Source organism: Pseudoalteromonas sp. L1, assembly GCF_021728095.1.
Classification (GTDB): domain Bacteria; phylum Pseudomonadota; class Gammaproteobacteria; order Enterobacterales; family Alteromonadaceae; genus Pseudoalteromonas.
In genome coordinates this window covers 1-56,194 of record NZ_JAKKCT010000008.1, presented here as the reverse complement: position 1 = coordinate 56,194, position 56,194 = coordinate 1, and the positions used below count along the sequence as shown (strand labels likewise).

The following is a 56,194-nucleotide window of genomic DNA, read 5'->3' as shown; positions in this document are numbered from 1 at the left end:
TATTTAGCACCTTCATTTTCTTGGCCTGCGATTACTGTACTTTCAATTTGGCCGTGTTGTGCAATATGACTACGGAATTTAGCAAGCAGTTTGGCGTCTTCAGAAAAGCGTTCCATTAAAATAAATTTAGCACCGTCAAGCACCGCTTTTGTATCAGCAAAGCCTGCGTCAGCATTAATATAGTCAGCAGCTTGCTGCTCTGGTTCGAGGCTGTGGTCATTAAATAGCGCATCGGCAAGTGGTTCAATACCCGCTTCAATGGCAATTTGTCCTTTCGTGCGGCGTTTAGGTTTGAATGGTAGGTATAAATCTTCAAGCTCTGTTTTACTGTCAGCGTTATTAATATCACTACTTAGTTCGGCGGTTAGCTTACCTTGTTCTTCAATTGTGGCAAGAATAAAGCTGCGGCGCTCTTCAAGCTCGCGTAAGTACGAAAGGCGCTGTTCAAGTAGTCGTAATTGCGTGTCGTCTAGGCCGCCTGTAACTTCTTTCCGGTAACGTGCGATAAAAGGGACTGTGGCACCTTCATCAAGTAATTTGATTGCAGCAACAACTTGTGGTTGCTGGGCATTTAGCTCGGTCGCTAAGCGTGCAGAGATATTGCTCATGCATAAACCTTTTTAAAAATAGAAAATCAGTAAACTGAAGATTAATTGCCTGAATAATATCACAATAAGAAGGCCTTAAAAGCACTGCTTTTAAGGCCTTCGAAAATTGTTCTACACAACGCAATATTTATGGCTTAGTGAGGGTGATCGATATGCTGCATCACTTCACTGAAGCTGTTTGCAATAGGGTTAATATTGACAGGAATATGTAGCTTTTTAGCAATTTCACGTGCAGAAATTAACCCACAAATTTCATGTTCAGCACTTGTTACTAAAAGAAACATCATACCTTGGTGTTCCATGGTTTGTAGTGCATCCCCAATACATGCATAGCTGATGCTCTGTAAGCTTACACCTGCTAGGTTATTTAGCGGTGTCATTACATCATGCAAAGTCACTTCATCGCGATGTAAGTTCAAACGTTGTGCAAGAATCATTATTTTAGAGCTTTGTAGATCTGCACTCGATGTGATCCCAACTAACTTGTCTGTGTCATCAACGACTAAGATGAAGTCAGAGCAGCGGTTACTTGTTTGTTTTAGCGCATCAACAATGGTGGTGCTTGCGTGAGCACGTAGTGGATCTTTTTGTGTAAAGCTATTTAGTACTTTTAATGCTGGAGATGTTAGATCAAGTGTTGGTTCTACTTCATTAACAGCGTTATATAATGCACCATTAGATACGTCTTGAAGACGTAATTCTTTGAAATTATTCATATTTGTCACCATAAATTTTAATTAAGCATCGATTTTAAAAACGTAGTTAAATTAAAATACAGGTGGCCCTCGCTGGTGCGCACTGTATACAGAGGCCTTAGTCTGAGTAAAAACACGTACACCTAAGCGCACATCAGGCAGTGGTTGGGCTGCGCGAAAGTTGAGTGCTGGAGTATGTTTATCTAAATCAGTATCAAGGTTAGCAAGGTCTGCATTATCACACGCAATAAAATGTGAGGTGGGTGTAACACTATCAGAATGGTTTTCTATGTCGCTGGCGTAAGAAATCAAACTCACACTGATTAAAAGTGCGAATACAATGGCATTACTTAATATGCGATGTATTGCGTTTGACATAGTTACTACCTTCTAAACATCAAGCTTAAAAACGTCTTAAGCTTCTTTAGTTATAGATCACATTTTTAGACTAAACAATCACAAATTAACCTTTTCTGAATTTATTTTATTAATTATGGCGCGTCTGGGTAGCTTATCTCATTGACATACCATTCTTTTTGGCCTTCAGGGGTCGTAACTGAAAAATCGTCATCGACTTGCTTGCCAAGGAGCGCGCGAGCCATTGGCGCATCGATAGAAATATAATCTTTGCGCTCATAAATTTCGTCAGGGCCAACAATTCGAAAGCGTTTGGTTTCTCCTTGCTCGTTTTCTATCTCAACCCAAGCACCAAAAAACACCCTCCCGGCTTGCTGTGGGTTGTAATCAACGATTTTTAGATCAGGCATGCGTTTACGCAAGTAGCGCACTCGACGATCTATTTGTCGTAATACACGCTTATTGAATTGATAGTCGGCATTTTCAGAGCGGTCACCAAGGCTTGCAGCCCACGTCACAATCTTGGTGATTTCAGGGCGTTTCTCATGCCATAGGTAATCATGCTCTTGTTGCAATTGCTGATACCCTTCACGTGTGATTAGGTTGGTTTTTGCCATATCGATTAAACCTTTAAAGAAAACCTGTGCAAGGTATAAAAGTCTTTTGCCTTTGTCGAGATAGTTTTGAAATGTTCAGTAACAATCTAAGCGTTCAATTCGTTTTTTATTCTTAAGTTTTTCATTTATATTAACAAGTAACATATTACAAGAAGAATGAAAGTTATGGGACACGAAACGACAAAAGTATTAGTAGTTGATGACGATATGCGTTTGCGTAGTTTGCTTGAGCGTTACTTGGTAGAACAAGGGTTTATCGTTCGTACAGCGGCAAATTCTGAACAGATGGATCGCTTAATCGAGCGTGAAAATTTTCATCTAATGGTGCTTGATCTTATGCTGCCAGGTGAAGATGGTTTGTCGATTTGTCGTCGCTTACGTCAAAAAGAAAATGATATACCGATTGTTATGTTAACGGCAAAAGGTGATGAGGTAGACCGTATTATCGGTTTAGAACTTGGCGCTGATGATTATATTCCAAAACCATTTAACCCCCGTGAACTGTTAGCACGTATTAAAGCCATTTTACGTCGTCGAGCAAAGGAAGTACCTGGTGCGCCAGCAGCAGAAGAAAACGAAATATCATTTGGCGAATTTACGCTTAACCTTGCTACTCGAGAAATGTCGCATGGTGATAAAACGATGTCGCTGACCAGTGGTGAGTTTGCGGTATTAAAAGCATTAGTGACTCATCCACGTGAGCCGCTTAGTCGCGATAAACTAATGAATCTAGCCCGTGGCCGTGATTACAGTGCACTTGAGCGTAGTATCGATGTGCAGGTGTCGCGCTTGCGACGTATGATTGAAGTGGATGCCGCTAATCCTCGTTATATCCAAACAGTATGGGGCTTAGGCTACGTATTTGTGCCAGATGGTGAAAAGTAGCTGTTATGGGGATGTTTCCACGTAGTGCGTTTGGACAAACCGTATTTTTGGTTGCTGCACTACTTTTAATCAATCAAATAGTGTCCTATATAACGGTTAGTTTTTATGTTGTTAAACCCACCATAGAGCAAGTTAATCTGATCCTCTCGAAACAAGTTAAAACAGTGTTTATTGAGTGGGAAGAAGGCGTTGAAGTAAGTAAAGAAGCGTCTGAAAAGTTTTTTGAAATCACTGGCATTGAAGTCATGACGCAGCGCCAAGCTATGCGTGAAGGTCTGGCGGAGACACGAGAGTATTCAATGCTTTCACGCAGCATGTCGGAGCAACTCAACGGCTCTGCGCGCGTACGTATAAGCCAAACAGATCCACTTGTATACTGGGTTGAAGCACCACAAGCCCCTGGTTATTGGGTGCGCGTGCCATTAACTGGGTTACAAGAGAATAACCTTGAATTCCTCACTTTTTATTTATCTAGTATCGGCTTTTTAAGCGTATTAGGTGGTTGGTTGTTTGCGCGCCATCTAAACCGACCATTAAAAGCGCTACAGCAGGCGGCAGTTAAAGTGGGTGTTGGGGACTTCTCAACAAAGCTTGAAGAGCAAGGTTCAACTGAAGTGATAGAAGTAACCCGTGCGTTTAATCAGATGTCGCGTGGTATTGCGGCATTAGAAAACGATCGTCGTTTACTTATGGCAGGGGTTTCCCATGACTTACGTACACCACTTACACGTATTCGTTTAGCAACAGAAATGATGTCTGACGACGAAGATTATCTGCGTGAAGGAATTATTCATGATATTGAGGATATGAATGCGATTATCGATCAATTTATTGAATATTTGCGTCATCACAAGCGCGAAGAGCTTGCTCTTGAAGATCTTAATGCCATCGTCAATGAAGTGGTTGAGGCTGAGCAAAAGCATCATCGGCAAATTAGCTTTAAAGAAAACCCCAGCATTAGTAATGTACCTGTCAGTACGGTTGCTATAAAGCGTGTTGTTACCAATATGATTGAAAATGCTATTCGTTACTCTGATGGTGATATTGAAGTGGAAACGCGCATGAGCAGTAATAAAAAGTTTGCCATGGTGGTTGTGAATGACCAAGGGCCGGGTATTCCTGAAAGCGAACTTGAAACCGTATTTGAGCCGTTCAAACAAGGTGATGCGGCACGTGGTAGTGAAGGCAGTGGCTTAGGTCTTGCGATAATTAAGCGTATTGTTGATATGCACGGCGGGCGAGTACAACTGCTTAATCGCCCAGAAGGTGGCCTTAGCGCACAGATTTATTTGCCACTGTAGATACTAACTTAGAGAAAAACGCGGCATCCACATGCCGCATTTTTTAGGTTTGTTAAACTCGTCTTACAGTGCTTTAAAACGAATCGCTGTGCCGCCGCTGGTGGCAAGCTTTAACGTTAGCTTATCATCAGCAGTCACTATGCGTTTTTCTACTTTTAAGTCGTAAGGGTTATTTACCCACTGTGCTTTGTCACCATCGCGATAGATTTGCGCTTCAAACTTTTTACCTTTATCTAAGAAGTCTAACTTCACTTCTAAAGTGCGGGCTTTTTCGTCTGTAACAGCACCTAGATACCAGTCGTTACCTGAGTATTGATCACGCTTGCGCTCTTTACGTGCAAATACAACGTAATCGCCAACTTCGCCTTGTAGTGCAATACTTTGTTGCCAATCAGTTGGTACATCTTGAATAAATTGGAATGCATCTGGTTTCGCTAAGTAGTTACGTGGCAAATCTGCGGCCATTTGAATTGGGCTGTACATTACAACATATAGCGCTAATTGCTTCGCTAAGGTTGTTTGTGGGCGGTTGGTATCGGCACCTAAACCGTTAAAGCCCATATCAAAAATACCTGGTGTGAAGTCCATTGGACCTGCCAGCATGCGAGTAAAAGCAAGCATAGGAATGTGCTCTGGTGGGTTTGGAGGGGTTCCCCATGCATTAAACTCTTGTCCGCGCGCACCTTCTCGGGTTATCCAGTTTGGGTATGTACGGCGCAGGCCAGTATCTTTGATTGGCTCATGCGTATTAATGCTAATCTTATGTTGTGCAGCCAGTTTTACGTTATATAGGTATTCGTTTACCATAAACTGACTATCGTGCCATTCTTTACGCACAATACCGTTTTCATCAATACGCTTTATGTTGCCGCCGTCAGCAACGTAACCTGTTTTTACTTGGCTCACATTTGATTTTTCGTACAGCGCAAACGCATCTTCCATTTGATTGCGGTAGTTAGTAACGTTACCTGATGTTTCGTGGTGCCCGATTAATTGCACGCCTTTTTCTTTGCCATAGCGAGTTAATTCCTCAATGTCGAAGTCATCATAAGGCTGTGTGAAGCTAAATACATCACCGTTATAGAACCAGTCGCCATCCCAGCCAATATTCCAGCCTTCGACGAGTACGCCATCGAAGCCATACTTAGCTGCAAAGTCCATATAGTATTTAGTGTTTGCGGTTGTAGCACCATGAATCTTACCGCTACCCCACGTATTTTCATTGATATGCATACCCCACCAAATACCGACGTATTTGCCAGGTTTAACCCACGATACATCACCAAGTTTATTTGGTTCGTTTAGATTTAAGATTATATCTGAGTTAATTAAATCAACAGCTTCATCACCAATTTGAATTGTACGCCAAGGAGTATTGAATGCGCCGTGTTTCTTAACTGCTACGCCATCAGACCAAGGTGTTAAATCGGCTTGAAAAGTACCGTCACGGCGTTGATTTAGAACCATGCCAGCATAGTCAACAAGGGCTGCTTCGTGAATACTAATATGGATGCCATCTTTGTTTTTTAAGGTAAATGGTGTGTGTACCAGTGCCGCTTTATGTAATGGTGTGGTGTTATAAACATATTCATAGCGGTTCCAACCGCGTGCAGGTATCCACCAAGCCGTTGCATCTGATGAATCTGTAATAGCAAATTCAGTGAGTTCTTTTGTGATCTCTATATCTTCAAAGCCTGCTTGCTTTGGTAATTCGTATCGAAAGCCAACCCCGTCGTTAAAAGCACGAAAGCGCACTGTAAATGTGCCGCCTTGAGGTTGTGGCTTTTTAAATGTAACAGCCACTTCATTGTGGTTATCAACAACAATTTGGCGTTCACCCCAAGGTTGCTCCCAGCTGCTTTTTACAGAATCAGTTGTCTGGCTGCTAATTTTGTAGCCTTCGCTCATTGCTGGTTGTTGCTTGAACACCAAGCCCAGCGCAGAGTTTGCAATAATTTGTTTACCTGCAAAGCTAACTTCGTAGCTAGGTGCGTGTTGTTCATCGGAAATTGTGACTTTTATTTGCCCATCAGGAGAGCTGACAGTCGTGGTTTGTGCTAGGCAAGTACCTGAAAAGGCTGCTAACATTAAAGCTGTAAATCGCATTGTTGTTCCTTGGCGGCTTATGATTGTGAATTGTTGTCACAATAAGCATAAATTGACTTGCGTGTTAATACGAGGTATCTGCATACGTATTCAGCAAAGTACGCACTGATTTTAAAAAGCCAAGCATATGAAAAGGTTCATCAAAAATGATAAGAATAATCCTGTTATTACTTACCTTTAGTCCAACACTTATGGCACAGAAAATTCAAGTTGTTGACCAAAACAGTCAGCCTGTTGCTAATGCTGTTGTTTGGTTGAAAGACCATTCTCAAAGTCCATCAACGGAAGCTAGTTACACCATGAGCCAAGAAAATAGAGCTTTTTCTCCTCATGTATTAGTGGTGCCTAAAGGGGCGAATGTTGAGTTTCCGAACTTAGATTCTATCATGCACCATGTGTATTCATTTTCTAAAGCAAAACACTTCGAATTAAAACTTTACCGAGATAAACCTGAAAAGCCGGTTCGTTTTGAGCAGACAGGGGTTGTTGAACTCGGATGTAATATTCATGACTGGATGCTGGGTTATATTGTTGTGGTTGATAGTCCATCATTTGCGCAAACTGATGAACACGGTTTTGTTGATTTAGATCTCCCTGAAGGGACGTTTGAGTTAGCGATATGGCATGATCGGTTGTCTGACATTAGCGAACCAGAAATTACTTCGTTTAATAGCAAAAACAGTGTGTTACGTTATCAATTAAAGCAGGCGCTTTTACCAGCACTTGAATTAAGCAGTGACGAGTTCGATGACTATGAATAAGTGGCAAGTAGTACTGTGCTCTGTGCTTGTTGGTTTACCTAGCTCTGTACTTGCAGAGCATGAAGGATTAATCGCAATATCCGCACTAAAAGGCGATCAATTAGCCAGCTACCAGCGTACCGGTATTGGTTTATATCGCTACGATAATGACCATGATGGTATTCGTCTTTCTCAAGCGATGCTCAGCAGTCGCTTAGAGTTAGATAGAGATTGGTCTGTGCACTCCACTGTTAATGTTCATGCTGACCCTTCTATGACAATCGGTTTTAGCCAAGCTTATCTACAATACCAGCCGTTGACAGAAAGTCGTTATAAGTTAGCTGTTAAAGCGGGTGGTTTTTATCCGAAAATGTCGCTTGAGAACCCACAAAGTGGCTGGATGTCGCCTTATAACTACACCAACTCAGCCATTAATAGTTGGTTAGGTGAAGAAGTACGTACTTTTGGTGTGGAAACAAGTATAAAACGCCCTGGTCGACAGTTTCGTAGTGACCATAGTTTTGAGGCCGTTGCAGCGGTTTTTAAAGGTAACGATCCTGTAGGAACGCTGTTGTCTTGGCGTGGTTTTGCACTTCATGATAGGCAAACAACATTTAATGAGCGTATCGACTTTTCTGTGCCAGCATCTTTTTCTAATTCACAGCTCATCAAGCAGGCCGACTATGTGCAGCCTTTCGAAGAAGTCGATGGTCGGTTTGGTTACTATGTTGGCGCACATTGGGATTATCAAAAGCGCTCACAATTTCGTATCTACTACTATGATAACAATGGTGATCCAAGTGCAATAAATACGCGTACCGGTCAGTATGCTTGGGATACGCGCTTTTTGAGTGCTGCGTGGTTGTACAAGTTTACCAAGCAGACACGCATTATTATGCAGCTCTTAGATGGTAAGACTGCAATGGGTAAAAACCGAGGCGTAAACAATAGTTTTTACAGTCATTTTATTATGTTAAGCCACAAGTTAGACCAGCATCGTCTCACAATTAGGTATGATTACTTTAAGGTTAGTGATCATGATGATTGGGTGTTTGATCCTAACCAAAGCCGAGGAGAAGCTTTAACCGCTAGTTGGCGATATCAGTTGTCAACACAGTGGCAAGTGGGTGCTGAATATTCAGTACTGAGCAGTGACGCTCAAAATAGACCAAGTATGGGATTTAATGAGCGCAATTCACAACAACAATTTATGCTTTCTGCACATTGGCGCTTTTAACTTCATACACTTTTAATGTATTTCAGCTAAGCTCTTACAAATATGCTGATTAAGAATTTGATTAGGAAAATGTATGAAATTACATAGCATACGTGTCAAAAGTTCACTGCCTATCGTTTTACTCGCAATTGCTATTGTGATCTTGATAGCAGGTTACACCTACTTAATAAACTTACAAAGAGTAGCAATAGACGCACAGTCAGAGCGGTTTGTTAATGCTGTGTCAGTAGTGGTAAATGCAGACAGAGACTTATACCAAGCAAAAGTGGCTGAACTTCACTTAGTGACCACAGATAAAGGTGATAAAGCTTATTTAGATGATCATCAAGAAAATGCAAATCAAGTGGCTGATCGTTTCAAACAGTATCTATCTTATATGTCTGCCTATCCTGAGGTAACAAGACAATTTGGTGGTTTTAATAAAGCCTTTGATTCATGGTTTTCAGCATCCACTTCTTACATAAATGATTCATTGAGTAGCGAGAAAAAACAAAACGCTGAGCGCGCATTTTCAGCGCTTCGAGATATCCTTGATAAAGCGGGGGAAGCGGCCGATAAAACCTCACAAGCTGAAACCGAGAAGCTGATGAGCAAAGTGATTAGCTTTAAAGTAATGTTAATGATCATGATCGCCGTTGTATTAGCCATTGCAGGTTGGTTTAGTTATTTTGTACCGCGTCAATTAACTACACAAATTAATTATGTCACCGAGCGCATTAATGAAATCGCTTCTGGAGATGGTGATTTAACGGGGCGAATTAATGTAAAAACACAAGACGAATTTGCTGAGCTTGCGACTGCTTTCAACCGCTTTTTAGATAATTTGCAGCAGTTGATTAAAGACATTTTAGAACAAGCTAAAGAGTTAAATGACTTAGGTAACGACTTAGGCAGTTTTGCTAATCAAAACCATCAAGTTAATCAAAAGCTCAGCCAAGCATCTGAGTCGATTGTCAGCGCAGTACATGAAATGAGTGTCGCTAGCCGTGAAGTGGCAAATGTAGCGCAAAATTCATCCCATGAGGCTGATAACTCACAACAGCTTGCCAAGCAGGGGTTGTCAGCAGTTGATAACTCAAGCAGAAAAATTACCGCATTATCCGAAAATATGGAGCATGCAAGCCAACGCTCTACAGAGTTACAACAAAGCTCAGATAATATTGCCAAAGTACTTGAAGTAATACGTGCCATTGCTGAGCAAACAAATTTACTCGCTTTGAATGCGGCCATTGAGGCTGCTCGAGCAGGCGAACAAGGCCGTGGGTTTGCTGTTGTAGCAGATGAAGTACGTACCCTTGCAACGCGAACGCAAGACAGCACGAATGACATACAAACGATGGTTGAGCAGTTTGCGGCAAGTGTGGAGCAATCACTACAGGCTATCAATAGTGGTAAGCGTTATGCCGATGAAGCGGTTGAATCATTCACGCAAACAAATGATGTATTAAACTTGATGCAAGAATCATCAGTGAAAGTAAACGACATGGCAATGCAGACGGCGCAAGCAACTGAAGAGCAAACCGCAGTGGCTGATGAAATAAGTCAAAACTTGTCAGACTTAAACGATCAAACTCAGCAAGGTGGAGGCTTAGCAAGCTCGACTCAAGAGGTGGCTAATCGTATGAGCCAATTAACTAATGAGCTTAATCATTTAGTTAATCGATTTAAGGTTTAAAACCAATTGGTAACAAAAAAGGGCTCAATGAGCCCTTTTCAATTTAGGTAAAACTACTTTTTCTCAAAAGCACGTTTCATATAATTTGGTGTGGCTAATGCACCGTGGTGAATGCCTGCGTTATAGTATTCTGTGCTTTGTGAAAGAGTATTAGCATCGTTTTCACGAAAACCATTGAAAGCTGCTGATTTACGCGCAAGCGTCACTGACCATAAACCACTTGGGTAGATTGGTTGTGGGAAAGGCAGTGTTTGCAGGTCATTAAAACCAACTTCAGTCATCGCGTCGCGCATTTCTACTAACAGTGGCATGTGCATAAGCGGTGATTCACTTTGTTGAATTAAGATACCACCAGGACGCAAGGCCGTTAAACAGCTAGTATAAAAAGCATGGTTAAATAAACCTTCACCCGGACCAACAGGGTCTGTACCGTCTACAATCACAACATCGATTGACTCAGGTGCAGCTTCACGCATGTATTTGATACCGTCGTCAAACATCACAGTGGCGCGTGGATCTTGGTTTGATTCACATAATTCTGGGAAATATTTTAGTGACATTTGTGTCACGACTTCATCAATATCAATTTGCGTCACGCTTTCAACACCTGGGTGCTTTAATACTTCGCGCAATGTTCCGCAGTCGCCACCACCAATGATAACTACATTTTTAGGAGCGGGGTGTGCAAGCAAGGCTGGATGGCTGATCATTTCGTGATAGAAAAAGTTTTCACGACTACTTACCATAGTGCAGCCATCAATAATCATAAGATTACCAAAGTCAGTCGTTTCATACATTTCTACTTTTTGAAATGGTGACTGCTGTTCATCAAGCTTTTTGTTTATGCGAAGTGAAAAGGCACTACCATCACGGTCACTAATTTCAGTGAACCAGTTGTTTTGATCTAAATTAGCCATCTTGCTTATACACTTTTGGTTAATGGTAAAAAAGGGGTGCAATTCTGCCAGTGCTTGGCCAATTGCTCAATCAAATTTTAATCAGTATAGCGAAAATTTTTCTTCACCTTGTAGTTGGCACCTTTTTAATCGTGATAAAGGTTGTGTCGTTTTATCGAGATAAACAATTAATAATTATTTAAAACAATAAACTACAGGCATTACAAAAATAAACCATTATCCAAATAGTAAGACTAATTAAAATTTAATATTAATGCCAAGAGCCACATTAATATCATCAGCCTTATCAGCATCGAAATAACGTTTTCGAATTTCTACATAAGCGTGTTTTTGCGATGCAAATCGATAGTCGTTACCAATGACAAGGGCGCGTTGCTTCGCTCCTTTTATGTCATTAGCGCCATAAGCATACTCTAGACTGCCATAGATTCGGTGCTGGTCAAATAAACGATAACGAGCGCTAAGTGCGTAGTGTCGAGATTCTGCGGTTTTAGATTTTTGTAAGTCTTTGAGTGAGTGTGTTGCGCCATAAATAGAAACTTGCAAATTTGAGCTTGCTTGCCATTTAGCAGAAGCGATGTGGGTATGATACTTGGCTTGTTCGTAATAGCTGGCTTGATAACCAGCTTCAAGCTCGATATTTTTGAGACCTGTGTAATGAATACCTAGTCCAACCCCGTAATCTAGCTTAGTATCTTTGACCCTCAATCGCTGGCTACCAATTCTCAATTGCGGTCTATTTTCCAGTGTGCGGCTGAAGTTGTATTGACCTGAAAGGCGAAACTCATCAAAGCGAGTGTGATATTGCATGGTATGAGAAGGGCGTTTGGTGTTTAACTCGTCTTTTGTTAAATGAACCGATGCGCCCACACGGTGGCTACGGTCAAAGTTGTCGTAGTTTTTTACAATCGCATTTTGTTGCCCATACTGTAGTTTCCCCCATTGGGTGCGTACACCTAAATAGGCTTGCCGAGTTTTAAAAAAGGGCGTGTCATCAGTATTAGCATTGGTTCCCAATTCATAACGACCGTAGATCTTGCTTTGGGCAACAGGGTAATTAAATTTAACTCCTGCTTTACTGGCATTATCTTTTAATTGCCACTGTTGAGAAGAACGGTTTGACCGTTCATTTGTTTTTTCTTGCTTATTGCTATAAGTCGCGGCAATTTTTAAATTAGCGTAAGGTGAAATATCAAGCTCATTTATTAAGTCTTTTAATTGTATGTCACTGCTGCTGACTTGTGCACTTGTGAGTAGTAGGGTTACAGGGAAAATAGTGTATGAGTAGCGCATGTTTTGTCTCTTATTAAATAAATAAGAGACATAGTAAAAAACCTATCCTGACAAAATACTTAGAGGCGTTGTAAGGTGAGTGTCAGGTTATTAATTGGCTGTGGTTGCGCTATCGTGGTGAGGATCAATAAACCAAACATCAGGTGTTTTTTGGCATAAATTGATAGTGCGCTGCTGTTGTATCGCTTGGCGCTTAAATTGTAATTTAACAATGCGGCACTGCGCTAAGCCAAAAATGTGGTGAATAGGTAATACATAGCCATCGCGTGTCAGGTCGTTATCATATGTTACTTTTAGCTCATACGGACGGCTGTTTAGAAAATCTCGCTTTTTGATTGTATTTTCAAAATCGGCATATTTTGCATAGCCGATGAGCTGGTTATCTCGCTCAATTAATGCCCATTCTTCATTAAGCTCTAAGGCTAGCACTTTCACTAATTCATTCTTGGCAATTTGACCCATTGGTGCTGAATCAGGCGATGGCGCCTGAAAAAGAGATGTTTTATTTTTGCTAATCACCGGTATATCAAGAAACATGAGTTCAAAATTGGTTTTTATACTTTCTTGACCAACACGTTGTAGCTGAAAGGCTTGTAAAGTGGTGTCGTCGATGGTTGCCGTCCAGCGAGTTTTAGTCACTGAGTCTTGATTAACTATTTTACTGTGTGTGGGTTTTTTTAGGCTATGAGCCAACTCACGAAACAGGTGCTGACGACCTTGATCACTTAAAAACAGATCAAGCTCTTCGTTGATCGCCAATGCTGCTAAGGCATGCTGTTTTTTCAGTTGTGTTTCAATTGCCCCAGGATCTTTAACTAATTCAGTGAGCTGGCATCCAGTTAGGGTAAATAAAGCAATTGATAAGATTAATTGTTTCATAAGAACTCCGAGTGTCAATCCATGATTATATGCGTGCCAGGTAGTAGCAAAGTGATAGCTAAACCTGTTTTTGAAAGTGTACTGTCATGCAAGGAAATAGTGCCACCATACAGTAGAACAATATCTTGAACTATATTGAGGCCTAAGCCACTGCCTTGTGTTGTTTCATCTAAGCGCTTGCCAGGAGCAAACACAGTTTGGCGTTCAGTGATTGGAATACCTGGGCCGTCATCTTCTATGCATATTTCTATGCCACGCTCAACATGTGTTGCTTTAATAAATACACGTTGTGTGGCCCATTTACAGGCATTATCGATTAGGTTCCCTAAGACCTCATCAAGATCATGGTTATCGCCATTAAATTGCAGATGAGGGTGACAAGAGAAATCTATTTTCAAGCCTTTTCGCTTATATAAAAGCTCAAGGCTAAAAATCAGCTCACTGAGTGTGTCTGCGACATTGGTTCTTGCAGCCAGTTTTTCAAATGAGCCCGCCAAACGAGCGCGTGCCAAGTGGCTATGCGTGCTTTGACTCAGCTTTTCAGCTTGTTCAAGAATGATTTTTGCGTCGCTTTGAGGTAACTGATTTGCATGATTCTTCAGCACTGAAATTGGATTTTTCAAAGCATGCGCGAGATTTGATGCTTGCAAACGAGCTCGTTCTAATATTTCTTTATTGTTTTGTAGCAAATGATTAAGTTCAGTTTGTACTTCATCAAGCTCATTCGGAAGAGATAAAGTCAAGGAGTCTTGCTGTCCATCTCGAATGGCGCGAATTCCTCGTTGTAACTCTTTTATCGGATGAAGCATTTTTTTTAGTTGCCAGAGTAAAAGGCTGGCAAATACTAAGCCTAAAAGTGCAAACGCGACTATTAAGCGTGTTGCAAAAGCAATTACATCACTATGAATATCATCTTTTGGACCACTGACAATGATGAATACCGTTTGATCGATAGCTTGAAAATGAACACGACGAATGGCCCCTCGTAAGGCTAAGCCTGTTGGCCCTTCAAATTCAATAAAAGTTAGCTGCGGGTTATTATGCTCAGCAATTAAAGGAAACGGGGCGTCGGCATATAACGAAGCTGATTGCTGTTTTACCTCACCTTGATGAATGACTTGCCAATACCAACCAGATAAAGGTTCTTGAAATCGCGCTGCTGCAGAGATGTGATCCAGCTGTAACTCCCCAGATGCGGTGAACTGTGTGGCAGCCAATAACGAGTTTGATTTATTTGTTAGCGTTCGATCAAATCGTCGCTCTATATATGAGTCGAAAAGCATGACTAGTGCCACCGATAACACACTCAGCGCAATTATCATGAAAATGATCATGCGTTGGATTAAACGACCGCGTAACGAGTAAGTTTTATTCGTCGGCATTGAGAAGATATCCTTGTCCGCGTCGGGTTTGAATATGCGTGGTGCCTAGCTTTTTACGTACACGGTTAACCAAAACTTCAATAACATTTGAGTTATGTTCAAAGTCCATTTGATATAAATGCTCTGTCAGTGTTGCTTTGGAGACAACCTGATTCTGTCTATTCATTAAGTAGGCGAGTAAACGATATTCTAATGCGCTTAGATCAAGATGAGTTCCTGCCAGTGTCGCACGTTGAGTTGCGGTATCTAATTCCAAAGAACCGGCACTTAAAACGCTGCTAGCATGGCCATTGCTGCGCCTAACAAGGGCTTCTACGCGTGCGAGTAATTCTTCCATTTCAAATGGTTTGATTAAGTAATCATCTGCGCCAGCTCTTAACCCTGTTACCCGCTCACGCCATGTATCACGGGCGGTTAAGATAATAACGGGCATTTTATTACCATTTCTTCGCCAATCAGATAAGACACTTAAGCCATCACGTTTTGGCAAGCCAATATCTAAAATAGCGATATCATATTCTTCCGTATCACCTATAAACCACGCTTCTTCGCCATCATGACATTGATCGACTGCAAATCCATGTTCAGTTAATGCGTGACTAATTTGCTCGGCAGCTTGAGTATTATCTTCAACGACTAACGCGCGCATATTGCTTCCTTTTATGGTTGTTCCTTGCTGCTACTCTTATCACCAACCAGTTTATCTAACTCTTGAAAAACACGGTTGATGGGATCCCATTGCTTTTTACTATCATCTAATATCAACTCAAAGGTGTCGGTTTGGTAATAACGATGACTGACATCACCACTACGATTAACAATTTTGACCTTAAAGACTGGTTGACAGTCGAGTTGCTGCACATTTGATTTCAAAAGAGTCTCCCCATTTAATAAGTCTTCAGCTTTAAACTTTTTAATAAAGCGATAAAAAACTTTCGCTGAGGGAGTGTTGCTTTGAACTGTGCACTGCTCATTTTGACCATAAGCGAACCCTGTCAGCAAAAATAAAACGATTGCTAAAGGGATAAAATGGCATTGTTTATTGTTGGATAACGACATAGCCCGCCTAAAGAAGAAGATAGCAACAAAGGAGTATACTTAGCCTTAGCTTACAACAACCTTACAGTCACCATTTAGGTTTACTAATTTTTTATTTTAATAAAAAATAAATAGTTAGTTATTTGATTTTTAATGTCTTTTTTGAATATTACAGCAAGCTTACTGGGTATATAACATAGCTGTCAGGGTGATGCTTTTAAGATGCACTCATTGATTGGCAATGAGGCCAATTATAGTCACTTAATGTATAGGAATTATATTATGTCAGCATCATCTTACACTATGTCACAGCGCCTTCAGTCTGCAAAGCGTGCTTTTGTAACACGCCGAGTAGACAGCAATGATTTGCAGGGATTAAACACAAACCAGTCACCTAAAAGTGGTGACCTTGTATTAGCAAGAGTGACAGAGATTGGTCACCATACAAAAATAGAGCGAATTGATGGTCGTAAAGCAACTTTATATGAAGGCGATGAGATTATTCTCGCTTTTGGCAATCGTTATGCTCCAGATCAATTTGAAGCGACCGTACCCAATAACTTAGATGCTTGTCATATGGTTGCTGCTGGTGGTATTGCTGGTTTAGCGCTTGGTTGGCACAGTCGCATTTCAGTACCCACTGCTATTCAACCAATAGGATTAATCACTAATAAACATGATCAGGTTATAAATGTCGCTGATTATAAACTGCCCAGCCATCAATATGGACTCGTAGCCAATAGTGTACCAAGTGTGGTGGTGGTTGGTACTTCGATGAATGCGGGTAAAACAACCACAGCGGCCCATTTAATTCATGGTTTAAATGCTGCTGGTCACACTGTGGGGGCAATGAAAATTACAGGCACTGGAGCAGGTGGTGATCTTTGGCTAATGAAGGATTCAGGTGCCGCGCACGTACTTGACTTTACTGATGCAGGTTATCCAACAAGTTTTAATATTGGTAATGAACAAGCGAAGCAAATTTATCCTGTTCTAGCGGCAGAACTAATACGCAAGGGTTGCACTGCAATTGTGATTGAAGTGGCTGATGGTATCTATCAACAAGAAACAAATGCGATTCTAGAAAGTCCTGACTTTAAACAACATTTTCCAAATGTTTTATTTACTGCACGCGAAGCTATGGGTGCACAAAGTGGTGCCAGTTGGCTGGTGAACCAGGGATACAATGTGCAGGGAATTGGTGGACGTATCTGTGCTTCTCCATTAGCCACACGTGAGGCGGCAAATGCATTAGGGATGACTGTGTATGATTTAGCTGATTTACGCGACCCTACAACAGCTTGTTATATTTTAGGAACTGACGCTTACACATCAGGTACAGCCTAGTATGAACAGTGGATTTCCTACATTTTTGTCGGGGATTGGGCCGTTGCGGCTTATATCCCTCACTCTATTAGCATTGCTAAGTGTAGGAGCGAGTAGCTACAAGTTAATTTGGTTTTCAAATGCTTGGCAAAGCGAGGTGTTCTCGCTAACCATAGCACTTTTGGGTGGCGTTTTAGTTAATCTTGTAGCCAGATTTTGCCTCAGTGTTCTTGCCGAGCAAAATGGACAGAAACTCGTTTTAGCATATCGTAATGCGCTTTTTCAGCGGATGTTGAGTGCAGATATAGAGCATGGGCCCAACCGTCTTGGCGTGGCTATGAACCGCTTAATAAGTGACGCCAATGGTGTTGCTCATTTTGCAGGACGAGGCTTAGCTTACGGACAAATGGGAGGAATAGGGCTAATCGTTTTTGGTTGGCTGCTGTTTATGCAGAATCAAAAACTGGCTTTTGATGTACTACTTGCTGTGATTATAGTGTTTGCTTTTATTGCGTCCATTACGCTGTGGGCTTTGCGGTTCGCGGGTAATATTCGTACTAGTCGTGGTCGCTTAAGTGGGCATTTGAGCGAGCGTTGCTTTGGTTATCTCAATGTTGCTCGGATGAGGAATCAAGGTAAAGAAGTGAAGCGTATTGATCGTCGAGGACGTGATTTAGCATGGCAGCTTGTGTATTGGCGAGGAGGTATTTTAATATGCCGAAGCTTAGCACCACTCACAGTGACCACTTTAATCGTACTGAACTCAAAAGATATGAACATAATGGCGTGGTCAAGTTTAGTTCGCGTACTTATTTTATCTCTATGTTTATTGAGTATCGATTATTTAATTAGAAGCTGGGCCGATTGGGTTAACTTTTATGTTGCTCGAAAGCGTTTAAAATTAGCTCATGATCGCTGCACACTAACAACAAAGCGTGCGGAGCATCGTTTAAAGCGTTTTCAACGCTATGATTTAAAACTACGTCAGTTACGTATTTTGAGTGCAATGCCAGAGTGTAATGCTGTGATTGCTGCTGGCGAGCGTATTTTAATTCGTGGGCAAGCTGGTAAGTCAATGCTATGTCGCGCTCTTGCGCAACAACTAGAACCTGTCTCTGGGTTTTTAGTGTTAGGTCGAAGACGGTTTGAAAACCTAGACTTTAGACGTTTACAGCAGTTGATAGTTGTTATTGATGAATTTTCTCAGCTTTTTAAGGGATCAATTTACAGCAATATTTTATACGGCACGGGAAAAAAGCGCAGTGCAGAGGTTGAAGCATTCATTGCAAAATTAGGATTTAATGAATCTTTACTAGATAGCCAAGTTGCTGAGCTTGGACGCGGTTGTCCACAAAGCTTAGTCGCCAGAATTTTATTAGCCAGAGCACTACTTATACAACCCGCGGTATTGGTAATCGATTTGCCGGTGTTTATTGCTCACCCTGAGATCAGGCAGTTACTGAATGATGTTGCTGAGCAGCACTCTTTCACGCTTTTACTCGTAAGTGAGCCAGAGCTGGCACCCATAGCCTATACAGGTGTTTTGAATGTAGATAGAGGCCAGCTAACGGCGCTCTAATATTATTCATTCTACAGCTGATAGGTTTATTACTTTCGGAATTTTAAAGGGTGACTTAGATAATAAACATCATTTAATTTGACTTGTCTTTGGTCTAATCAGTATTTTTTGTTAGCGTGGTGGCGGGTAGCGTATTAAAATATGCGTTTATATTAAAGAAACTACAGAAGACAATGCCATGACTTGGGGTTTAGATAAAGCACGCAACACGTATAATGTCGCTCATTGGAGTGACGGCTATTTTGACATTAATGCGCAGGGAGAGCTGGTTGCTTACCCTGATGGCGATCAAGCTAAGGCGGCGATTTCCTTATCTGAACTGACTGAACAATTTAAAAAGCAAGGTCTAACATTACCTGTTCTAGTGCGTTTTACCGATATTCTGCAAAATCGTGTTGGCACTTTAACGAGTGCATTTACCAAAGCACGTGATGCACGAGATTATCAAGGTAGTTATACTTGTGTATACCCAATTAAAGTAAACCAACAGCGCTCTGTGGTAACTAAACTTCTGGCTCATCCAAGCGGCTTGGTTGGTTTAGAAGCAGGTTCTAAACCTGAATTAATGGCGATCTTGGGTGTTGCGCAAAACCCTATTACCATTGTTTGTAATGGTTACAAAGACAGTGAGTTTTTGCGCCTAGCCTGCATAGGTCAAGCCCTTGGTCATAAAGTTCACATTGTCGTTGAGAAGCTTTCTGAGTTAACAACGCTATTAACTGAAATTGATGACTTAGGTATTGAACCCTCAATTGGTATTCGTATCCGTTTAAACTCCGTGGGTAAAGGTAAGTGGCAAAACACAGGTGGTGAAAAAGGTAAGTTCGGCTTAACGGCGGGACAGGTGCTTTCGGCTGTTGAGTTATTAAAATCACATAATAAATTACACCTGATGCAGCTAGTGCACTTTCATATCGGTTCACAAATTGCCAATATCCGTGACATTCATAGAGCGTTACGCGAATGTGCCCGCCACTTTGCTGAGCTAACACAACTCGGTGTGCCTCTTAATACCGTTGATGTTGGTGGAGGACTCGGTGTTGACTATGAAGGCTCTGGTTCACGTAGCGCATGTTCAATGAATTATAGTGTTGAAGAGTATGCACGTAATGTTGTGAATGCGTTTGCTGAAGTATGCCAACAGCATGACTTAAAACATCCAGCTATTATTACAGAGTCGGGTCGTGCGTTAACTGCGCACCACGCGGTATTGATTACTGACGTGATTGACGTTGAGCGTGCGCCTAATCATGCTAACCCTACGCCTCCAGAAACAAATAGTGTGTTAGTGCTTGAAGATATGTGGCAATGCTTACAGCGTTTAACACCCCGTATGGCCCTAGAAATCTATCATGATGCTATGCATTTATTTAGTGAAGCTCACGACCAATATGTACACGGCTTACTGAGCATGCTCGAGTGGGCTAAGCTAGAGCAGCTTTATTTTACTATTTTACATCGTGTTCGTGCTTCGCTTAGCGAAAATGCACGTGCGCATCGTGAGGTGCTCGATGATCTCAATGAAAAGTTGGCTGACAAACTGTTTGTTAACTTTTCATTGTTTCAATCATTGCCAGACGTGTGGGGGATTCAACAGTTATTCCCCGTCATGCCTGTTGAAAATTTACATCAGCCACTAACACAACGCGCCATTATTCAAGATATTACCTGTGATTCTGATGGGCAAATCCGTAATTATGTTGAAGGCACGGGAATTGAGAGCAGCCTACCTATCCCTGAATATAAACCAGGACAGCAGTATCATATTGCAATGTTCTTAGTAGGGGCATATCAAGAAATTTTGGGTGATTTACACAACTTGTTTGGTGATACTGACTCGGTTCATGTGGAACTCACCGACAGCGGCTACCAGCTAACGAATGCAATAAAAGGTGATAGCGTTAAGGACGTATTAAAGTTTGTTGATTATGATAGCGAAATTCTTGCTGAAAACTTCGCAAAAAGGGTCAGTGAACTGGCAATTGATGAGCAATATAAGGCACAATATTTGTCCGAACTAAATGCCGGCCTTGCAGGCTACACGTATTTTGAAGATTAAGCGTTAAAGGAATAAGTTGTAATGTCCGTTATTCGTTGTGTGTTAAGTATTTTCTTTTATACCATCAATACACTTTTTTGGTTTGTGCCGATTTTTATTTGCGGTCTGATTAAGTTGATTCCAATCAAGCCATTGCAAAAACTAATGAGCTGGCTTGCCAAGCAGTGTGCGACAGTTTGGGTTTCTGGTAACAGTGTTAATCAAAATATATTTGCCCCTTACAAGCTTAATGTTACAGGGCTTGATCAATTACAAGCAAAAGACTGGTATTTAGTGATTGCAAACCATCAAAGCTGGGTTGATATTTTGGTGATGCAACGCATTTTTAATCGACGCATTCCATTTTTAAATTTTTTCTTAAAAAAAGAATTAATTTATGTGCCTTTTTTAGGACTGTCTTGGTGGGCACTCGATTTTCCATTTATGACTCGTACCAGTAAAAGTCAGTTGAAGAAAAACCCCAAGTTACGTGGTAAAGACTTAGAAACAACACGTAAAGCCTGTGAAAAATTTAAAGAGATGCCAGTAAGTGTTGTTAACTTTGTTGAAGGAACACGGTTTACGGCTGAAAAACATCAACGTCAAAATAGCCCGTTTGAGTATTTACTAAAGCCTAAAGCAGGTGGTGTAGCGTTTGTTATGCAAGCGATGGGAGAGCAAATCTCAAAAGTGGTCAATGTCACCATACATTACCCAGATGGGATCCCGAGCTTTGTTGATTTTGCGAGTGGCCGTGTAAAATGCATTGATGTCCGTGTTGAAGTGATGGATGTAAGCCCTAATTTAATTGGTGATTACACTAACGATGCAGACTTTAGAGTGAACTTTCAGGCTGAATTGAACCAAATCTGGTTACAGAAAAATCAGCAATTAGCGCAATTTGAATCGCAAGTAAAATCATAGTTACTTGCGCCATTGAGAGCACACATATGTTAAAAAAATTTTTACCTAATTGGCTAACAGGGCTACTTGTCAGTATTGTGCTGTTTGCCAATGTCATTCTATGGGGCACGCTTGTGCTGCTATTAGGTGTGCTCAAATTGGTTTTACCGTTTAAGGTGGTTAGCCATACTTTGCATTTAGCTTATAAAGGTTGGTGTAATGGTAACCGTCTTGCACTATGGCTTGGGTGCCCCAGTATAGAAGTTAATATTCAAGGCTCATTAAATCGTAAAGGTTGGTACTTACTCATCTCAAACCATATGAGCTGGCTTGATATTGTTGTATTGAGTGCGATTGATGCTCTACCAGCACCTAAATTTTTTCTAAAAGATGAATTAAAGTACGTGCCTTTCATCGGCACGGGGGCATGGGCAATGGGCATGCCATTTATGAAGCGTGTAAGTAAGTCGCAGCTGGCTAAAAACCCTAAACTCAAAGGCCTTGACGTTGAGAGAACCAAGCGCAGCTGTCGAGATTTTAGAAATCACCCAACAACCATTATTAACTTTGTCGAAGGCACGCGTTTTACCACTCAAAAGCACCATAGACAAAATAGTCCCTTTACCCACTTACTCAAACCAAAAGCTGGCGGGATTGCTTTTGCCCTTGAAGTATTGGGAGAGCAATTTGATGCACTTTTGAATACATCGATTATTTATCAAGGAGAGGGAGAACATATCTGCCGCAATTTAATTCGTGGTCGTCTTGATGCGATAAAAGTGGATATGCAAGTGCAAGCAATTGCTGCACAAATGATTGGCGACTATCAGCATGACCGTGACTTTAGAACCTCTTTCCAACAACATATTAACGATTTATGGTTGCAAAAAGATGCTCAGCTAATAAGTTATCACCAAACGCAACAAGACAACTATATGGCAACGATGAATGAGGAAGTTGAAACACCATGAAGCAAACTAACCTGCAAAAATTAGTCATGCCTTGGTTTGAAAATATGCCTGATGCACAGCTGCTTAGCGCACTTACTGCAACGGCTATTGGCGTGTGTGCATTACTGTTTGTGTATGTTTTTACACGCAAACTTATGCTTCCTGGTATTCAAAAAGCAGTGACGCGTTTATCACCTGAGCGCATTGGCGCTTTAGCCCCTTTGTTGACTAAGCTTAATGGCCGTTTTGCCGGTACGTTATGTTGTGTATTATTTTTAGCTACCTTTGACAATGTATACCCTGTTACTGATGTTGCAGCCCTTATACTTAAAACGATAGGGCAAATAGTGCTAATTATTTACGGCGGCTTCATCATAAGCAGTATTGTTAGTGTTGCAGGCGGTATTTACAATCAGCTTGATTTCGCAAGAGAAGTGCCGATTCAAGGTCTTATTCAAGTGGTAAAACTTATCACGTTTATGATCTGTGCAATCTTAATTGTCAGTATTTTACTTGAGAAGTCACCGACCTATATTTTGTCTGGCTTTGGTGCAATTGCTGCGGTGACCTTGTTAGTATTTAAAGACACGATTTTAGGTTTTGTTGCCAGTATTCAAATTGCAGCTAATCGGTTAGTTACTTATGGTGATTGGATTCAAGTTGACAGTTATGGCGCGGATGGAGAAGTCATTGATCTAGGCTTAAATACGGTGAAAGTTCGTAACTGGGATAACACAATCACAACGATCCCGACTTACATGCTTGTTGCTGGCTCATTCAAAAACTGGCGAGGAATGCAGGAGTCTGGTGGGCGTCGCATCAAGCGTTCTTTGAACATTGATATGAACAGTATTCGCCTAGTTGATGAAGCATTTCGCGAGCAAATCGACAGTGCGATTCCATTGCATGATTATATTCGTGTTTCTAGTTTACCTGAGCCTGTTACCAATCTTGGTTTGTTTCGTCGTTATGCTGAAGGCTATTTAAAACAGCATGAAAAGATAAACCGTGATCTTACGTTGATGGTGCGTGAGCTACAACCGCTCAACCATGGGTTACCGATTGAATTTTATTGCTTTAGTGAAGATAAGCGTTGGATTTCTTACGAGCATCTTCAAGCTGAAATTATGGACCATTTGCTAGCAGTGATTCCGATTTTTGGACTACGCCCATATCAAAGTGTCACGGGGCAATTTAGCGCTAATGATCAGAGCAGTATCAAACCGAGCATTAAGGTAAATAGCACGGCGAGTTAATAATAGTACTAGCTAATATATTGCTGCCCCAACGCCAGCATAATAAAACCTATCAATAGCCACCAAATTGGTGGCTTTGCAAGTCTGAGCCAAGCAAATGCGACTAACACAATGATGATATGCCACACAGAGTGTATTGCTGATTGCCAAATCGGAGAGTAAAGCGCCGCTGCTAAAAAGCCGACTACCGCGGCATTTAATGCAGCAATACTTCCTGCAAAACGGGGCTTATCAGCAAGCTGCAACCAGCTTTTCAAAAATGCGAACATTAATAAAAAACCAGGTAAGAAAATTAAAAGTGTTGCGATGATTGCGCCTGTCAATGAGGAGTTGGGCATCACTTGTGCGCCTAAGTATGTGGCAATCGTAAACATAGGTCCAGGGATTGCTTGTGCACTAGCATAAGCCGACAAGAATTGCTCGGTCTCAAGAGTTGGTACGCCAGCTTGCAAAATGGGGAGCACTACATGACCACCGCCAAATACCATCGCGCCAGTTTGGTAAAATGGTGCGAACATTTCAAACCATTCACCTAAAGGCAAAAAGCTAAGTAACAGTAAGGTAGCGAATAGCCCAAGGGGGAACCACGCAATAGTCACTTTTTTACTATTATTGGTGAGGGGAAGTTTAATGGGCGGGGAAAACCAGCCAATTACAGCTGCCACAATAAGCACAAAAACTTGGCTTGATAACTGTGAAAAGAATATTAGCGCAAGTGTACTCATCACCGCGATAAGCTTGTGTAAGTGGGTTTTGCAAAAGCTCACTGCCATACTATAGGTTGCATCGGCGACAATCACTACAGCAAAAAGTTTAAGACCTGCAATCACGGCAAAGTAAAGGTTACCAAATTGATGGGCGCTCAACGCGAGGAAAAACATAATTAAAAATGAAGGTAGGGTAAAGCCAATAAATGCGCTAAGGCCACCCAGCAATCCTGCTTTTTCGACCCCAATAGCAAAGCTGACTTGGCTGGACCCCGGTCCTGGTAGAGCTTGGCTAAGGCTAATTAATTGCGCGTACCGTTCGTTGCTTAGCCAGTTCAGGTTGTCAACAAAATGCCTTTTAAAATAACCAAGGTGAGCTGCAGGGCCACCAAAACTCATACAGCCTAGTAATAAAAATTGTTTAAATATAATGAGTAACATTGCTTTTGCCATACAGGTAATCCACTCTATTATGACAACATTGTATGACATTTTTGTGGTTTTTATGACATTAACGTGTCTTTCATTATCAAAAATGAGTGAACTTGGTGTGAGTAGCCCTTTGAAACAATATTTTACTTACCTGCTATTACTACTTAGTACAGAAGCTGCTTTTGCTTCGCCGTTGCCTAAAGTAACGGTCGGGTTAGATCACGCGCCACCTTATAGCGTAGCGACTAAAGATGGAAAATTTAGTGGTGTAGTAGTTGATATTATGCGCGACATGCAAAAAAGCTTACCATTTAGAGTTGATTTTGTTGCTTGTCCATTCCCTCGTTGTGTGAAAATGCTTCAGCAAAATGAAATCGATGTTAAAGGTGGATTAATCCGCACTGCTAAGCGTGAGAAAACAATGCACTTTTTAACGCCTCCTTATATGGTGCTGACGTCTTCATTTGTGTTTTATGCTCGTGTTAGTAGCGTATTTACTGTCAATAAATATCAAGACTTGCGTGGTAAACGCATAGCTGTAACGCGTGGTGCTGTTCACTTTCCTCGCTTTGACCAAGACAAACGATTGATAAAAGTGGAAGCGCTTAGTGAAAATAATGCCTTTGAGATGTTACTTAAAGGACGTGTAGAGTTAGTCATCGGTGTCGAAGATACTGCCGATAATGCGTCAGTGTTTTTACATCGTCCCACAAAACAAATTATTAAAATGCCTTATCGTTTTGATGATGTAATCTATGGGCACCTTGCGCTCAGTAAGCAGTTTGCTAACACTGAATTAGCACGGCAGTTTCAAGAGCACCTGAATGCAATTGTTGAAAGTGGTCGGCTGAGCGAGTTAGTTAAGGTTTATAACCTGCCGGCTGTTACAAAACTAAATGTGAACAATTAACCTAGTCTTCATGGTTTGTTCATTGTTATTTGTTCATAATTGTTAATAATTCAATATTTAGTAATTGCCATGGAGAGACACATGACTTTTAGCAAATCGGTTCTAGCAGTAGGTGTATTCGCTGTTTTATTAACAGGTTGTGAGACAACAAATACAGGTAAAGGCGCAGCTATTGGCGCAGCAACAGGAGCTGTTTTAGGTAAAGCGACAGGCGATCATGATGATAAACGTATTTTCATTGGTGCAGCAATCGGTGCGCTAGCGGGTGCAGCTGTAGGTGATTACATGGACAAGCAAGAAGAGGCTTTCCGTGATGAGCTGGCAGGCTCTGGCGTTGAAGTTGTTCGTGAAGGCGATAATATTCGTCTAGTTATGCCATCGAATATTACATTTGCAACTGACCAATCTTATATTACATCGGGCTTTCATAATACGCTGAATGCTATTGCTCAAGTGATGAATAAGTACGAAAAAACCTATTTAAGTGTTGAAGGTCATACTGATAGCACAGGTCGTGATAGCTATAATATGACGCTTTCTCAACAACGTGCACAAAGTGTTAAAGATTACCTTGTGAATCAGCAGATATTATCTGCCCGTATAAGTACACGAGGTTATGGTGAAACACGTCCAGTAGCAAGTAACGATACGGCAAACGGTCGCGCTCTGAATCGTCGTGTAGAGATTCAAATTGTACCAAACACACAAGGTTAGGCTTAAAGCCTGAGCTTGTGGTCAGGTTTGATTTGCCCTTTCAAACCTGACAATCCCTTTTTATTAATCACGATTAAATTGAAGCTCGCACAACTGCTTATACAAAGGATTAGCAGCTAGTAATTGCGAATGTGTTCCTGTCGCAATCACTTCCCCTTTATCCATTACCACGATTACATCAGCATGTTTAACTGTTGCTAAACGATGTGCAATGATCAGTGTTGTTCTATCTTGCATTAAATGTTCAAGTGCGGCTTGTACATGAAACTCACTTTGCGCATCAAGAGCACTGGTGGCTTCATCAAGTAAAAGAATGGCAGGATCTTTTAATATTGCCCGTGCCAGCACAATGCGTTGTTTTTGCCCACCAGAAAGCCTGACTCCTTGTTCACCTAAAAAGCTTTGATAACCATCCGGTAATTGAGTAATAAACTCATCAGCATGAGCATATTTTGCCGCCGTATAAACTTGTTCATCAGTTGCACAAGGGTTGCCATAGCGAATGTTATGCATCACATCTGAACTAAATAAAATAGGGTTTTGTGCCACCATACCCATTTGCTGACGCAAGCAATTTAGTGAAAGAGCTTTAATATTAACCCCAGCTAGTGAAATACTCCCTGAACTTGGATCGTAAAAGCGCTGTAGTAATTCAAACAGTGTGGTTTTACCCGCCCCTGATGGGCCGACAATCGCCACTGTTTGCCCTTGTTTTACGGTTAAATTAAGCGTATTTAATGCGGCGCTATCTGGCCTTGAAGGGTAATGGAAAGACACATTTTCAAACTGAATTGCAGGGTGTGCTACTTTATTCGCATGAAATTGTGCATCACTGTTTTTGTCTGGGCTTTGGATCATACTTTCAACGGCAAGTAGCTCTAGCAAGCGCGCGGCAGCACCAGCAGCTCTTTGTAATTCACCGTAAACTTCGGCAACCGTTGCCACAGACATCGCCACCATAATGGCATAAAACACGAAAGCACCAAGCTCACCGCCTGTCATCGTGCCCGCAAGTACATCACTGCCACCAATCCAAAGCATAATACTAATAGCTGTAAAGGTGAGGAATATCACTGCTGCAATTAAAAATGAGCGTTGTTTGATGCGGCTTTTAGCCACCTGAAAGGCTTTATTGGTCTCGTTAGCAAAGGCTGCTTTTTCACGCTCTTCGTGACTATAACTTTGCACGACTTTGATATTTTGAATGATCTCACCGGCATAGGTACTGATATCGGCAATGGCATCTTGGCTAGAGCTTGCGAGCTTCCTCACTTTTCGGCCAAAAATCATCATTGGAAGTAGTACCACAGGTACGCAAGCAATAACCACAAGGGTTAGCTTTAAGTTGGTGATAATTAGCATAGCCAAGCCACCAATCAGCATTAAGCTACTGCGTAATGCCATTGAAAAAGAGGAGCCGATGATAGATTGTAATAAGGTGGTGTCGGTGGTCAGGCGTGACATAAGCTCGCCGCTGCGGTTTTCTTCAAAGTAGCTTGGGTGCAAAGTGACGATACGGTCGAACACCGCTTTACGAATATCATTACTGACTCGCTCGCCAATCCACGACATTAAATAAAAGCGGCAGAATGTGCCAACAGCTAATAAGCTAATCAAACCAATGAGTACCATTACAGCTTGTTGAAGCTGGGTTTGTGAGCCAGCAATAAAGCCATGATCAATGACAAATTTAACGCCTTGACCAAGTGATAGGTTAACACCTGCGGTGAGTAACAAAGCTGCAAGGGCGGCTAATACCACCCACTTATAAGGCTTTATAAACGCTAAAATGGGTAATAAGCTTCGAAAAGCGGCCTGCTCTTTGGTTTTTGCCATGCTAGATTCTTTTAAGTGAATAGGGTATAGATATGGTTTCTTTGTTTTAAAAATCAACAGTAAAGTAAGGGATTAGTATGGAATCAATAACTGTTAGTGGTGAATTCACCGTTAAATTAAACCCAATCGGTGGTTATGCGACAGGTCAAGATGGTGTGAATCTTGGACGTATGTCAATAGATAAAGAATTCTCTGGTGCACTTGAGGCATTGAGTCAAGGTGAGATGTTAAGTGCCATGACAGCAACCCAAGGCAGTGCAGGTTATGTTGCAATTGAACAAGTGGTAGGAAAGCTCAATGGCAAGCAGGGCAGTTTTGTTTTGCAACATTTTGGCACGATGGATAAAGGGGCAGATCGTTTGATTTTAGAAGTAGTGCCTGACTCGGGGGCCGGTGAACTTGAAGGTTTAACAGGAAAAATGCACATTCGGGTCGAAGAGGGGATTCATTATTACGATTTTGAGTACCAGCTGTAATGACATTACCTTTATGGCTTAGCTTAGTCGCCGTTTGTATTATGGGCGCAATGTCACCGGGGCCGAGTTTAGCTGTGGTATTAAAGCACAGTCTGCATGGTGGCATGAAAAACGGTATGTTAGCAGCACTTAGCCATGGTATCGGAGTCGGGTTTTACGCCTGTGCTTCGTTGCTAGGGTTAGGGGCATTGATGACTCAACTGCCAACACTTTATCAAGTACTTGTTTATGGCGGTGCAGCATATCTTGCCTATTTAGGGATTCGTATTTTATTAGCTAGGTCCAGCTCGCAAACACTGAATGTTGAGAAAGCGAAGCCAAGCCCTCGTGCAGCTTTGCAAGATGGCTTTGCCATTGCCTTTTTGAACCCAAAGCTTGCGATATTCTTTTTGGCGCTGTTCTCACAATTTATTGACCCAGAAAACCTCACGTTTCAGGTTGGGTTGATCATGTGTTTAACGGTGTTTGTGCTCGATACAGGGTGGTATTTACTTGTTGCACTGTTAACCGAAATATCAAAAAAACGTGTTGGTTTTACCAAGGCAAATCCTTGGTTTGAAAAGCTACTGGGGGTGATTTTTATTGCTCTGGCAGTTCGCGTTGTCGTTACTTTATAAGGAATTCGAAATGACAGAAAGCAATTTATTGAATGCCCGTTTTAGCCCTAAAGTAAAACAGTATTGGCTATTACTGGGTATGTTTACCTGTGTGATTAGTATGGTAGGTATTCCTTTCATTCCCATTGTTGCGTTAATAATCTGGCTGGTGGCAGGGCGTATTTTAGCGGCGATGTCTGCTACATTGTTAACGCGTAAGTTGGTAGTAAAACGTGGTGTATTCTTTAAAGAAGAAAAGTCGATTCCACTTGAAAAAATAACCGATGTGGCACTAAGCCAAGGTCCTTTGATGCGTCAATTTGGCATTTATCGACTTAGCTTTGAAACAGCAGGTCAATCAGGGCAAGGTGCATTAGTATCATTGCTTGGAGTGGTTGATGCAGAGACGTTTCGCGAAGCAATTTTGAAACAAAAAGATGAAATATCTCAAACCAGTGCTAAAGCTGAGCATCAACCAGAAGATAGTCAGTTAGAACTGCTGCGCTCACTAACTTATAGCGTAAAAAACATTGAGCAAATGTTAGTTACGCTACTAGATGAAAAGCGTTAAGCCATTTGTAAAGTAGGGTTACCAGCTTGTACGCTGAGCGCTTTTTGACGCTCGCTAAGCAGTGTGTAATCGGCTGTTTTAACGCTACTTACATAGTGCCACTGGGCAAGCGCTTGCTGTTGAGTAAAGGTGACCGTTAAGTAGCCGCGTTCAACTAAGTTGTTGTAGGCTAAGTCGTTAACCAATAATGCAATGACTTGCTCAATTTGTGCGACAGCTTCGCTCGATTGCGTATTTAACGCTAAGTAGTTTTCAAGGCCCGGAGAAGAAACTGACGATGTGGCAAATTCAACACCAGCTGCAGCTTTAGCTGAAACAGGGTTGCTTGCATCAGTGACTAATTGTCCTGCCCAGCTGTTATGCGTATCACCCGCTAAAACCACCAAGTTCTTTTGCGCTGCAATTGAAGTCCCAAGTATTACCTCACGTTCATAAGCATAGCCATCCCATGCATCAAGATTATAAGGCGCTGTTGTTTCTACGCGTGCTCGCTGCTCACTAGTAACCGTTGGATCGCCAGCTAATATACGTCCTTTAATTTGCGCAAGCTCACTAAATAATGTGTTTGCTTGAGCAAGTAATGCCGATGGGTCAGCACCGTTTGCTTGAGTCACTTGAATATTCATAAGTAACTGTAAAATCTCAAATGGCAAATGCATTTTGGTCATCAGGACTTGTTGCCCAAGCACTTGCCATTGTGTCGTTGCTGTTGTTAAACCATCTGTAAGCCATGTGAGTTGCTCATTACCTAATAGAGCACGAGTAGGTGAGCTGATTGTTGCAACAAAGTCAGTTTGTCCTTGGCTGCTGGTTAAGTCGAAATCGGCATAATTAACTTGTTCATCGCGAGCTAAAACACGGGTATCTAGCATGTGTAATGACACTAAATTACCAAACTCGAAGCGTCGATAAATACGTTCTTTATCGGCTACATTACGGATAGGCATCCATTCAAAGTAGGCTTGTAAGGCATGCATTTTGCGCTCGCTAAATTCACCTTCGCCGTCGTTGTGATTTTCAGCGCCACTGTGCCACGTATCATTAGTTATTTCATGGTCGTCCCAAACCGTAATAAATGCACAATGACCATGAGCAGCTTGCAGGTTTTCGTCTTTACGATAATGGGCGTAACGTTTGCGATAATCCGCTAAAGAAATGATTTCATCGCTATTGTCATCAGGCAATAAACGACCAAGTTCGGCGGCATCTTCAGTCGCATAACCTGTATTACCATATTCATAGATGTAGTCACCAAGGTGTAGTACTGCATCTAAATCGGTTTGTTTTGCGATTTCACCATACACATGGAAGTAGCCAGCAGGGTAGTTAGCGCAAGAGACAACGGCAAATTTTACTTGTTCTATGTTGTCGGTTGGAAGCGTTTTACCTGCTCCCGTAGGTGAGGTTTTACCATTACTTATGAAGCGGTAGTAATAGGTGGTGTTGGCATCGAGACCTTGCAGATCAACTTTTAAGGTGAAGTCGGTTGCATCGCTTACCTGTGTTTCGCCATCGTGGCTAATAGTTGTGAAGTTAGCATCTGTGGAGGCTTGCCAAACTACGTTAACACTCGTGACGTTTTCAAGAGGTGTTATACGAGTCCAAATAATGAGACTGTCAGCGAGCGGGTCGCCACTGGCAACACCATGATCAAAGCTGACAGGGGTCTGCTTTGTGGTTTCGTCATCATCGTCATTGAGACTACAGCCCGTTAAACCAAAAGATAATACGGCGGCTCCAAAACCCGCCGCCGATGCTTTTAAAAAACGTCTCCGTGTAAAAGTCATTGCTCTGTACCTATGAGTAGAAAAGTACGAGCTTATCCGACCAGTGTTACTATTCTATGAAGCTAAAAGACTTGGCAAATTTGTTCTGTATTACAGGTAATTACCGTAACATTTTCGTAGCCAACACGAGTCAGCGCTTCGGCACTGAGTGTGGCACGGGCACTACTTGCACAGTGTAAATAAATGGGTCTTGCAGGATCTTTTTCAATTTCCATTAATTTCATTTCAAGTACACCGCGTGGGATATTAATTGCACCTGTTGCTGCTTTAGTGGCGTGCTCAGCAGGCTCACGTACGTCAATTAATAAACCATGGTTTTCGCTTAATTCTTGTTTTGCTTGGTCAGCGCTAATTCGACGCTGGTTTGGAGCAATAATTTTCATTAAGTCAGGAATTGGGGTCAGCATACTAATCCTCCATGCCAAGTTTGCGTAAAATGGTGATCATTGGGCACCACTTAGTGAATGCCGATTGAATTAAGTTTAGAGCAATAAATACCGTAAACCAAATCCACAGCGGACTGTGAAACTGTTGTAGCAATAATGAAATACAGATCATTACACCAGCAATTAAGCGAAGCGCGTCATTTAGTTTCATAATAAGACCTCGATAACAGAGTGATGTATTTAATATATTAGATAACACTACATTAGTAAATTCTAATATTAGGCTTTTCTAATATATCAATCTATACTTTAGCGGTATTTTAAGAATATAGAGTAGTGTGATTATGAACATCGATTTTGCGGCTATGGCCGACAATGTGGAGCAAGCAGAGCAAATGCTAAAGATATTGGCGAACAAAAATCGCTTGATGATCTTATGTTCGCTGCAAGATGGTGAAATGAGCGTGAGCGAATTAAACGAAGCTGTGCCATTGGCGCAGTCAGCATTATCGCAACACTTAGCGGCGCTGAGAAAAGCTCAGATCGTCGCGACTCGACGCGAAAGCCAAACCATCTATTACCGTGTAATAGATAAGAATGTAGTGGCTATTCTTGCAACCTTATATGGTTTATTTTGCAAAGGTAGTTAGGTAATGAATGCTATCGATAATGCAGTAAAAAACAGCTTGAGCGGTCGCCTCCCTGTCATTATTTTTATTATGTCGGTCCTGCTTGGCTTAATGGCATTAAAGCAAACCCCTCGTGAAGAGGAACCGCAAATTGTGGTTCCTATGCTTGATATATATGTGGCAGCGCCAAACGTTGAAGCGCCAGAAGTAGCTAGGCTGGTAACTGAACCATTGGAGAAGTTATTGGCGCAGTTAACGGGCGTTGAGCATATTTACTCGACCACACAAAGTAATGCTGCTGTTGTTACTCTTCGCTTCGAAGTCGGTCATGATCGTGAGCAAGCCATTCTCGACACTTACGCTAAACTCTATAGCTATCAACACACGATGGCGTCAGTGATCAGCTCATGGCAAATACGTCCGGTTGAAGTGAACGATGTACCCATTGTGATGCTGGGCTTATTTAGTAAAGATCCAAAACTTTACGATGACTATCAACTAACTCGTTTTGCTAACGAAATCGCTAACAGTTTACAGCGCATCGAAAATACCAGCGAAGTGAAAGTGATTGCTGGTAGAACTCGTCAATTAACGATTAACCTTGATGCAAGCGCCCTTGCTGCACATCAAACAACCCTAACCGATGTGTATTATGCGCTTAGCGTATCTAATCAATTGGTGAACGTGGGCAGTGTTGTTGAAGGTAAGCAGCAAATTGCCTTACAAGTGGGTGATGTTTTACGCTCTCAATCTGCGATTGAACGGCTAGTTGTCAACGTGGTAAACGGTAAGAGTGTTTACCTAAGTGATGTCGCCGAGGTGAGTGATGGTCCAAGCGAAGCGCAAAGCTATCAATGGCTGGCTCATTCAGATAACCAGCAACAACTTCCTTTAGTCACCATAAGTGTTGCTAAGCAAGCAGGCACCAATGCGGTCGCTGTAGCCAACGAAGTGCACAGTATGATGGACAGTTTATCGGCTAATCTATTGCCAGATGAAGTGGGCTACACCGTACTGCGTGACTATGGTCAAACCGCGAATGAAAAAGTAAATAACCTTACTTCGAGCTTAGTGTTTGCGGTATTTACCGTGGTTATTTTTGTTGGTGTATTTTTAGGCTGGCGACCAGCAATTGTGGTTGGTTTAGCAGTACCTATTTGCTACGGCATCACCCTGACACTTGATTTTGCCTTTGGCTATACAATTAACCGAGTCACACTGTTTGCACTAATACTTTCTTTAGGTTTATTGGTTGATGATCCTATTACGGGGATAGACAATATAAGTCGCTTTTTAACGAAAAAAGGCGATAAAAAACAACGCATAGTTGATGCTATGAGCGAAATTCGTGTGGCGCTGTTTATGTCTACATTAACCATTATGGTGGCGTTCATCCCACTTGCGTTTATCACTGGCATGATGGGGCCGTACATGGCACCAATGGCATTTAATGTGCCAATTAGTGTAATGGTTTCGACCATAGTGGCATTTTTTGTTACGCCCTGGTTGGCAATGAAACTACTGAAAGCGCCAGTCGATGACAGCGTACAACTTGATGCTAATCAGCATGGCTTATATGAGCGCATATTATCACCATTACTTGAGTCTAAAGGCCGCGCCAAACTCGTTTTATGGACTACATTAGCCTTGTTTGTCGCCAGTGCCATGTTACCCGTAATGCGTGCAGTGCCTTTAAAGCTATTACCGTTTGATAATAAAAACGAGTTGCAAGTTTTAATCGATATGCCAGAAGACACAAGCCTTGAGCAAACCGCCGCTTTCACTAGACAAGTACAAACCATCACTTGGCAATTAAATGAAGTAAGTGAGGCGGCAGCCTATGTTGGTCAGCCATCAAGCATGGATTTTAATGGTATGGTGCGTGGTTATTATCGACGTGAAGCTGCTAATTTAGCTGAACTCAGAGTATTACTGCTCGATAAAACTGAGCGTGATCATCAATCTCATGGCGTGGTCATGCGCTTGCGTGCCGCATTAGCGCCACTGGCAACCGATGGCATTTTAATTAAAGTGGTTGAAGTGCCACCGGGTCCGCCGGTTTTAAGTACCTTAGTGGCTGAAGTTTACAGTGAGCCATTTGTTGATACAGACACGCACTATCAAGCAGCCCTTGCTGTTGCTGCTAGGTTAAAACAAGAGCCGCATGTGGTTGAAGTTGATACTAGTATTGCTGCCAATGCGCCTTTACAGCGTTTTGTTACCGATAAAAGTAAAGCGTCATTGTCGGCGGTGTCTACGCAAGATATTGCCCAGACCTTAGCCATTGCCTCGCATGGGCAAAATGTTGGGGTGTTATATGTTAGCGGCGAAACAGACCCTGTTGATATAAAGTTACAACTGCCATATCAAGATCGTAACCAATTTGCTCAATTGCTGGCATTACAAGTTCGTGGTGATAGGGAGCTTGCAAAAACCAGTGATGAATTTGGGCTACAAAGTGCACCACGTCCGCTGGTGGCGCTATCTGAGTTAGGTGAATTTCAGCATCAAGATGTTGCCAAGCCAATTATGCGTAAAGATCAGCGTAATGTTGTATATGTTATGGCTGAACTAAATGGCCGTACACCCGCTGAAATTATTGCTGACGTCAATGCCGACTTAGGTATTAGCGCTGACGAATTTAGCCAAACTGATTGGCAGAGTAGGCACTTTTTCAATAATGGTGGTAGCCAAGCTTGGCAATTACCTGCTGGCACTGACGTGACCTTTAGTGGTGAAGGCGAATGGCGAATTACCATTGATGTATTCAGAGATATGGGTATTGCCTTTGCGTTTGCGCTCACTGCCATTTTCATCATCTTACGCATTCAAACAAACTCTGCGAGTTTGTCACTGATCATCATGTCGGCTATTCCATTAACCGTAATAGGGATCATGCCGGGCTTTTGGCTATTAAATCAATTTGGAGAGCGCAGCATTGCTGGTGCTCCTGAGCCGGTGTTATTCACTGCAACAGCCATGATTGGCATGATTGCACTTGCTGGTATTGTGGTTCGTAACTCACTTATTTTAGTTGAGTTTATTAATCAAGCTCGCGACCAAGGTATGGTAATTAAACAGGCTTTGATTGCCGCAGGTACGGTGCGTATGCGCCCTGTGTTACTGACCGCGGGAACCACCTTATTAGGTAACTTGGTGATCACCCTAGACCCGGTATTTAGCGGTCTAGCGATCGCAATTATTTTTGGTATTGTGGCATCAACATTGTTCTCATTATTTGTGGTGCCGCTGGTTTATTATTTAGTGTTTGCAAAGGATGCAGCCAAAGAGGAACAAGCTCATGCAGGGTAAATCGAAACTTATTGGTTCAATCATCGCGTTATCAGTGATTATTGTGGCGGTACTTTACATGGCGGGCAGTTTTTCTGATAAGCAAGCTGCAGGCATGAAAAACCCATCAGCAAATGATTACACTGGTCAGTTAGTCACAGTAACATTGGCAGATATTGCGCGTGATGAAGTTGTACCGGGCACTGTGATTGCCAAACAAAATACGCAAATCTCATCACGGGTTATGGCACAAGTTGAGCGTTTAAATGTACGCGCTGGCGATACTGTAAAACAAGGTGACGTGCTAATTACCTTGCAGCAAGGTGACTTTAAAGCAGGGCTTGCTCAAAGCGAAGCACAAATAAATGCAATTAATGCGTCGCTGACTCAAGCAGAGAAACAACTAAAGCGTATTAACGATTTATACAAGCAAGGTTTGGTATCTGTTAGCGAATACGACGATGCAAAAGCAAGGTTCGATAATTTAACGGCGAACCTAGCGATTGCTAAACAGCAGCAAACACAAGCGCAAGTTGCATTGAGTTTTACGCAAATTAAAGCGCCGATTTCAGGTGTTGTGGTTGAGCGTTTTGCAGAGCCTGGCGATACCGCAACTCCTGGTACGCCATTACTCGCACTGTATAACCCACAACAATTGCAATTAGCATTTAATGTCAGAGAACAACAAGCAATTAAATTGAATGTTGGTCAAACTTTAATGGTCAAATTACCTGCTTTATCTACGTCAATGCCTGCCACAGTGACAGAAATTGTGCCCGTTGCTGATAGTGCTGCGCGTAGTATGGAAATCCGTTTAGAAACAGATGCCCAAACTGGCTTAATGCCTGGTCTTTATGCGCAATTACAATTACCGCTCGCCACTGAAAAAGGGGTGTTGATTGAGCCAAGCTGGGTGCAGCAATATGGCCAATTGAGTATGGTTTACTTACTTGAAAATAATCAGATAGTGCGTCGCTACGTTCGCCTTGGCGAAATGCTCGATGGACAGCAGCACATCGTTTCAGGTTTAAACCCGGGTGATGTGCTGGCTGTTGATTTTAAAACTAAATAAAGGTCGCTATTTCGTCCAGCGACTTTTTCACTAAGGCATGCTCAGGGATGGTTGCATCTGTGCTTGGGTAGCCTGCAATTAGCAGCATGTAAGGGCGCTCATTATCTTTATCACGGCCACAAATCTCGGTTAAAAAACTCATTGGTTTTGGTGTATGTGTAAGAGTTGCAAGGCCCGCTCTATGTAGTGCTTGAATTAAAAAGCCGGTCGCTAGGCCAACAGATTCATGAACATAGTAATTGGTATTTTTGTCATCGGCAGAAATACCGCCTTTCTTTTGACTAAACACGGCAATTAGCCAAGGTGCATGTTCAAGGTAGGGCTTACTGGCATCGGTGCCAAGTGGTTTTAACGCATCTAACCATTCTTCACCTGCGCGACCTTCATAAAATGAGCGCTCTAGTTTTTCAGCTGCTTCTCGAATTTGTTTTTTCACATCGCTGCTGTGTATTGCTACAAAGTGCCAAGGTTGATGATTGGCCCCACTTGGTGCAGTGCCAGCCGCTCTAATACAGATTTCGATTATTTCTTTTGGCACTGGGCGGTCGCTAAAGCTGCGAATACTGTGGCGACGCTGACTCACGGCTAAAAACTCTTCGGCGCGTTTAAGCATCTCGTCATGAGGGTACTCAATAAAGTCATTGAGTGGCTTGCTTTTGTGTTCTTGCATGGCTTTTCGCTTCTTGTGTGTTGATGATAAAATAGTGTTATTGTTGTCTATGCTGGTTACGGCGATAGTCTGCCAACTCATTACTTAACCAGTCTTTTGCATTAATTAAAGTACCGTCGCTAAATCTTACCTTGTAAGGCTTACCGCTCCATGAGCTTTTACTCGCCAAATTTTCAATAAACTTTTCGGCAGTTTTTGCATAGCGGGTCGCTTTTCGATACTTCATAGCAAGGTGTTCGGCTGCATCTTGGCTTGAGTGCTCGGTGCCGTTGCGAATAAATACGGCATCGCTTTTAGCGACAAAATCAATGAGGTGATTTATCTCTTGTTCTGGGGTTGCTGCATCACTGAATTGGCTAATGCTCAATAACATTAATGCGATTAACCAATATCCTTTCATTGTTACTTTCACTGTACTTTTTGCTCTATGGTTAGGGTTGCAATTATTGGATTATGATCTGAGCTTACAAGCTCAGGCACTATAGTTGTCTCTATTTTGACACCGCGCACCCATACTTGGTCAAGTGCTAATCCAAATGCTTTTGTACGTTTATCATCTAAATAAATAGCTTCATGTAGCCCTAACTTGTTAAGTGTTTGTTTTAAAAGAGACTGTCTTCGGTCGCTCCAAGTATTAAGATCACCAGCAAATATGATCGGTCCTTGATGCATACGCATGATGCTCGCTGCATCTTCAAGCTGTTGTTTAAAGTCATTCACACCTATTGTGAAGTTAATACCATGTAGATTAATACTTAGTAATAACTGTTGATTAGGCAGGGCATATTCAACAATGTTGGTTGCTTTTGGGCTACGTAACCAAGGCTCTGTATGGGTGAGTGTGCAATGCACCGCGGCGGGCCAGCGGCTGAGTGTCATAACACCAGATTGCACACTGCCACTTTTATACCCTTTAGCAAAACGCCAGTAAGGTTTTAGTTTGGTTAGAGTAGGCTCTTTGATAGCTTCTTGTAGTAACACAATATCAGCATCGGCATTTAGCTTTTGCAAATCTGTGAGTAAGCCATCTATTTGTGCTTTGTAGATATTCCAGCTCAACAATGTGAATTGATAGGGCAAAATATAATGTGCTGCGTAAGTTTGCACACGGCTTTGTGCTAATTGTTGTTGGCAGTTCGCTAGGTTGGCTGCAGTTCTGGTAATGCCTTGTTGCTCATCAGAGTTTGGAGTATTTGCAAGACTTTGCCAAGACAATAAACTTAAGAACAATAAATGTAGATACGACGTCATAATTACCTTTACTTGCAGATCTTCCTGATTAGTCTTTATCCTTTCCAGTTTAGTTCAAACTGAGCCTGTAAGAAACTGTAGCTTTTTTACAATTTAAATACACAGAGTTACTCAATTAGAAAACGATACCCTTTATAATCAAAAGAACTATTTAGTTATTTTTTGAGGTTAATGGCTATACTTTAAGCCTGTTTAACAAGCCCTCTTAAATAAGTTTGTGAGATTTTCTAATGAAGAAAATATTTTATTCTTTTACTTTAATTACGAGTATTTTCTCTCCTCATATTCTAGCTGAAGAGTCTTCTTCATTTAGTGTTGGTGTGACAGGTTGGGCTGTATTTGACAATTTTGATCATTTTGCAATACATCTAGATTATGAGTATGAAGCAATAGAGAGCCTATGGGGTATACAACCTAGAGCGATTATAATTTTAGCTGAACAAAATCAACAATATTTTGGTATTGGTGCAGCCAAAACTTATACCATTAATAAAAACTGGGATTGGGGTATCGCTACTCATATGGGCTATGCTCGAAATATTGATGTCCTTGGATACGACTTAGAGTTCTATAGTTTCATTTTTGCAAAATATAAAATATCAGAAGTTCATCGCCTACGGGGTGAGCTTGGGCATATTTCTAATGCAGGATTTGGTAAAACTAACCCTGGTTCAGAAAGTATCGTTCTGAGTTACTCTTATCATTTTTAGCTTTAAAATGGTCAAGATTCATGCTGGTTGATTATTGCATTTTTTTACAATTCTATATGGTTTTTTACCCATTATAGAAACTTTATGTTGTACACTTCAACTTCAAAAAATATCTGAAGGAAAACACATGAAGCAGTTAGTGTGCGTGTTACTTACATTATCGTTAGTAGCATGTTCATCGGTGACTATAGTGCCTAATAAGGCAGATAAATTAACACGAAATGCCGACTATCAAGATAGTCGACCCTTCTACTTGTGGGGGTTAGTTGGTGAACAGCGTGTTGATGTTAAAGCGGTCTGCCAAGATAAAAAAGTAATGCAAATGCAATCCCAGCAAACATTTACAGATGGTGCACTGGGGTTGGTTACATTGGGTATCTATGCGCCTCATACAGTGAAAGTATGGTGTGAACAATATGGGCAGGAGCAATTATGAAACATGTATGCTTAACTGTAATTCTTGCTGCTTTAAGTGGTTGTACACATATTTATTTTGATAATGGCAGTCCTATCTCAGCAAATAAGGGAGCAGTTACAGAACGTTGGCATCATAATTTTGCTGCTGCGTTATATGAAGGCTCCAAGCCAGTGGACTTATCAACATACTGCCCAAATTCCGAGTGGCAAAGTGTACATACTTACAAGTCATTCCTTAATGTTGTAGCAGGCGAGGCGGTTAATGAAATTGGTGGGCCTATTTGGTACCCAAAAACAGTGGAAGTAAGCTGTGCTCAGGTACCCTATAAAGCCGATTAATTATTCGTATCGCAAAGCATCAATTGGGTTTAAGCGTGCCGCTTTAATGGCGGGCGCTAAGCCAAACACAATACCAATCAATGAAGTAAAGCCAAACGACAGCATAATCGCCCAACCCGGTATGTAGGCATCTGGCATGCTCGGCACTGATAACGAAATCAGTGCCGCAGCACCATAACCCATTAATATCCTGATTTTTGATTCTTTAGCAATTTGTTTTGTAACTGTATGTTAACAGCTGTGATTGGTAAATCTGTGATATGGTTAAAGGATTAATTTGAGTCGTATTTATTAGGAAAAGTAGGTCGTTATGACGAATAACAATAGACGTTGTATTGATGAGTTGGTGTTAGGGTTCTGGCGCTTGTTAGATTGGCAGATAACGCCACAGCAATGCTTAAATTTTTTAGAAAAAGCAATTGATATGGGGGTTTCACATACCGACCACGCTGACATCTATGGTGAATATGGCTGCGAAGCCGAATTTGGTAAAGCGCTCAAGTTGAAACCAAGTATTCGTGATGAAATTAAAATAATTACCAAGTGTGGTATCAAACCTGCATTTGCAAGTTTAGGGTTACAAGGTAAGGCTAACCATTATGATTCAAGTGCAGCGCATATAATTGCCTCAGCACAGCAGTCACTTAAAAACTTCAACACTGATCGTTTAGATGTATTACTTATTCATCGCCCTGATTACTTGATGAACGCTGATGAAATGGCCGAAGCATTCAATACCCTCCAAGCGAATGGTGATGTGATTGACTTTGGTGTATCTAACTTTACGCCATCTCAACTCAGCTTATTACAATCCCGTTTAGATTTTGAATTAGTTACCAATCAGGTTGAGTTTTCGCCTTACGAAATGAAAGCCCTTGATGATGGAACTTTAGATCAATGTCAATTGCTCGATATCAAACCAATGCTTTGGTCACCATTAGCTGGTGGACGTCTGTTCTCAAGTGATGATGAAAAAGCGATACGTTTACGCGCAGTGTTAGAGCAGGTCGGCACTGAAGTTGGTGCAAGTTCTCTTGATCAAGTAGTGTATGCCTGGTTATTGATGCATCCGAGTGCGCCATCTGTAGTGCTAGGTACGGGTAACACTGAACGCGTGAAATCAGCTGTTGCTGCTAAGGCTCTTAAGATAAGCCGTGAGCAGTGGTATCGTATTTGGCAGGGCTCAACAGGCCACAGTGTTCCTTAAGCTTCTAAACTAGAAAAGGGCCTTGCGGCCCTTCGTGTTGCAGCAAGTAACACATTCTTTTTTAAAGTGTAAAATCTACCGCGTAAGCGGCATACACTTTCACATCTGTTCCATCAATGTCAGTATCTGAAACGCCTAATGTAAAGCCGTCTTTAGATACCGAAACACCGTAGTCGATGATATTGTCATCACCAATGAAATCGCCTGAGTAATGGCCGACATGCAGCGCCAGCTCTGTGCCATTACTTCCGATTGGAAAGCTATAATCGGCATTTAAATACAGTGAATCTCCAAAATCGGTGCCATCGCCGCTTGCTGCTGATGAAGCTAATACGGCTGCGCCAAACGTGAAGCTACCCATACTAATGCTACCGTAGATCTCTGAAAAGTCTGCATCGGTAAACGAGGCCGCATCTGGGTATGCATAATAGATGTAGCCTACATCATAGCTAAAGGTTTCATTGATATCGCCGCCAAAACCAGCGTAGAGATCAAGCTCGTAGGTCATATCTTCTGCCCAGCTAGCATTTGATATCCATGTACCCGCATAAAAGCCAGATTCACTTGCGTAATCAATACCACCTTGAATTGCGGCATCTCCGCCTGTCTGTTCTTGACCACGCCATAAGTAGTTTGAGGTTGCTGCCGCGTTAGCTGTTACTTCTGCAAAGCTATACGTCGAGCTTAAAGTAAGTAGCGTGAGGGCGCTGGCCGCGACCACTTTTTTTAGTTTTAGCATGTTTTGTATCCTGTTGTTATGTTGATTTTGCCCATTTCAGATTGCAGTCTGGTTATTTGTCGGGGCATTATTTTTATGTGTTGTCTGGATACGATATAGCACTGGTTGTGCCAAGTTAATTTACGGTGGGAATTTTTATGCTTTATTTCTTTTAAAACAGTCTTGTAAGTATTCTTTTGGTTAAAGTTGACTTGTATTTGAATTATTCATGCGCACTTGCATGGTGCAATAAATTTCCTAGTTGCACAATGAAGACGCAACCAGGTTTTTCTTACTTGATAGAGACTTAGCCGAAAATGGCACGCATTAAACTAATGGTTTCTTCAACGCTACGGCCTTTTTCAACTTCACTGATGATTGAATCGCGCTTAGCTTTGATATGTTCAGGGATATCATCACTTGCTAATGCTCGGTCTACCAGTATTTCAGCCGACTCTTTACCGCGGCGTACAGTCTTTTTACCCGCAGAGCTTGTGCTGCTTTTAGGCTTGTTTAGTAACTTAATATAGTTAGAGTTATCAGCGGTACTTTTATCTGCATAATAAAAGAAGCTAGGCAATAGGGCTTTGATTTCAACTAGAGATTGCTCAAGCTCATTTGCCGCACTAGCCATTTTGAACCAAGGCATACTATGAATGGCTTCGACAACATCTTGCCAGTAGCGCTCGAAATCGCGGTTATTTAGCTTCGTAATGCCAAGGGCTGCACAAAGGGCATCAAGTTTACTATTTACGATTGGTGTAAACACGTCAGGTCGGCGCATTGCAAGTAAGCGAGTAGCAGGAGCAAGCGTTGGCTTTTCATCGCTGCCATTAAATGCCATGAAGTAAGCAACCATAAAATGCTGATAATGTTCTTGAGTTACTTCACCCTCAAGTGGAATGTGTGCAAGAGCCTCATCGAACGCACCAGGTAAATCACTCAACATTTGATGGAAACCTTTGGCGTTTTTAGTAGAAGCAAACCATTCAACGTCAAAGTTATAGCTGCTTGGATCGAGCGAGGCACTGTGCTTACCTGAAAACGCTAAACGGTCTTCTGGGATCATCTCTTTTAGTGATTGCGATTTAATTGCAGCAATGTAATTAGCTAAGCGTAGTTGCTCATCAAGGGCTACAAGCTCTTTATGCTGATCGATGAAACTTGCGATAACTGGCCATGGCGCAACTCTTAACGTTTTTAACTGCAAAAAGCTGATTGCAGAAATTAATAAGTCATGAAGTTTTTTAAGTGTCGGTAATTGCTTATCTTCCAATAGATCGTAATTAATGCGATCACGGCTTGCACTCAATAGCTCATAGCACCAACCTAAAAAGTCTTCAGGGTGGTTTTCTACTTTAACTGCCATTAGATTTAAGCTGATATCAGAGGCTTGCTTGAGGATGTTTTGATAAATTTGACTTTCTTGCTCGCCAAGCGCCATTTTTGACGGTGAAATAAGCAGTTTCTTCATGCTTAATCGATACTCCAGTTTTGACCAAATTAGGTTGTTTAATTTTAGTACACAGGGTGCAAAAACAACAGGGTCGTGCATCATACCGAAGTAATGAAATGATGCAATCTTACTGATAATTTATAAGTAAGATTGCGACTGACGAGGTTAATTAATCATTGTCATCGAGTGTAAATAATTGCTCAACACTGAGTTCAAAGTGAGCAGCAATTTTTAACGCGATAATCACCGAGGGAATAAAGCGGCCTGTTTCAACTGTGCTAATGGTTTTACGTGATACTGCAATGGCATCAGCAAGTTCTTGCTGCGACAACCCCTTTTCTTTTCGGAATTTAGCGATATTATTTTGCACTTTTACACCTAGTCTCTACTTTGCCAAAGAATTGATACGCCATATATTAAACTCATCAAGGCAAGATAAAATGTGGCCATCATGCTATGCGATACATTTAAAGCAAGTTCGTTAGACAATAAAAAAATAGCCCCCATGCTAAAAAGTAATCCAAGCACAACATGTTTATAAGCGATGGTATCAATCGTATTTAAAAATTCATCCTTATATGTAAGGCGATAGCCAAGTTTCCATGTAAATCCACCTCTAATTACAAACATAAAGAAAGATCCTAAAAATGCGCTACCGCCAATAAACAGTAACGGTGCTGATGTTTGCTTGAGCATTGGGTAAACACTAATAATTAATAACGTGACTCCCATGAATATTGAAAACCATGCGTTATGACTCATAAACTTTTCTTCCGTTTTGATATCTTGCTTAGACATAATCGTTTCCTTTTATTTTAAACTCTAATGTAACCTACAGGTATCAATGTAACCCTAGGGTATCATTCAGTCAAGATCTTTTTGTAACCTATAGGTATCAAAATGTTTCAGCGTTGATTCATATTCTTGTACCTAAGCTTGTTTACAAACCTTTTTATGGATTGGGCAATGCAATTGCGCCTAACTCCCGCTATGATATGAACATTGTTTGCCCATGTTTAAGGATGATTATGAAAACCTTACTGAAAATTGTTGGTGTCATTTTCGTATTACTGATTGCATTAGTAGTCGCAGCACCATTCCTCATACCTACAGACGCGATATTTAACAAAGTATCGGAGCAAGTAGAACAAACCACAGGTCGTAGTCTGACTATTAATGGTGATAAAAAGTTGTCGGTATTTCCATCATTAACGCTTGAGCTCAACGATGTACATTTTGCAAATATGCAAACAGGTTCACAAAAAGACATGGCGAGCATGCAGCAGTTGGCTATCCGTATCCCATGGATGTCTTTATTTGGCGGTGAGTTTAAGCTTGATAAATTCGTGATTAATGAACCAACAATTTTGTTAGAAACCGATAAAAATGGTAAAGCAAACTGGCAATTATTTGATGCGGTTGCTGAGCAACCACAGACAGAGCAGCAAAAGAGTTCTGGCGCTGTTAACTTACCAGATAACTTTGATATCGAACTTGGTGAAGTAGCAATCTATGGCGGGAATTTCACCTACCTTGATGGTAAAACTGGGGCAAAGCAACAGATAAGCGATTTAGAGTTAGCCATCTTACTACCCTCTCTTCGTAAGACTCTTGAGTTAAAAGGCGGTATTACCTATATGGGTGAACGTTTTGATTTAGATGTCACCTTAGATACACCGGTAAAAGCGATTGAAGGCGAAACTTTTAATGTCAGCACCGAGGTTGATTCACGTTTAGTGGATGTAAACTTCAAAGGCGCGATCGCCCAAATGGGTAAAGATGTGCAAGGTCAGTTATCAGTAAGTGGTGACTCAGTTAAAGAGATCGCAAGCTGGCAAGGTGTTGAACTTAATGCAAAAGAAAATGCGTTTAATGCCTTTAATGTAAAAGGGTCAATGCACCTAAAAGGGCAGCAGTTTAAGCTTACTGAGTTACTTGCCACCTTAGATGAGCTACAAATTAAAGGTAAAAGCGACATTAACTTAGGGAGTCGCTTAGCTGTGAATGCCGATATTGATTTAGGTATGCTTGATTTGAACCCTTACCTACCAGAGGGTGTGGCTAAAGAAGAGCAAGCAGAACCAGCCACAGATACGCCTGCACAGCCAATTGTTTGGGATGATACACCAATTGATATGAGTGGCTTAAATGCACTTGATGCAAATATTGTTGTGCGTTCAAGTAGTCTAAAAGCAAATGATATTACACTTGGTGAAAACCAGTTAACGGTGAACCTTAAAAATGCACTAGCAAAAATTAGCTTAGATAAATTTGTTGCTTATGAAGGCAGTGGTAAAGGTGTGATCACAGTTAATGCTAAGCAAACACCCTATAAAATTAGCACTAACTTTGCTTTAGATAAAATTGATGCACAACCATTACTGACTGATGCAGCAGGTTTCGATAAGCTTATGGGGAAAGGCTCTTTAAACTGGGATCTAGCGACCACAGGGCAAAGTCAAAAAGACTTTGTTAATGCATTAGATGGTCAGTTAGCATTTGAGTTTGCCGATGGTGCAATTAAAGGTGCGAATGTGGCAGAGATGGTGCGCAAAGGTAAAGAGCTCATTAAAGGAAACTTAAATGCAGTGTCAGAAGGGTTAGATACTGGTTTCGATAACTCTCAGCAAACAGATTTCTCAGCACTTACAGGTCGCTTTAATTTTACAGATGGGGTAGGGACAAACAATGACTTATCATTACTTAGCCCATTAATTCGCATTACAGGGGCAGGTAAAGTGAACTTGCCAATGACTAATGTCGATTATCGTTTAGTGACAGGAATTGTTGATTCAATTGAAGGCCAGGGCACGACTGATGACAGTACAGGCTTTAAGATCCCTTTGCGTATAAAAGGTCCTTTCCATGATGTTGGTTTCAAGCTTGACGTTAGTGACACAGCGAAGGAAGAAGTAAAGGAAAAGGCAAAAGATAAAATTAAAGATAAATTAAAAGGCCTATTCGGTAATTAATAAAACTTTAATACGTAAATCAAAATAGGGCGCATTGGCGCCCTGTTTGTTTTATAATCAATAACAAGTGCTGATATTCCATACAGACCCCCTCAACTTAGCAACACTGAATTATAAAATTAATTAAAAAATAACCTACCACTTCACTGTCATTGCTGATACAATTGCCCGCCCTTAAGAGACAACTCGCGTGTTTTTTGAGTGGAATTTAACCGAAATGTCTTGATTTTAAACAAAATTAAGGCGTGTTGTAATTTCTACACCGGAGGTCATTAACATGATCCAAATGCAAACTCAGCTGGACGTTGCTGATAACAGCGGCGCTCGCAAAGTGCAGTGTATTAAAGTCCTTGGCGGTTCGCACCGTCGCTATGCAGCGGTTGGCGATATCATCAAAGTTTCTGTAAAAGAAGCAATTCCTCGCGGTAAAGTGAAGAAAGGTGATGTTAAAAACGCAGTAGTTGTGCGTACTAAAAAAGGCGTTCGTCGTCCGGACGGTTCATTGATCCGTTTCGATAGCAATGCGGCTGTTATCTTAAATGATAACTTACAGCCAATTGGTACTCGTATCTTCGGCCCTGTGACTCGTGAGCTTCGTACTGAAAAGTTCATGAAAATCGTTTCACTAGCCCCAGAAGTACTATAAGGAGTCTATCATGGCAGCAAAAATCCGTCGTGATGACGAAGTAATCGTACTAGCCGGTAAAGACAAAGGTAAGCGCGGTAAAGTGCTTTCAGTTGTTACTGAGTCTGGTCGAGTATTTGTCGAAGGCATCAACTTAATCAAGAAGCACCAAAAGCCTGTTCCTCAGTTGAATCAAGCTGGCGGTATTGTTGAGAAAGAAGCGTCTATCGACGTATCAAACGTTGCGATCTACAACTCGGAAACGGGTAAAGCAGATCGTGTAGGTTTCAAGATTGAAGATGGTAAGAAATTACGTATCTTTAAATCTACTGGTAAAACTATCTAATAGTTGGAGTAGAATGATGGCGAAACTGCATGAAGTATATAAAGACAAAGTAGTTGCTGAGCTTCAAGAGAAGTTTGGTTTCAGCTCTGTCATGCAAGTCCCTCAGATCGAAAAGATCACATTAAACATGGGTGTGGGCGAAGCTCTAGCTGACAAGAAGATCCTAGATAACGCTGTTGCGGATCTAGAAGCAATCTCTGGTCAGAAACCTCTAATCACTAAAGCACGCAAATCAGTTGCAGGCTTCAAAGTGCGTGAAGGTTACCCAATTGGTTGTAAAGTAACCCTACGTGGCGAGCGTATGTGGGACTTTTTTGAGCGTTTGGTTTCAATCGCTATCCCACGTATCCGTGACTTCCGTGGTGTAAGTGCTAAGTCTTTTGATGGACGTGGTAACTACAGCATGGGCGTACGTGAGCAAATCATCTTCCCAGAAATCGATTATGATAAAGTAGACCGTGTACGCGGTATGGATATCACAATCACTACTTCTGCGAAATCTGATGAGGAAGGCCGTGCGTTGTTAGAAGCGTTTAACTTCCCATTCAAGAAATAAGGGTAGGGTTATGGCAAAGAATTCTATGAAAGCGCGCGAAGCAAAGCGCACTAAATTAGTTGCTCAGTATGCTGAAAAGCGTGCGGCACTAAAAGCTATCATCAGTGATGTAAATACATCTGACGATGATCGTTGGGACGCGGTATTAAAGCTACAGTCTTTACCGCGTGATTCTAGCTCTTCACGTCAACGTAATCGTTGTAACGTTACGGGCCGCCCACATGGTTACCTTCGTAAATTCGGCATGAGCCGTATCAAAGTTCGCGAAGCAGCTATGCGCGGTGAAATTCCTGGCCTTAAAAAGGCTAGCTGGTAATAGAATCACGGGAGTAAGACTATGAGCTTGCAAGATCCTATTGCGGATTTGTTTACACGTATCCGTAACGGTCAGTCAGCGAAGAAAGTATCAGTATCGATGCCAACTTCAAAACTGAAAGTAGCAGTAGCTAAAGTACTAAAAGATGAAGGTTATATCGCAGATTACGCTGTAAACAGCGAAGCGAAGCCTGAGCTTTCTATCGAGTTAAAATACTTCGAAGGCAAAGCTGTTATTGAAAATATCCAGCGTGTTAGCCGCCCTGGTTTACGTATCTATAAGAAACGTGACGAATTACCAAAGGTAATGGGTGGTCTTGGTATCGCTATCGTATCAACTTCTAAAGGCCTAATGACAGACCGCGCAGCACGCAGTGCAGGCGTTGGTGGTGAGATCATTGGCTTTGTAGCTTAATCGGAGGGGAACTATGTCTCGCATAGCAAAGGCACCAATCAATGTTCCTGCCGGTGTAGAAGTTACATTAAAAGGCCAGGACATCACAGTTAAAGGCAAAAACGGTGAATTAACTCGTACAATCAACGACGCTGTTGAAGTACAAGTTAACGATAACGTTATTACAACTTTACCTCGTGAAGGCGTAGCAAATGCATGGGCACAAGCAGGTACTGCTCGCGCTCTAATCAACAACATGGTTGTTGGTACGCATGAAGGTTACGAGAAGAAGCTTCAGTTAGTAGGTGTTGGTTACCGTGCAGCAGCTAAGGGCAAAGTATTAGACTTAACTCTTGGTTTCTCACACCCGGTAAACTTCGAAGTACCAGAAGGTATTACGGTTGAAACACCAAGCCAAACAGAAGTTCTAGTTAAGGGCGTAGACAAGCAGTTAGTTGGTCAAACAGCTGCTAACATCCGTGCATACCGTAAACCTGAGCCTTATAAAGGTAAAGGTGTTCGTTACGCGGACGAGAATGTACGCCGTAAAGAGGCTAAGAAGAAGTAAGGTAAGACGATGGATAAAAAAACAGCTCGTCTACGTCGTGCTAAACGCACTCGTAGAAATTATATTGAACAAGGCACAACGCGTCTTGTTATCCACCGCACGCCACGTCACATTTACGCTCAAGTTGTAAACGCTGAGGGTACTGTACTGGCTGCTGCTTCTACTGTTGAAAAAGCAATTAGCGAAACAGTTAAAGGCACAGGTAACGTTGCAGCTGCTCAAGCAGTTGGTAAAGCGGTTGCTGAACGTGCAGCTGACAAAGGCATCGAAAAGATTGCTTTTGATCGCAGTGGCTTTAAATATCACGGCCGTGTGAAGGCGCTTGCTGATGCAGCGCGTGAAGCCGGTCTGCAATTCTAGGAGTAGACAATGGCTAACGTAGAAGCAAAGCAACAACAGCCTGATTTGGCTGAAAAGCTAATCGCGGTAAACCGTGTGTCTAAAGTGGTTAAAGGTGGTCGTATCTTTAGCTTCACTGCACTAACAGTAGTTGGTGACGGCGCAGGTAAAGTAGGTTTCGGTTATGGTAAAGCACGTGAAGTTCCAGCTGCTATTCAAAAAGCAATGGAAAAAGCACGTCGTAACATGATCAGTGTAGACCTAAACGGTAACACGCTACAGCACCCAATCAAGGGTCGCCACGCGGGTTCTAAAGTATACATGCAGCCTGCTTCTGAAGGTACAGGTATCATCGCCGGTGGTGCGATGCGTGCAGTACTAGAAGTAACTGGTGTACAGAACGTATTGTCAAAAGCATACGGTTCAACTAACCCGATCAACATCGTTCGTGCAACGATTGCAGCTCTAGAGAACATGAACTCTCCAGAGTCAATCGCTGCTAAACGTGGTCTTAGCGTTGACGAAATCACGGGGTAAACCATGGCTAATAAAACTGTAAAAGTAACACAAGTAAAGAGCTCTATCGGTCGTTTACCGAAGCATAAAGCTACATTACGCGGTCTTGGTTTACGTCGTATCAATCACACTGTTGAGTTAGAAGACACAGCATGTGTGCGTGGTATGATTAACCAAGTTTCTTACATGGTAAAGGTTGAGGGTTAATTCGATGCGTTTGAATACACTTTCACCTGCTGCAGGTGCAAAAACTGAAAAGAAACGTCTAGGTCGTGGTATCGGTTCTGGTCTTGGTAAGACTGGTGGTCGTGGTCATAAAGGCCAAAAATCACGTTCTGGCGGTAAAGTTCGCGTTGGTTTCGAAGGCGGTCAAATGCCTATGCAACGTCGTCTACCAAAATTTGGTTTCACTTCACGTAAATCACTAGTATCTACTGAAGTTAACCTTTTTGAAATCGCTAAAGTTGAAGGCGATGTAGTAGACGTAAACGCGTTACAAGCAGCTGGTCTAGTTAAAAAGAACATCCAGTTCGTTAAAGTAGTTAAATCTGGCGAAGTTTCACGCGCAGTAACCGTTAAAGGTCTTAAAGTGACTAAAGGTGCTCGCGAAGCTATCGAAGCTGCCGGAGGCAAGGTAGAAGACTAAGGAAGTACTAATGGCTAAACCAGGTCAAGATATGAAAAGTGCACAAAGTGGGCTTTCGGAATTGAAGCGTCGATTACTATTTGTATTAGGTGCTATCATTATTTACCGTCTAGGTTCATTCGTGCCGATCCCTGGGATTGACGCCGCTGTACTTGCCGATTTCTTCGAGCAACAAAAGGGCACCATTGTTGAAATGTTTAACATGTTCAGCGGTGGTGCGCTTGAGCGCGCTTCAGTGTTAGCACTGGGTATTATGCCGTATATCTCGGCTTCGATTATTACGCAACTATTAACGCATATGTATCCGCCGTTTATAGAGCTTAAGAAAGAAGGTGAGCAAGGGCGTAAGAAAATTAGCCAGTACACACGCTACGGCACGCTTGTGCTTGCTACTATCCAATCAATCGGTATTGCTACCAGCTTACCGGGTATGATGGACGGGTTAGTTGTTAACCCTGGTATTGGTTTCTACTTCACTGCTGTAGTGAGTTTAGTAACTGGTACTATGTTCCTGATGTGGTTGGGCGAACAAATTACAGAACGCGGTATCGGTAACGGTATCTCTGTTCTTATTTTTGTTGGTATCGTAGCTAACCTGCCGTCTGCTATTGGTTCGACAGCCGAAATGGCGCGCCAAGGTGATCTGAATGTACTTGTACTGTTATTGATTGCTGTAATCGTATTCGCTGTTACTTACCTCGTTGTATTCTTTGAGCGTGGTCAACGTCGTATCGTCGTTAACTATGCAAAGCGTCAACAGGGTCGTCAGGTATTTGCTGCTCAAAGCACGCACTTACCATTAAAAGTAAACATGGCGGGTGTTATTCCACCAATCTTTGCTAGCAGTATAATTCTGTTCCCTGGTACAATTGCAAGCTGGTTCGGCCAGGGTGAAGGTCCGGTCGCTGATGTGCTACAAGCAATCGCTACAACGTTGACTCCGGGTCAACCTTTATATGCGATGGTTTTAGCTGCGGCTATTATCTTCTTCTGCTTTTTCTACACCGCGTTGGTATTTAACCCGCGTGAAACAGCAGATAACCTGAAAAAATCTGGCGCATTTATCCCAGGTATTCGTCCAGGTGAGCAGACATCTAAATACATTGATAAAGTGATGACACGCCTGACATTGGCAGGTGCTTTGTATATAACCTTTATCTGTCTGGTGCCCGAATTCATGACTATGGCATGGCAAACGCCATTCTATTTCGGCGGTACATCAATTTTGATTATCGTTGTTGTAATCATGGACTTTATGGCACAAGTACAGACGCATCTGATGTCACATCAGTATGATTCTGTGCTGAAAAAAGCAAACCTTAAAGGCTACGGTCGATAAGGTCAGTTTACGGAGTTGAGCAATGAAAGTACGTGCTTCCGTTAAGAAAATATGCCGTAACTGTAAAGTTATTAAACGTGCTGGTGTAGTACGCGTAATTTGCAGTGAGCCTAAGCATAAGCAAAGGCAAGGCTAAGTAAACAGTCGTGCAGGCTGAGTTATTCACTCGGCCTGTGTTTTTAATGTGATTTGGTCTTCGTTTGAGTATCCTTGCGGGCTTTTCAAACAGATGATAACCAAATTCAAATATAGGAGATGTGTTAGTGGCCCGTATCGCTGGCATTAACGTCCCTGATCATAAACATGCAGTTATCGGTTTAACTGCTATTTATGGCATAGGTAAGACTCGCTCTAAGGAAATCTTAGCAGCGACTGGTATCGCCGAGACCACAAAAATCGGTGAACTTTCAGACGAAACACTTGACGTATTGCGTGAAGCAGTTGGCAAGTACACTGTAGAAGGTGACCTTCGTCGTGAAGTTACATTAAATATCAAGCGCCTTATGGACCTTGGTTGTTTCCGTGGCCTACGTCACCGTCGTTCGTTACCACTACGTGGTCAACGTACTAAGACTAACGCGCGTACTCGTAAGGGTCCTCGCAAGCCTATCAAGAAATAAGGTGGGGTAGATTATGGCTAAAGCACCAATTCGTCGTAAGAAGGTTAAAAAGCAAGTTGCTGATGGTATGGCTCACGTTCATGCTTCTTTCAACAACACTATTGTAACAATTACCGACCGTCAAGGTAATGCACTATCTTGGGCAACAGCAGGTGGTTCAGGTTTCCGTGGTTCACGTAAATCTACTCCATTCGCGGCTCAGGTTGCTGCAGAGCGTGCAGGTACTGCTGCTCAAGAATACGGTTTAAAAAATCTAGAAGTTTTCATCAAAGGTCCAGGTCCAGGTCGTGAATCTGCTGTACGTGCTTTGAATGCTGCTGGTTACCGTATCACCAACATCACTGACGTGACGCCAATCCCTCATAATGGTTGTCGTCCACCGAAGAAACGTCGCGTTTAACAATAGGTTAGGAGAAATAACATGGCAAGATATTTGGGCCCTAAGCTCAAGCTGAGTCGTCGTGAAGGTACTGACCTGTTCCTTAAGAGCGGCGTAAGAGCTATCGACTCTAAGTGTAAACTTGAGACTGCACCTGGTCAGCACGGCGCTCGTAAAGGCCGCTTATCTGATTACGGTTTACAGCTACGTGAAAAGCAAAAAGTACGTCGTATTTACGGTGTATTAGAAAAGCAATTCCGTAACTACTACAAAGAAGCTGCTCGCCTTAAAGGTAATACAGGTGAAAACTTGTTACAGCTTTTAGAGCAACGTTTAGACAATGTTGTATATCGCATGGGTTTTGCTAGCACGCGCGCTGAAGCACGTCAGTTAGTAAGCCACAAAGCGATTCTAGTTAATGGTCGTGTAGTGAACATTCCTTCATACGTAATTACTCCAGAAGATACTGTTGTAATTCGTGAGAAGTCAAAAACACAAGCACGTATCATCGCTGCTCTAGAGTTGGCTGAGCAACGTGAAAAGCCGACTTGGGTTGAAGTTGACGGTAAGAAAATGGAAGGTAGCTTCAAGCGCCTACCTGAGCGTTCAGATCTGTCTGCGGACATTAACGAACAACTAATCGTCGAACTTTACTCTAAGTAAAGTTAAGAGTTAAGAGAGGATAAAATGCAGGGTTCTGTTACCGAATTCCTAAAACCAAGGTTAGTCGATATCGACGCTATCAACCCAACGCGTTCTAAAGTAGTTTTAGAACCACTAGAGCGTGGCTTTGGTCACACTTTGGGTAATGCCTTACGCCGTATACTGTTATCATCTATGCCTGGATGTGCAGTAACTGAAGTAGAAATCGACGGTGTATTGCATGAGTACAGCGCGAAAGAGGGCGTACAAGAAGACATCATTGAAATTCTGTTGAACCTTAAAGGTCTAGCAGTAACTTTAGAAGGCAAAGATGAAGTTTTTCTGACCCTGACTAAATCTGGTGTAGGCCCTGTGACTGCGGCTGATATTCAGCACGATGGTGATGTAACTATCGCCAACCCAGATCACGTTATCTGTCACCTTACGACAGATAGCAGCGAGATCAGCATGCGTATTCGTGTTGAGCGCGGTCGCGGTTATGTGCCGGCATCTAGTCGTTTATCCTCTGATGACGATGAGCGTCCAATTGGTCGTCTGCTGCTTGATGCATCATTCAGCCCAGTTGAACGTATTGCGTACTCGGTTGAATCAGCCCGTGTTGAGCAACGTACAGACTTAGACAAGTTAATCATTGATATGGAAACGAACGGCACTTTAGATCCTGAAGAAGCGATCCGCCGTGCGTCTACTATCTTAGCTGAGCAATTAGATGCATTCGTAGATTTACGTGATGTAACTGAGCCAGAAGAGAAAGAAGAGAAGCCAGAATTCGATCCTATTCTACTTCGCCCAGTTGATGATCTTGAACTAACAGTACGTTCAGCAAACTGTTTGAAAGCCGAGCAAATTCAATATATCGGTGATTTAGTTCAGCGCACTGAAGTTGAGCTTCTTAAAACGCCTAACTTAGGTAAGAAGTCTCTAACTGAAATTAAAGACGTGCTAGCTTCACGTGGTCTTTCTCTAGGTATGCGCCTAGAAAATTGGCCGCCTGCAAGCCTAGCTGAATAATCTAAATCACTATATTAGTTTAGTTAGAAGGATAGGGTCATGCGCCATCGTAAGAGTGGTCGTCAATTAAACCGTAACAGCAGCCATCGCAAAGCGATGTTCAGCAACATGGCTGGTTCTTTGGTGAAACATGAAATCATCAAAACAACTTTGCCTAAAGCTAAAGAGTTGCGCCGTGTAATTGAACCTTTAATCACACTGGCTAAGACTGACAGTGTAGCAAACCGCCGTTTAGCGTTTGCTCGCACGCGTGATAATGAAGTAGTTGGTAAATTATTCAGCGAAATCGGTCCACGTAATACAGACCGTCCTGGTGGTTACACTCGTATTCTTAAGTGTGGCTTCCGTGCTGGTGATAATGCACCAATGGCTTATATTGAACTAGTTGGTCGCCCAGCGACAAACGAAGAAGTTCAAGAAGACGCGCAGTCTGCAGAGTAAGTCGTAAAGACACCAAAAAGCCGAGCTTATGCTCGGCTTTTTACTTTCTGAAGTTCACTATCAATAAATTACCTCTATCAATCCCCAAACATCACCATACAATCTTAAAGCAACTAGCAACTAGCAACTAGCAACTAGCAACTAGCAACTAGCAACTAGCAACTAGCAACTAAGAACACATATAAAGATCAATTTGGGTTCTTTAAAAGCTACCTCTTCTTTATATAGAAGTTAAAAATAAGCATATTTATAAAATACACTGCCTAAATAACCATAATACGAGTGATTTAGTGTTATTTTTACGCGTTTCGCCTGTATTTTGCGCGAACAGTTATTTTTTTCATAAAAACTTCAAAAAACAGTTGATCTCAATTCGGATCTCCCTATAATGCGACCCCACTGAGACGGCAGACAGCAACGCTTAGCGAGGCAAGAGCAACTCAGGGTGTCAAGTAAAACTGAATTTTGAAACGTTTCTTAAAAAAGTAACTTTTCTCAAAATTAAGT

General features: G+C 41.9%; 64 protein-coding genes and 1 pseudogene (1 of these 65 cut by a window edge). 41 read left to right on the top strand and 24 right to left on the bottom strand.

Annotated elements, in window-relative coordinates:
• The 4 genes from L3V38_RS18690 to greB all read right to left on the bottom strand — a co-directional run.
• Positions 1-608, bottom strand: the start of a protein-coding gene (locus tag L3V38_RS18690; RefSeq protein ID WP_237120325.1) for a Tex family protein. It extends 1,708 nt beyond the left edge of the window; the window shows 608 of its 2,316 coding nt (coding positions 1-608); it begins with the start codon at positions 606-608; its stop codon lies off the left edge, out of view.
• A gap of 134 nt (positions 609-742) precedes the next feature.
• Positions 743-1,324, bottom strand: coding sequence for a CBS domain-containing protein (locus tag L3V38_RS18685; RefSeq protein ID WP_237120323.1), 582 nt, complete (start codon positions 1,322-1,324; stop codon positions 743-745).
• A 51-nt stretch (positions 1,325-1,375) separates the two neighbouring features.
• Positions 1,376-1,681, bottom strand: a complete 306-nt coding sequence (locus L3V38_RS18680) for a hypothetical protein (RefSeq protein ID WP_130149153.1) — start codon at positions 1,679-1,681, stop codon at positions 1,376-1,378.
• A gap of 113 nt (positions 1,682-1,794) precedes the next feature.
• Complete coding sequence (gene greB / locus L3V38_RS18675; protein ID WP_237120322.1) at positions 1,795-2,277, bottom strand: transcription elongation factor GreB; 483 nt, start codon at positions 2,275-2,277, stop codon at positions 1,795-1,797.
• A gap of 165 nt (positions 2,278-2,442) precedes the next feature.
• On the opposite strand from greB, the gene ompR reads away from it, so the two are divergent.
• Positions 2,443-3,162, top strand: a complete 720-nt coding sequence (gene ompR, locus L3V38_RS18670) for a two-component system response regulator OmpR (protein WP_062568318.1) — start codon at positions 2,443-2,445, stop codon at positions 3,160-3,162.
• A 5-nt stretch (positions 3,163-3,167) separates the two neighbouring features.
• Positions 3,168-4,463, top strand: coding sequence for a two-component system sensor histidine kinase EnvZ (gene envZ / locus L3V38_RS18665; RefSeq protein WP_062568317.1), 1,296 nt, complete (start codon positions 3,168-3,170; stop codon positions 4,461-4,463).
• Positions 4,464-4,526: 63 nt separating this feature from the next.
• On the opposite strand, the gene L3V38_RS18660 is transcribed toward envZ, so the two are convergent.
• Complete coding sequence (locus L3V38_RS18660) at positions 4,527-6,569, bottom strand: glycoside hydrolase family 97 protein (RefSeq protein ID WP_237120319.1); 2,043 nt, start codon at positions 6,567-6,569, stop codon at positions 4,527-4,529.
• Between the two features lie 146 nt (positions 6,570-6,715).
• Here L3V38_RS18660 and L3V38_RS18655 point away from each other — a divergent pair, with 146 nt between their 5' ends.
• The 3 genes from L3V38_RS18655 to L3V38_RS18645 all read left to right on the top strand — a co-directional run bounded on the left by L3V38_RS18655 (position 6,716) and on the right by L3V38_RS18645 (position 10,221).
• On the top strand, positions 6,716-7,330 hold the full coding sequence (locus L3V38_RS18655) for a methylamine utilization protein (protein WP_237120318.1): 615 nt from the start codon (positions 6,716-6,718) through the stop codon (positions 7,328-7,330).
• Positions 7,317-8,546: a hypothetical protein gene (locus tag L3V38_RS18650; protein ID WP_237120317.1), complete on the top strand. Its 1,230-nt coding sequence runs from the start codon at positions 7,317-7,319 to the stop codon at positions 8,544-8,546. The genes L3V38_RS18655 and L3V38_RS18650 overlap by 14 nt, the downstream gene beginning before the upstream one ends.
• 73 nt (positions 8,547-8,619) lie before the next feature.
• Complete coding sequence (locus L3V38_RS18645) at positions 8,620-10,221, top strand: methyl-accepting chemotaxis protein (RefSeq protein ID WP_130149147.1); 1,602 nt, start codon at positions 8,620-8,622, stop codon at positions 10,219-10,221.
• A 53-nt stretch (positions 10,222-10,274) separates the two neighbouring features.
• Here the strand turns inward: L3V38_RS18645 and speE are convergent, their stop codons facing one another.
• From speE to L3V38_RS18615, 6 genes are all read right to left on the bottom strand, one after another.
• Positions 10,275-11,138, bottom strand: a complete 864-nt coding sequence (speE, locus tag L3V38_RS18640; protein WP_237120316.1) for a polyamine aminopropyltransferase — start codon at positions 11,136-11,138, stop codon at positions 10,275-10,277.
• A gap of 237 nt (positions 11,139-11,375) precedes the next feature.
• Complete coding sequence (locus L3V38_RS18635) at positions 11,376-12,431, bottom strand: porin (protein WP_237120315.1); 1,056 nt, start codon at positions 12,429-12,431, stop codon at positions 11,376-11,378.
• Between the two features lie 90 nt (positions 12,432-12,521).
• Positions 12,522-13,310, bottom strand: a complete 789-nt coding sequence (locus L3V38_RS18630; RefSeq protein ID WP_237120314.1) for an SH3 domain-containing protein — start codon at positions 13,308-13,310, stop codon at positions 12,522-12,524.
• A gap of 14 nt (positions 13,311-13,324) precedes the next feature.
• On the bottom strand, positions 13,325-14,692 hold the full coding sequence (locus L3V38_RS18625; RefSeq protein WP_237120313.1) for an ATP-binding protein: 1,368 nt from the start codon (positions 14,690-14,692) through the stop codon (positions 13,325-13,327).
• Complete coding sequence (locus tag L3V38_RS18620) at positions 14,679-15,341, bottom strand: response regulator transcription factor (RefSeq protein WP_130149142.1); 663 nt, start codon at positions 15,339-15,341, stop codon at positions 14,679-14,681. Before L3V38_RS18620 ends, L3V38_RS18625 begins: the two co-directional genes overlap by 14 nt.
• 11 nt (positions 15,342-15,352) lie before the next feature.
• Positions 15,353-15,751, bottom strand: coding sequence for a hypothetical protein (locus L3V38_RS18615; RefSeq protein ID WP_237120311.1), 399 nt, complete (start codon positions 15,749-15,751; stop codon positions 15,353-15,355).
• Positions 15,752-16,012: 261 nt separating this feature from the next.
• On the opposite strand from L3V38_RS18615, the gene L3V38_RS18610 reads away from it, so the two are divergent.
• From L3V38_RS18610 to L3V38_RS18585, 6 genes are all read left to right on the top strand, one after another.
• Positions 16,013-17,077 (top strand): molybdopterin guanine dinucleotide synthesis B family protein, encoded by a 1,065-nt coding sequence (locus tag L3V38_RS18610; RefSeq protein WP_237114556.1) that lies wholly within the window; start codon positions 16,013-16,015, stop codon positions 17,075-17,077.
• A gap of 1 nt (position 17,078) precedes the next feature.
• Positions 17,079-18,635: an ABC transporter ATP-binding protein gene (locus L3V38_RS18605; protein ID WP_237120310.1), complete on the top strand. Its 1,557-nt coding sequence runs from the start codon at positions 17,079-17,081 to the stop codon at positions 18,633-18,635.
• Positions 18,636-18,813: 178 nt separating this feature from the next.
• On the top strand, positions 18,814-20,694 hold the full coding sequence (speA, locus tag L3V38_RS18600) for a biosynthetic arginine decarboxylase (protein ID WP_130149139.1): 1,881 nt from the start codon (positions 18,814-18,816) through the stop codon (positions 20,692-20,694).
• Positions 20,695-20,715: 21 nt separating this feature from the next.
• Positions 20,716-21,597: an acyltransferase gene (locus L3V38_RS18595; RefSeq protein ID WP_237120309.1), complete on the top strand. Its 882-nt coding sequence runs from the start codon at positions 20,716-20,718 to the stop codon at positions 21,595-21,597.
• A gap of 26 nt (positions 21,598-21,623) precedes the next feature.
• Positions 21,624-22,547 (top strand): acetyltransferase, encoded by a 924-nt coding sequence (locus tag L3V38_RS18590; RefSeq protein ID WP_237120308.1) that lies wholly within the window; start codon positions 21,624-21,626, stop codon positions 22,545-22,547.
• Positions 22,544-23,782 carry a mechanosensitive ion channel domain-containing protein gene (locus L3V38_RS18585; protein ID WP_130149136.1) on the top strand — a complete coding sequence of 413 codons (1,239 nt, stop codon included), beginning with the start codon at positions 22,544-22,546 and terminating at the stop codon, positions 23,780-23,782. Before L3V38_RS18590 ends, L3V38_RS18585 begins: the two co-directional genes overlap by 4 nt.
• An 8-nt stretch (positions 23,783-23,790) precedes the next feature.
• Here L3V38_RS18585 and chrA read toward each other — a convergent pair whose 3' ends face one another.
• Entirely contained in the window at positions 23,791-24,930 is a 1,140-nt protein-coding gene (gene chrA, locus L3V38_RS18580) for a chromate efflux transporter (RefSeq protein WP_237120373.1), read from the bottom strand.
• Between the two features lie 64 nt (positions 24,931-24,994).
• Between chrA and L3V38_RS18575 the strand changes: the two genes are divergently transcribed.
• Together L3V38_RS18575 and L3V38_RS18570 are read left to right on the top strand one after the other, a co-directional pair.
• Complete coding sequence (locus L3V38_RS18575; RefSeq protein ID WP_237120307.1) at positions 24,995-25,831, top strand: transporter substrate-binding domain-containing protein; 837 nt, start codon at positions 24,995-24,997, stop codon at positions 25,829-25,831.
• A gap of 81 nt (positions 25,832-25,912) precedes the next feature.
• Positions 25,913-26,545 (top strand): OmpA family protein, encoded by a 633-nt coding sequence (locus L3V38_RS18570; RefSeq protein WP_130149132.1) that lies wholly within the window; start codon positions 25,913-25,915, stop codon positions 26,543-26,545.
• Between the two features lie 63 nt (positions 26,546-26,608).
• Here the strand turns inward: L3V38_RS18570 and L3V38_RS18565 are convergent, their stop codons facing one another.
• On the bottom strand, positions 26,609-28,381 hold the full coding sequence (locus L3V38_RS18565; protein ID WP_237120306.1) for an ABC transporter transmembrane domain-containing protein: 1,773 nt from the start codon (positions 28,379-28,381) through the stop codon (positions 26,609-26,611).
• A 77-nt stretch (positions 28,382-28,458) separates the two neighbouring features.
• Here L3V38_RS18565 and L3V38_RS18560 point away from each other — a divergent pair, with 77 nt between their 5' ends.
• From L3V38_RS18560 to L3V38_RS18550, 3 genes are read left to right on the top strand one after another with little or no spacing between them, the layout of a single operon-like run.
• The gene (locus L3V38_RS18560; RefSeq protein WP_237120305.1) at positions 28,459-28,857 is read left to right on the top strand and encodes a DUF3224 domain-containing protein; all 399 of its coding nucleotides are present in this window, start codon (positions 28,459-28,461) and stop codon (positions 28,855-28,857) included.
• A complete protein-coding gene (locus L3V38_RS18555) occupies positions 28,857-29,474 on the top strand; it encodes a LysE family translocator (protein WP_237120304.1) in 618 nt (205 codons plus the stop codon). The genes L3V38_RS18560 and L3V38_RS18555 overlap by 1 nt, the downstream gene beginning before the upstream one ends.
• A 10-nt stretch (positions 29,475-29,484) precedes the next feature.
• On the top strand, positions 29,485-30,024 hold the full coding sequence (locus L3V38_RS18550; RefSeq protein ID WP_237120303.1) for a PH domain-containing protein: 540 nt from the start codon (positions 29,485-29,487) through the stop codon (positions 30,022-30,024).
• Here L3V38_RS18550 and L3V38_RS18545 read toward each other — a convergent pair.
• The 3 genes from L3V38_RS18545 to L3V38_RS18535 form a co-directional block, all read right to left on the bottom strand.
• Positions 30,021-31,811: an alkaline phosphatase D family protein gene (locus L3V38_RS18545; protein WP_237120302.1), complete on the bottom strand. Its 1,791-nt coding sequence runs from the start codon at positions 31,809-31,811 to the stop codon at positions 30,021-30,023. The genes L3V38_RS18550 and L3V38_RS18545 overlap by 4 nt on opposite strands.
• Before the next feature lie 62 nt (positions 31,812-31,873).
• On the bottom strand, positions 31,874-32,218 hold the full coding sequence (locus L3V38_RS18540; protein ID WP_138618402.1) for a rhodanese-like domain-containing protein: 345 nt from the start codon (positions 32,216-32,218) through the stop codon (positions 31,874-31,876).
• Position 32,219: 1 nt separating this feature from the next.
• Complete coding sequence (locus L3V38_RS18535; protein ID WP_054562832.1) at positions 32,220-32,408, bottom strand: DUF2892 domain-containing protein; 189 nt, start codon at positions 32,406-32,408, stop codon at positions 32,220-32,222.
• Between the two features lie 133 nt (positions 32,409-32,541).
• On the opposite strand from L3V38_RS18535, the gene L3V38_RS18530 reads away from it, so the two are divergent.
• The 3 genes from L3V38_RS18530 to L3V38_RS18520 are packed head-to-tail and all read left to right on the top strand — an operon-like array spanning position 32,542 to position 37,189.
• Complete coding sequence (locus L3V38_RS18530) at positions 32,542-32,847, top strand: metalloregulator ArsR/SmtB family transcription factor (RefSeq protein ID WP_062568294.1); 306 nt, start codon at positions 32,542-32,544, stop codon at positions 32,845-32,847.
• 3 nt (positions 32,848-32,850) lie between these two features.
• On the top strand, positions 32,851-36,138 hold the full coding sequence (locus tag L3V38_RS18525; RefSeq protein WP_237120301.1) for an efflux RND transporter permease subunit: 3,288 nt from the start codon (positions 32,851-32,853) through the stop codon (positions 36,136-36,138).
• Entirely contained in the window at positions 36,128-37,189 is a 1,062-nt protein-coding gene (locus tag L3V38_RS18520; protein ID WP_237120299.1) for an efflux RND transporter periplasmic adaptor subunit, read from the top strand. The genes L3V38_RS18525 and L3V38_RS18520 overlap by 11 nt, the downstream gene beginning before the upstream one ends.
• Here the strand turns inward: L3V38_RS18520 and L3V38_RS18515 are convergent.
• The 3 genes from L3V38_RS18515 to L3V38_RS18505 are packed head-to-tail and all read right to left on the bottom strand — an operon-like array spanning position 37,182 to position 39,110.
• The gene (locus L3V38_RS18515; protein WP_237120372.1) at positions 37,182-37,859 is read right to left on the bottom strand and encodes a nitroreductase family protein; all 678 of its coding nucleotides are present in this window, start codon (positions 37,857-37,859) and stop codon (positions 37,182-37,184) included. The two genes, L3V38_RS18520 and L3V38_RS18515, sit on opposite strands and share 8 nt — an antisense overlap.
• A 37-nt stretch (positions 37,860-37,896) precedes the next feature.
• The gene (locus L3V38_RS18510) at positions 37,897-38,259 is read right to left on the bottom strand and encodes a DUF5329 domain-containing protein (protein WP_130149122.1); all 363 of its coding nucleotides are present in this window, start codon (positions 38,257-38,259) and stop codon (positions 37,897-37,899) included.
• 8 nt (positions 38,260-38,267) lie between these two features.
• Positions 38,268-39,110 (bottom strand): endonuclease/exonuclease/phosphatase family protein, encoded by an 843-nt coding sequence (locus tag L3V38_RS18505; protein WP_237120298.1) that lies wholly within the window; start codon positions 39,108-39,110, stop codon positions 38,268-38,270.
• Between the two features lie 230 nt (positions 39,111-39,340).
• Here L3V38_RS18505 and L3V38_RS18500 point away from each other — a divergent pair, with 230 nt between their 5' ends.
• The 3 genes from L3V38_RS18500 (at position 39,341) to L3V38_RS18490 (ending at position 40,576) form a co-directional block, all read left to right on the top strand.
• Complete coding sequence (locus tag L3V38_RS18500) at positions 39,341-39,820, top strand: acyloxyacyl hydrolase (protein WP_237120297.1); 480 nt, start codon at positions 39,341-39,343, stop codon at positions 39,818-39,820.
• Between the two features lie 127 nt (positions 39,821-39,947).
• The gene (locus L3V38_RS18495) at positions 39,948-40,256 is read left to right on the top strand and encodes a Bor family protein (protein ID WP_130149119.1); all 309 of its coding nucleotides are present in this window, start codon (positions 39,948-39,950) and stop codon (positions 40,254-40,256) included.
• A complete protein-coding gene (locus L3V38_RS18490) occupies positions 40,253-40,576 on the top strand; it encodes a Bor family protein (protein WP_237120295.1) in 324 nt (107 codons plus the stop codon). Before L3V38_RS18495 ends, L3V38_RS18490 begins: the two co-directional genes overlap by 4 nt.
• Here the strand turns inward: L3V38_RS18490 and L3V38_RS18485 are convergent.
• A pseudogene (locus L3V38_RS18485) lies at positions 40,577-40,765 on the bottom strand (multidrug ABC transporter substrate-binding protein); the annotation flags it as partial.
• A 121-nt stretch (positions 40,766-40,886) separates the two neighbouring features.
• Between L3V38_RS18485 and L3V38_RS18480 the strand changes: the two are divergent.
• A complete protein-coding gene (locus tag L3V38_RS18480; RefSeq protein WP_237120293.1) occupies positions 40,887-41,783 on the top strand; it encodes an aldo/keto reductase in 897 nt (298 codons plus the stop codon).
• Positions 41,784-41,844: 61 nt separating this feature from the next.
• Here the strand turns inward: L3V38_RS18480 and L3V38_RS18475 are convergent, their stop codons facing one another.
• The 4 genes from L3V38_RS18475 to L3V38_RS18460 form a co-directional block, all read right to left on the bottom strand.
• Positions 41,845-42,522: a TorF family putative porin gene (locus tag L3V38_RS18475; RefSeq protein ID WP_237120292.1), complete on the bottom strand. Its 678-nt coding sequence runs from the start codon at positions 42,520-42,522 to the stop codon at positions 41,845-41,847.
• Positions 42,523-42,808: 286 nt separating this feature from the next.
• Positions 42,809-43,975 (bottom strand): hypothetical protein, encoded by a 1,167-nt coding sequence (locus tag L3V38_RS18470; RefSeq protein ID WP_237120291.1) that lies wholly within the window; start codon positions 43,973-43,975, stop codon positions 42,809-42,811.
• 151 nt (positions 43,976-44,126) lie between these two features.
• A complete protein-coding gene (locus tag L3V38_RS18465; RefSeq protein WP_054554394.1) occupies positions 44,127-44,327 on the bottom strand; it encodes a helix-turn-helix transcriptional regulator in 201 nt (66 codons plus the stop codon).
• Between the two features lie 8 nt (positions 44,328-44,335).
• The gene (locus L3V38_RS18460; protein WP_237120290.1) at positions 44,336-44,755 is read right to left on the bottom strand and encodes a hypothetical protein; all 420 of its coding nucleotides are present in this window, start codon (positions 44,753-44,755) and stop codon (positions 44,336-44,338) included.
• 230 nt (positions 44,756-44,985) lie between these two features.
• Between L3V38_RS18460 and L3V38_RS18455 the strand changes: the two genes are divergently transcribed.
• The 18 genes from L3V38_RS18455 to rplQ all read left to right on the top strand — a co-directional run bounded on the left by L3V38_RS18455 (position 44,986) and on the right by rplQ (position 55,687).
• Complete coding sequence (locus tag L3V38_RS18455) at positions 44,986-46,929, top strand: AsmA family protein (protein WP_237120289.1); 1,944 nt, start codon at positions 44,986-44,988, stop codon at positions 46,927-46,929.
• Positions 46,930-47,206: 277 nt separating this feature from the next.
• Entirely contained in the window at positions 47,207-47,575 is a 369-nt protein-coding gene (gene rplN / locus L3V38_RS18450; protein WP_010378257.1) for a 50S ribosomal protein L14, read from the top strand.
• 10 nt (positions 47,576-47,585) lie between these two features.
• Positions 47,586-47,900 carry a 50S ribosomal protein L24 gene (gene rplX, locus L3V38_RS18445; RefSeq protein ID WP_036974032.1) on the top strand — a complete coding sequence of 105 codons (315 nt, stop codon included), beginning with the start codon at positions 47,586-47,588 and terminating at the stop codon, positions 47,898-47,900.
• A gap of 16 nt (positions 47,901-47,916) precedes the next feature.
• Positions 47,917-48,456: a 50S ribosomal protein L5 gene (gene rplE, locus L3V38_RS18440; RefSeq protein WP_010392500.1), complete on the top strand. Its 540-nt coding sequence runs from the start codon at positions 47,917-47,919 to the stop codon at positions 48,454-48,456.
• A gap of 10 nt (positions 48,457-48,466) precedes the next feature.
• Entirely contained in the window at positions 48,467-48,772 is a 306-nt protein-coding gene (rpsN, locus tag L3V38_RS18435) for a 30S ribosomal protein S14 (protein ID WP_062568280.1), read from the top strand.
• Between the two features lie 21 nt (positions 48,773-48,793).
• Entirely contained in the window at positions 48,794-49,186 is a 393-nt protein-coding gene (gene rpsH / locus L3V38_RS18430) for a 30S ribosomal protein S8 (RefSeq protein WP_062568279.1), read from the top strand.
• 13 nt (positions 49,187-49,199) lie between these two features.
• A complete protein-coding gene (gene rplF / locus L3V38_RS18425) occupies positions 49,200-49,733 on the top strand; it encodes a 50S ribosomal protein L6 (RefSeq protein WP_062568278.1) in 534 nt (177 codons plus the stop codon).
• 9 nt (positions 49,734-49,742) lie between these two features.
• Positions 49,743-50,093 (top strand): 50S ribosomal protein L18, encoded by a 351-nt coding sequence (gene rplR / locus L3V38_RS18420; protein ID WP_062568277.1) that lies wholly within the window; start codon positions 49,743-49,745, stop codon positions 50,091-50,093.
• Positions 50,094-50,102: 9 nt separating this feature from the next.
• Positions 50,103-50,609 carry a 30S ribosomal protein S5 gene (gene rpsE / locus L3V38_RS18415; RefSeq protein ID WP_036974018.1) on the top strand — a complete coding sequence of 169 codons (507 nt, stop codon included), beginning with the start codon at positions 50,103-50,105 and terminating at the stop codon, positions 50,607-50,609.
• Between the two features lie 3 nt (positions 50,610-50,612).
• Entirely contained in the window at positions 50,613-50,795 is a 183-nt protein-coding gene (rpmD, locus tag L3V38_RS18410; protein ID WP_016710201.1) for a 50S ribosomal protein L30, read from the top strand.
• Positions 50,796-50,799: 4 nt separating this feature from the next.
• The gene (gene rplO, locus L3V38_RS18405) at positions 50,800-51,234 is read left to right on the top strand and encodes a 50S ribosomal protein L15 (protein ID WP_036974015.1); all 435 of its coding nucleotides are present in this window, start codon (positions 50,800-50,802) and stop codon (positions 51,232-51,234) included.
• Between the two features lie 10 nt (positions 51,235-51,244).
• A complete protein-coding gene (gene secY / locus L3V38_RS18400) occupies positions 51,245-52,573 on the top strand; it encodes a preprotein translocase subunit SecY (RefSeq protein WP_036974013.1) in 1,329 nt (442 codons plus the stop codon).
• A gap of 22 nt (positions 52,574-52,595) precedes the next feature.
• Complete coding sequence (gene rpmJ, locus L3V38_RS18395) at positions 52,596-52,709, top strand: 50S ribosomal protein L36 (RefSeq protein WP_002959476.1); 114 nt, start codon at positions 52,596-52,598, stop codon at positions 52,707-52,709.
• A gap of 127 nt (positions 52,710-52,836) precedes the next feature.
• Positions 52,837-53,193, top strand: a complete 357-nt coding sequence (rpsM, locus tag L3V38_RS18390) for a 30S ribosomal protein S13 (RefSeq protein WP_054562818.1) — start codon at positions 52,837-52,839, stop codon at positions 53,191-53,193.
• Positions 53,194-53,206: 13 nt separating this feature from the next.
• The gene (rpsK, locus tag L3V38_RS18385; RefSeq protein WP_036974009.1) at positions 53,207-53,593 is read left to right on the top strand and encodes a 30S ribosomal protein S11; all 387 of its coding nucleotides are present in this window, start codon (positions 53,207-53,209) and stop codon (positions 53,591-53,593) included.
• A gap of 21 nt (positions 53,594-53,614) precedes the next feature.
• Positions 53,615-54,235 (top strand): 30S ribosomal protein S4, encoded by a 621-nt coding sequence (rpsD, locus tag L3V38_RS18380; RefSeq protein ID WP_036974007.1) that lies wholly within the window; start codon positions 53,615-53,617, stop codon positions 54,233-54,235.
• A 24-nt stretch (positions 54,236-54,259) separates the two neighbouring features.
• The gene (gene rpoA / locus L3V38_RS18375) at positions 54,260-55,246 is read left to right on the top strand and encodes a DNA-directed RNA polymerase subunit alpha (RefSeq protein WP_004589198.1); all 987 of its coding nucleotides are present in this window, start codon (positions 54,260-54,262) and stop codon (positions 55,244-55,246) included.
• Positions 55,247-55,285: 39 nt separating this feature from the next.
• Positions 55,286-55,687: a 50S ribosomal protein L17 gene (rplQ, locus tag L3V38_RS18370; RefSeq protein ID WP_004589197.1), complete on the top strand. Its 402-nt coding sequence runs from the start codon at positions 55,286-55,288 to the stop codon at positions 55,685-55,687.
• The last annotated feature ends 507 nt before the right edge of the window (positions 55,688-56,194 follow it).

Coding starts and splice junctions, on each gene's coding strand:
- L3V38_RS18560 (WP_237120305.1), top strand. CDS start 28,459: ATGGAATCAATAACTGTTAGTGGTGAATTCACCGTTAAATTAAACCCA.
- L3V38_RS18520 (WP_237120299.1), top strand. CDS start 36,128: ATGCAGGGTAAATCGAAACTTATTGGTTCAATCATCGCGTTATCAGTG.
- L3V38_RS18475 (WP_237120292.1), bottom strand. CDS start 42,522: ATGCTAAAACTAAAAAAAGTGGTCGCGGCCAGCGCCCTCACGCTACTT.
- envZ (WP_062568317.1), top strand. CDS start 3,168: ATGGGGATGTTTCCACGTAGTGCGTTTGGACAAACCGTATTTTTGGTT.
- secY (WP_036974013.1), top strand. CDS start 51,245: ATGGCTAAACCAGGTCAAGATATGAAAAGTGCACAAAGTGGGCTTTCG.
- L3V38_RS18490 (WP_237120295.1), top strand. CDS start 40,253: ATGAAACATGTATGCTTAACTGTAATTCTTGCTGCTTTAAGTGGTTGT.
- rplF (WP_062568278.1), top strand. CDS start 49,200: ATGTCTCGCATAGCAAAGGCACCAATCAATGTTCCTGCCGGTGTAGAA.
- L3V38_RS18660 (WP_237120319.1), bottom strand. CDS start 6,569: ATGCGATTTACAGCTTTAATGTTAGCAGCCTTTTCAGGTACTTGCCTA.
- L3V38_RS18505 (WP_237120298.1), bottom strand. CDS start 39,110: ATGACGTCGTATCTACATTTATTGTTCTTAAGTTTATTGTCTTGGCAA.
- rplR (WP_062568277.1), top strand. CDS start 49,743: ATGGATAAAAAAACAGCTCGTCTACGTCGTGCTAAACGCACTCGTAGA.
- rpsN (WP_062568280.1), top strand. CDS start 48,467: ATGGCAAAGAATTCTATGAAAGCGCGCGAAGCAAAGCGCACTAAATTA.
- rpmD (WP_016710201.1), top strand. CDS start 50,613: ATGGCTAATAAAACTGTAAAAGTAACACAAGTAAAGAGCTCTATCGGT.
- L3V38_RS18645 (WP_130149147.1), top strand. CDS start 8,620: ATGAAATTACATAGCATACGTGTCAAAAGTTCACTGCCTATCGTTTTA.
- L3V38_RS18545 (WP_237120302.1), bottom strand. CDS start 31,811: ATGACTTTTACACGGAGACGTTTTTTAAAAGCATCGGCGGCGGGTTTT.
- L3V38_RS18500 (WP_237120297.1), top strand. CDS start 39,341: ATGAAGAAAATATTTTATTCTTTTACTTTAATTACGAGTATTTTCTCT.
- speE (WP_237120316.1), bottom strand. CDS start 11,138: ATGGCTAATTTAGATCAAAACAACTGGTTCACTGAAATTAGTGACCGT.
- L3V38_RS18480 (WP_237120293.1), top strand. CDS start 40,887: ATGACGAATAACAATAGACGTTGTATTGATGAGTTGGTGTTAGGGTTC.
- rpoA (WP_004589198.1), top strand. CDS start 54,260: ATGCAGGGTTCTGTTACCGAATTCCTAAAACCAAGGTTAGTCGATATC.
- L3V38_RS18595 (WP_237120309.1), top strand. CDS start 20,716: ATGTCCGTTATTCGTTGTGTGTTAAGTATTTTCTTTTATACCATCAAT.
- rpsD (WP_036974007.1), top strand. CDS start 53,615: ATGGCAAGATATTTGGGCCCTAAGCTCAAGCTGAGTCGTCGTGAAGGT.
- L3V38_RS18680 (WP_130149153.1), bottom strand. CDS start 1,681: ATGTCAAACGCAATACATCGCATATTAAGTAATGCCATTGTATTCGCA.
- rplE (WP_010392500.1), top strand. CDS start 47,917: ATGGCGAAACTGCATGAAGTATATAAAGACAAAGTAGTTGCTGAGCTT.
- rpsE (WP_036974018.1), top strand. CDS start 50,103: ATGGCTAACGTAGAAGCAAAGCAACAACAGCCTGATTTGGCTGAAAAG.
- L3V38_RS18620 (WP_130149142.1), bottom strand. CDS start 15,341: ATGCGCGCGTTAGTCGTTGAAGATAATACTCAAGCTGCCGAGCAAATT.
- L3V38_RS18585 (WP_130149136.1), top strand. CDS start 22,544: ATGAAGCAAACTAACCTGCAAAAATTAGTCATGCCTTGGTTTGAAAAT.
- L3V38_RS18590 (WP_237120308.1), top strand. CDS start 21,624: ATGTTAAAAAAATTTTTACCTAATTGGCTAACAGGGCTACTTGTCAGT.
- chrA (WP_237120373.1), bottom strand. CDS start 24,930: ATGTTACTCATTATATTTAAACAATTTTTATTACTAGGCTGTATGAGT.
- L3V38_RS18615 (WP_237120311.1), bottom strand. CDS start 15,751: ATGTCGTTATCCAACAATAAACAATGCCATTTTATCCCTTTAGCAATC.
- L3V38_RS18570 (WP_130149132.1), top strand. CDS start 25,913: ATGACTTTTAGCAAATCGGTTCTAGCAGTAGGTGTATTCGCTGTTTTA.
- L3V38_RS18575 (WP_237120307.1), top strand. CDS start 24,995: ATGACATTAACGTGTCTTTCATTATCAAAAATGAGTGAACTTGGTGTG.
- L3V38_RS18650 (WP_237120317.1), top strand. CDS start 7,317: ATGACTATGAATAAGTGGCAAGTAGTACTGTGCTCTGTGCTTGTTGGT.
- L3V38_RS18540 (WP_138618402.1), bottom strand. CDS start 32,218: ATGCTGACCCCAATTCCTGACTTAATGAAAATTATTGCTCCAAACCAG.
- L3V38_RS18605 (WP_237120310.1), top strand. CDS start 17,079: ATGAACAGTGGATTTCCTACATTTTTGTCGGGGATTGGGCCGTTGCGG.
- L3V38_RS18635 (WP_237120315.1), bottom strand. CDS start 12,431: ATGCGCTACTCATACACTATTTTCCCTGTAACCCTACTACTCACAAGT.
- L3V38_RS18630 (WP_237120314.1), bottom strand. CDS start 13,310: ATGAAACAATTAATCTTATCAATTGCTTTATTTACCCTAACTGGATGC.
- L3V38_RS18515 (WP_237120372.1), bottom strand. CDS start 37,859: ATGCAAGAACACAAAAGCAAGCCACTCAATGACTTTATTGAGTACCCT.
- rplO (WP_036974015.1), top strand. CDS start 50,800: ATGCGTTTGAATACACTTTCACCTGCTGCAGGTGCAAAAACTGAAAAG.
- rpsH (WP_062568279.1), top strand. CDS start 48,794: ATGAGCTTGCAAGATCCTATTGCGGATTTGTTTACACGTATCCGTAAC.
- L3V38_RS18625 (WP_237120313.1), bottom strand. CDS start 14,692: ATGCCGACGAATAAAACTTACTCGTTACGCGGTCGTTTAATCCAACGC.
- L3V38_RS18610 (WP_237114556.1), top strand. CDS start 16,013: ATGTCAGCATCATCTTACACTATGTCACAGCGCCTTCAGTCTGCAAAG.
- L3V38_RS18510 (WP_130149122.1), bottom strand. CDS start 38,259: ATGAAAGGATATTGGTTAATCGCATTAATGTTATTGAGCATTAGCCAA.
- rplX (WP_036974032.1), top strand. CDS start 47,586: ATGGCAGCAAAAATCCGTCGTGATGACGAAGTAATCGTACTAGCCGGT.
- rplQ (WP_004589197.1), top strand. CDS start 55,286: ATGCGCCATCGTAAGAGTGGTCGTCAATTAAACCGTAACAGCAGCCAT.
- L3V38_RS18495 (WP_130149119.1), top strand. CDS start 39,948: ATGAAGCAGTTAGTGTGCGTGTTACTTACATTATCGTTAGTAGCATGT.
- L3V38_RS18685 (WP_237120323.1), bottom strand. CDS start 1,324: ATGAATAATTTCAAAGAATTACGTCTTCAAGACGTATCTAATGGTGCA.
- rpmJ (WP_002959476.1), top strand. CDS start 52,596: ATGAAAGTACGTGCTTCCGTTAAGAAAATATGCCGTAACTGTAAAGTT.
- rplN (WP_010378257.1), top strand. CDS start 47,207: ATGATCCAAATGCAAACTCAGCTGGACGTTGCTGATAACAGCGGCGCT.
- L3V38_RS18470 (WP_237120291.1), bottom strand. CDS start 43,975: ATGAAGAAACTGCTTATTTCACCGTCAAAAATGGCGCTTGGCGAGCAA.
- ompR (WP_062568318.1), top strand. CDS start 2,443: ATGGGACACGAAACGACAAAAGTATTAGTAGTTGATGACGATATGCGT.
- L3V38_RS18460 (WP_237120290.1), bottom strand. CDS start 44,755: ATGTCTAAGCAAGATATCAAAACGGAAGAAAAGTTTATGAGTCATAAC.
- L3V38_RS18555 (WP_237120304.1), top strand. CDS start 28,857: ATGACATTACCTTTATGGCTTAGCTTAGTCGCCGTTTGTATTATGGGC.
- speA (WP_130149139.1), top strand. CDS start 18,814: ATGACTTGGGGTTTAGATAAAGCACGCAACACGTATAATGTCGCTCAT.
- L3V38_RS18550 (WP_237120303.1), top strand. CDS start 29,485: ATGACAGAAAGCAATTTATTGAATGCCCGTTTTAGCCCTAAAGTAAAA.
- L3V38_RS18535 (WP_054562832.1), bottom strand. CDS start 32,408: ATGAAACTAAATGACGCGCTTCGCTTAATTGCTGGTGTAATGATCTGT.
- L3V38_RS18565 (WP_237120306.1), bottom strand. CDS start 28,381: ATGGCAAAAACCAAAGAGCAGGCCGCTTTTCGAAGCTTATTACCCATT.
- rpsK (WP_036974009.1), top strand. CDS start 53,207: ATGGCTAAAGCACCAATTCGTCGTAAGAAGGTTAAAAAGCAAGTTGCT.
- L3V38_RS18455 (WP_237120289.1), top strand. CDS start 44,986: ATGAAAACCTTACTGAAAATTGTTGGTGTCATTTTCGTATTACTGATT.
- L3V38_RS18655 (WP_237120318.1), top strand. CDS start 6,716: ATGATAAGAATAATCCTGTTATTACTTACCTTTAGTCCAACACTTATG.
- L3V38_RS18525 (WP_237120301.1), top strand. CDS start 32,851: ATGAATGCTATCGATAATGCAGTAAAAAACAGCTTGAGCGGTCGCCTC.
- greB (WP_237120322.1), bottom strand. CDS start 2,277: ATGGCAAAAACCAACCTAATCACACGTGAAGGGTATCAGCAATTGCAA.
- L3V38_RS18530 (WP_062568294.1), top strand. CDS start 32,542: ATGAACATCGATTTTGCGGCTATGGCCGACAATGTGGAGCAAGCAGAG.